General features: G+C 33.1%; 44 protein-coding genes (1 of these 44 cut by a window edge). 10 read left to right on the top strand and 34 right to left on the bottom strand.

Features of this window, described 5'->3' with window-relative positions:
• The 5 genes from ACJ6WR_RS22750 to ACJ6WR_RS22730 all read right to left on the bottom strand — a co-directional run.
• Positions 1–279, bottom strand: the start of a protein-coding gene (locus ACJ6WR_RS22750) for a hypothetical protein (RefSeq protein WP_409416612.1). 717 nt of this gene lie to the left of the window's left edge; the window shows 279 of its 996 coding nt (coding positions 1–279); its start codon is at positions 277–279; the stop codon falls past the left edge of the window.
• Positions 269–451 (bottom strand): hypothetical protein, encoded by a 183-nt coding sequence (locus ACJ6WR_RS22745; protein WP_409416611.1) that lies wholly within the window; start codon positions 449–451, stop codon positions 269–271. The genes ACJ6WR_RS22750 and ACJ6WR_RS22745 overlap by 11 nt, the downstream gene beginning before the upstream one ends.
• Complete coding sequence (gene gwsG, locus ACJ6WR_RS22740) at positions 441–1,412, bottom strand: grasp-with-spasm system ATP-grasp peptide maturase (RefSeq protein WP_409416610.1); 972 nt, start codon at positions 1,410–1,412, stop codon at positions 441–443. Before gwsG ends, ACJ6WR_RS22745 begins: the two co-directional genes overlap by 11 nt.
• A gap of 67 nt (positions 1,413–1,479) precedes the next feature.
• Positions 1,480–1,626: a hypothetical protein gene (locus tag ACJ6WR_RS22735; RefSeq protein ID WP_409416609.1), complete on the bottom strand. Its 147-nt coding sequence runs from the start codon at positions 1,624–1,626 to the stop codon at positions 1,480–1,482.
• Positions 1,627–1,894: 268 nt separating this feature from the next.
• Positions 1,895–2,617: a hypothetical protein gene (locus tag ACJ6WR_RS22730; RefSeq protein ID WP_409416608.1), complete on the bottom strand. Its 723-nt coding sequence runs from the start codon at positions 2,615–2,617 to the stop codon at positions 1,895–1,897.
• Between the two features lie 1,268 nt (positions 2,618–3,885).
• Between ACJ6WR_RS22730 and ACJ6WR_RS22725 the strand changes: the two genes are divergently transcribed.
• From ACJ6WR_RS22725 to ACJ6WR_RS22710, 4 genes are all read left to right on the top strand, one after another.
• Complete coding sequence (locus ACJ6WR_RS22725) at positions 3,886–4,992, top strand: efflux RND transporter periplasmic adaptor subunit (RefSeq protein ID WP_409416607.1); 1,107 nt, start codon at positions 3,886–3,888, stop codon at positions 4,990–4,992.
• A gap of 33 nt (positions 4,993–5,025) precedes the next feature.
• Positions 5,026–8,139, top strand: a complete 3,114-nt coding sequence (locus tag ACJ6WR_RS22720; RefSeq protein WP_409416606.1) for an efflux RND transporter permease subunit — start codon at positions 5,026–5,028, stop codon at positions 8,137–8,139.
• Positions 8,140–8,148: 9 nt separating this feature from the next.
• The gene (locus tag ACJ6WR_RS22715) at positions 8,149–9,657 is read left to right on the top strand and encodes a TolC family protein (RefSeq protein WP_409416605.1); all 1,509 of its coding nucleotides are present in this window, start codon (positions 8,149–8,151) and stop codon (positions 9,655–9,657) included.
• Between the two features lie 160 nt (positions 9,658–9,817).
• Positions 9,818–10,600 (top strand): hypothetical protein, encoded by a 783-nt coding sequence (locus ACJ6WR_RS22710; RefSeq protein ID WP_039117379.1) that lies wholly within the window; start codon positions 9,818–9,820, stop codon positions 10,598–10,600.
• Between the two features lie 258 nt (positions 10,601–10,858).
• On the opposite strand, the gene ACJ6WR_RS22705 is transcribed toward ACJ6WR_RS22710, so the two are convergent.
• From ACJ6WR_RS22705 to ACJ6WR_RS22690, 4 genes are all read right to left on the bottom strand, one after another.
• Positions 10,859–11,518, bottom strand: a complete 660-nt coding sequence (locus tag ACJ6WR_RS22705; protein WP_409416604.1) for a GNAT family N-acetyltransferase — start codon at positions 11,516–11,518, stop codon at positions 10,859–10,861.
• A 434-nt stretch (positions 11,519–11,952) separates the two neighbouring features.
• Positions 11,953–13,227, bottom strand: a complete 1,275-nt coding sequence (locus tag ACJ6WR_RS22700; RefSeq protein WP_409416603.1) for a histidine-type phosphatase — start codon at positions 13,225–13,227, stop codon at positions 11,953–11,955.
• Positions 13,228–13,441: 214 nt separating this feature from the next.
• Positions 13,442–14,623 (bottom strand): MFS transporter, encoded by a 1,182-nt coding sequence (locus ACJ6WR_RS22695; RefSeq protein ID WP_086895397.1) that lies wholly within the window; start codon positions 14,621–14,623, stop codon positions 13,442–13,444.
• Between the two features lie 96 nt (positions 14,624–14,719).
• Complete coding sequence (locus ACJ6WR_RS22690) at positions 14,720–15,214, bottom strand: hypothetical protein (RefSeq protein WP_409416602.1); 495 nt, start codon at positions 15,212–15,214, stop codon at positions 14,720–14,722.
• Positions 15,215–15,571: 357 nt separating this feature from the next.
• On the opposite strand from ACJ6WR_RS22690, the gene ACJ6WR_RS22685 reads away from it, so the two are divergent.
• Both ACJ6WR_RS22685 and ACJ6WR_RS22680 read left to right on the top strand, forming a co-directional pair.
• Positions 15,572–16,309: a hypothetical protein gene (locus ACJ6WR_RS22685; protein WP_409416601.1), complete on the top strand. Its 738-nt coding sequence runs from the start codon at positions 15,572–15,574 to the stop codon at positions 16,307–16,309.
• Between the two features lie 437 nt (positions 16,310–16,746).
• Positions 16,747–18,288 carry a hypothetical protein gene (locus ACJ6WR_RS22680; RefSeq protein ID WP_409416600.1) on the top strand — a complete coding sequence of 514 codons (1,542 nt, stop codon included), beginning with the start codon at positions 16,747–16,749 and terminating at the stop codon, positions 18,286–18,288.
• Positions 18,289–18,366: 78 nt separating this feature from the next.
• On the opposite strand, the gene ACJ6WR_RS22675 is transcribed toward ACJ6WR_RS22680, so the two are convergent.
• The 15 genes from ACJ6WR_RS22675 to ACJ6WR_RS22605 all read right to left on the bottom strand — a co-directional run bounded on the left by ACJ6WR_RS22675 (position 18,367) and on the right by ACJ6WR_RS22605 (position 39,498).
• Positions 18,367–19,395 carry a rod shape-determining protein gene (locus ACJ6WR_RS22675; RefSeq protein ID WP_039112085.1) on the bottom strand — a complete coding sequence of 343 codons (1,029 nt, stop codon included), beginning with the start codon at positions 19,393–19,395 and terminating at the stop codon, positions 18,367–18,369.
• Positions 19,396–19,917: 522 nt separating this feature from the next.
• On the bottom strand, positions 19,918–20,868 hold the full coding sequence (locus tag ACJ6WR_RS22670; RefSeq protein ID WP_409416599.1) for a heavy metal-binding domain-containing protein: 951 nt from the start codon (positions 20,866–20,868) through the stop codon (positions 19,918–19,920).
• A 343-nt stretch (positions 20,869–21,211) separates the two neighbouring features.
• The gene (locus tag ACJ6WR_RS22665; protein WP_039112086.1) at positions 21,212–21,433 is read right to left on the bottom strand and encodes a heavy-metal-associated domain-containing protein; all 222 of its coding nucleotides are present in this window, start codon (positions 21,431–21,433) and stop codon (positions 21,212–21,214) included.
• A gap of 123 nt (positions 21,434–21,556) precedes the next feature.
• Positions 21,557–23,572, bottom strand: a complete 2,016-nt coding sequence (locus ACJ6WR_RS22660; RefSeq protein WP_409416598.1) for a heavy metal translocating P-type ATPase — start codon at positions 23,570–23,572, stop codon at positions 21,557–21,559.
• Positions 23,573–23,938: 366 nt separating this feature from the next.
• Positions 23,939–24,355 carry a Fur family transcriptional regulator gene (locus ACJ6WR_RS22655; RefSeq protein WP_082001773.1) on the bottom strand — a complete coding sequence of 139 codons (417 nt, stop codon included), beginning with the start codon at positions 24,353–24,355 and terminating at the stop codon, positions 23,939–23,941.
• 115 nt (positions 24,356–24,470) lie between these two features.
• Positions 24,471–25,037 (bottom strand): DUF2652 domain-containing protein, encoded by a 567-nt coding sequence (locus tag ACJ6WR_RS22650; RefSeq protein ID WP_409416597.1) that lies wholly within the window; start codon positions 25,035–25,037, stop codon positions 24,471–24,473.
• 31 nt (positions 25,038–25,068) lie between these two features.
• Entirely contained in the window at positions 25,069–25,269 is a 201-nt protein-coding gene (locus ACJ6WR_RS22645) for a heavy-metal-associated domain-containing protein (protein WP_409416596.1), read from the bottom strand.
• A 609-nt stretch (positions 25,270–25,878) separates the two neighbouring features.
• Positions 25,879–27,306, bottom strand: a complete 1,428-nt coding sequence (locus tag ACJ6WR_RS22640) for an MFS transporter (RefSeq protein WP_409416595.1) — start codon at positions 27,304–27,306, stop codon at positions 25,879–25,881.
• 30 nt (positions 27,307–27,336) lie between these two features.
• Positions 27,337–28,686 (bottom strand): TolC family protein, encoded by a 1,350-nt coding sequence (locus ACJ6WR_RS22635; RefSeq protein ID WP_409416594.1) that lies wholly within the window; start codon positions 28,684–28,686, stop codon positions 27,337–27,339.
• A gap of 23 nt (positions 28,687–28,709) precedes the next feature.
• Positions 28,710–31,814: an efflux RND transporter permease subunit gene (locus ACJ6WR_RS22630; protein WP_409416593.1), complete on the bottom strand. Its 3,105-nt coding sequence runs from the start codon at positions 31,812–31,814 to the stop codon at positions 28,710–28,712.
• A gap of 21 nt (positions 31,815–31,835) precedes the next feature.
• A complete protein-coding gene (locus tag ACJ6WR_RS22625; protein WP_409416592.1) occupies positions 31,836–32,906 on the bottom strand; it encodes an efflux RND transporter periplasmic adaptor subunit in 1,071 nt (356 codons plus the stop codon).
• Positions 32,907–33,269: 363 nt separating this feature from the next.
• Entirely contained in the window at positions 33,270–33,857 is a 588-nt protein-coding gene (locus ACJ6WR_RS22620; RefSeq protein ID WP_409416591.1) for a helix-turn-helix domain-containing protein, read from the bottom strand.
• 401 nt (positions 33,858–34,258) lie between these two features.
• A complete protein-coding gene (locus ACJ6WR_RS22615) occupies positions 34,259–36,679 on the bottom strand; it encodes a heavy metal translocating P-type ATPase (protein ID WP_409416590.1) in 2,421 nt (806 codons plus the stop codon).
• A gap of 88 nt (positions 36,680–36,767) precedes the next feature.
• Positions 36,768–37,331 carry a helix-turn-helix domain-containing protein gene (locus tag ACJ6WR_RS22610; protein WP_409416589.1) on the bottom strand — a complete coding sequence of 188 codons (564 nt, stop codon included), beginning with the start codon at positions 37,329–37,331 and terminating at the stop codon, positions 36,768–36,770.
• Between the two features lie 304 nt (positions 37,332–37,635).
• On the bottom strand, positions 37,636–39,498 hold the full coding sequence (locus ACJ6WR_RS22605) for a TonB-dependent receptor plug domain-containing protein (protein ID WP_409416588.1): 1,863 nt from the start codon (positions 39,496–39,498) through the stop codon (positions 37,636–37,638).
• A 64-nt stretch (positions 39,499–39,562) separates the two neighbouring features.
• Between ACJ6WR_RS22605 and ACJ6WR_RS22600 the strand changes: the two genes are divergently transcribed.
• Entirely contained in the window at positions 39,563–41,047 is a 1,485-nt protein-coding gene (locus ACJ6WR_RS22600) for a PLP-dependent aminotransferase family protein (RefSeq protein ID WP_409416587.1), read from the top strand.
• Between the two features lie 70 nt (positions 41,048–41,117).
• Here ACJ6WR_RS22600 and ACJ6WR_RS22595 read toward each other — a convergent pair whose 3' ends face one another.
• From ACJ6WR_RS22595 to ACJ6WR_RS22585, 3 genes are all read right to left on the bottom strand, one after another.
• Positions 41,118–41,501, bottom strand: coding sequence for a GreA/GreB family elongation factor (locus ACJ6WR_RS22595; protein ID WP_039112096.1), 384 nt, complete (start codon positions 41,499–41,501; stop codon positions 41,118–41,120).
• A gap of 471 nt (positions 41,502–41,972) precedes the next feature.
• Positions 41,973–42,581, bottom strand: a complete 609-nt coding sequence (locus tag ACJ6WR_RS22590; RefSeq protein ID WP_086896379.1) for a hypothetical protein — start codon at positions 42,579–42,581, stop codon at positions 41,973–41,975.
• Between the two features lie 290 nt (positions 42,582–42,871).
• Positions 42,872–43,909: an META domain-containing protein gene (locus tag ACJ6WR_RS22585; protein WP_086896378.1), complete on the bottom strand. Its 1,038-nt coding sequence runs from the start codon at positions 43,907–43,909 to the stop codon at positions 42,872–42,874.
• A gap of 498 nt (positions 43,910–44,407) precedes the next feature.
• Between ACJ6WR_RS22585 and ACJ6WR_RS22580 the strand changes: the two genes are divergently transcribed.
• Positions 44,408–44,875: a hypothetical protein gene (locus ACJ6WR_RS22580; RefSeq protein ID WP_039119736.1), complete on the top strand. Its 468-nt coding sequence runs from the start codon at positions 44,408–44,410 to the stop codon at positions 44,873–44,875.
• A gap of 64 nt (positions 44,876–44,939) precedes the next feature.
• Here the strand turns inward: ACJ6WR_RS22580 and ACJ6WR_RS22575 are convergent, their stop codons facing one another.
• Entirely contained in the window at positions 44,940–45,683 is a 744-nt protein-coding gene (locus ACJ6WR_RS22575) for a DUF2490 domain-containing protein (protein WP_207621518.1), read from the bottom strand.
• A gap of 311 nt (positions 45,684–45,994) precedes the next feature.
• A complete protein-coding gene (locus ACJ6WR_RS22570; protein ID WP_086894289.1) occupies positions 45,995–47,371 on the bottom strand; it encodes a sensor histidine kinase in 1,377 nt (458 codons plus the stop codon).
• Positions 47,372–47,613: 242 nt separating this feature from the next.
• On the opposite strand from ACJ6WR_RS22570, the gene ACJ6WR_RS22565 reads away from it, so the two are divergent.
• Positions 47,614–48,210 (top strand): hypothetical protein, encoded by a 597-nt coding sequence (locus tag ACJ6WR_RS22565; protein ID WP_409416586.1) that lies wholly within the window; start codon positions 47,614–47,616, stop codon positions 48,208–48,210.
• A 138-nt stretch (positions 48,211–48,348) separates the two neighbouring features.
• A complete protein-coding gene (locus tag ACJ6WR_RS22560) occupies positions 48,349–48,933 on the top strand; it encodes a helix-turn-helix domain-containing protein (protein WP_086894288.1) in 585 nt (194 codons plus the stop codon).
• A 175-nt stretch (positions 48,934–49,108) separates the two neighbouring features.
• Here the strand turns inward: ACJ6WR_RS22560 and ACJ6WR_RS22555 are convergent, their stop codons facing one another.
• The 5 genes from ACJ6WR_RS22555 to ACJ6WR_RS22535 all read right to left on the bottom strand — a co-directional run bounded on the left by ACJ6WR_RS22555 (position 49,109) and on the right by ACJ6WR_RS22535 (position 57,587).
• Positions 49,109–50,788, bottom strand: coding sequence for a DUF4983 domain-containing protein (locus ACJ6WR_RS22555; protein WP_409416585.1), 1,680 nt, complete (start codon positions 50,786–50,788; stop codon positions 49,109–49,111).
• Positions 50,789–50,860: 72 nt separating this feature from the next.
• Positions 50,861–51,541, bottom strand: coding sequence for a phosphonatase-like hydrolase (locus tag ACJ6WR_RS22550; protein WP_409416584.1), 681 nt, complete (start codon positions 51,539–51,541; stop codon positions 50,861–50,863).
• 488 nt (positions 51,542–52,029) lie between these two features.
• Positions 52,030–53,187, bottom strand: coding sequence for a TIGR03364 family FAD-dependent oxidoreductase (locus ACJ6WR_RS22545; RefSeq protein ID WP_409416583.1), 1,158 nt, complete (start codon positions 53,185–53,187; stop codon positions 52,030–52,032).
• Positions 53,188–53,227: 40 nt separating this feature from the next.
• Positions 53,228–54,508 (bottom strand): DUF5690 family protein, encoded by a 1,281-nt coding sequence (locus ACJ6WR_RS22540; protein ID WP_086894285.1) that lies wholly within the window; start codon positions 54,506–54,508, stop codon positions 53,228–53,230.
• A 202-nt stretch (positions 54,509–54,710) separates the two neighbouring features.
• Positions 54,711–57,587, bottom strand: coding sequence for a TonB-dependent receptor (locus ACJ6WR_RS22535; protein ID WP_409416582.1), 2,877 nt, complete (start codon positions 57,585–57,587; stop codon positions 54,711–54,713).
• Between the last annotated feature and the right edge of the window lie 84 nt (positions 57,588–57,671).

Below are 57,671 nucleotides of genomic sequence, written 5' to 3'. Positions count from 1 at the left end.
AAAACTATTACTTATTGCTGGATATCGCTTTATATCATTACTTACAATAACTAATTCATTGGAAAGGAAAAAACGAATATATTTTTTTAAAACATTCTTGTCGTTATGAAAATCTTCAAATAAGGAGTATATTTCTTTACCAGAATATTCATTTATTAAATCAATTACTTGATTAGGTATTGGATAATAATTTTTCCTTTGAACATCTATTATTAATCCTCTATTGATACCTTTTACTGAAAAACAATTAGAAAACAGTTTGAATTTTTTATTTATCATTTGAATTTTTTAAATATACTGGCTTATCAAATTCGTTACAAATAATTTTGGAAGTTTGGTAAAACTTCGATTCAACATATTTATAGTAACTTTTATAATTCATTGTAAGAACAAGATCATCTTTGGCAGGCTCAGCAATTACTGGTAAACTTATTTTTCGTTTATTCTTCATTATTAAGTAAGATTAAATTTTCGGCAACTATTTTATGAAGAGGAAAATTACATGGGTAGGCAGTCATCCCAAATTGTCCTGAAGGATTAACTTCTAAAAAATAATATTCTTCATTTTTCAATGATTTGATTAAATCGATTGATCCTGTATTGAGTTCCAACTTTTTCATCAGCATATCTATTTTAGTTTCGATATACTCAGGAAGCTGATAAGGAATAAATCTATTCGGATTTTCCCAATCATACGCTCGAAAATCTAATTGAGTTTGTGGGTTACTTTGCGAAAATATTGCCATCGAATAACATTTGCCCATAATATAAAAAACTCTTAGTTCTATTTCTTTCTCAATGTACTCCTGAAACAGAGACGGGCTAAAAGTTTTATTTAAGTTCTTTACCGTTTCTATTTTTTTAGTACTAAAGGTCATTGAACTATTTGACAGTTTTACATGTACGGCTTCTGCTATCGGTTTTGTTATTATAAAGTTATTATTCTCTTTTAAAAATGATTCAAGATTATTTCGTTCTGTAGTTATAATTGTCTTCGGAACACTTAATCCAACCTGTTTTGCTTCATTTAGAATCTCTAACTTAGACTTCCATAAATTTCTTTTAAAAAGCCATTTTTTATCCTCCAAAAGATGCAAAATTAACTCTCGCAAGGCTTTAAATTCACTATACAAAAAATCAGTTAAATCCCTCACAAGAGTAAGCTTTCTTTCATAATCAGTTAGAAAACCAAACTTTCTGCACCAGACTACGGTAATATCCTTTATGTAAACTCTTTGCGTAGAATTTTCGAAATAGGAGTTTTCTATAAAATTGACATTATATGAAAAATATGATTTTCCCAGCATTAATTCTTCATCATCAATCCTGATAACTGGAGTCTTAAAAAAATTCAACCATTCAATAACATTATCGGTATCTCTATCGTCAGGTTTGCTTAATATTAAAATCATAATGTATGTTCTAAAATGTATTTAGGCATATAAATTATGCCTAAATACATAAATTGAAATAAGAATACTATTTGCTAGCTGGATCCATACCATCAAAGTCGTTTAGCTCCTGTCCTGGAACTTGACAAAATGTGTACGCCTTGCCTTTTTCTCCTCCTCCAACTACATTTTTAATCTCTACTTTTTCGCATTCGAAATCTTCTAATTTTTTCATAATTTTATGGTTTTATAATTAATTGTAAGCAAATATCTACGCTTTTTGATATTATTTTAAATAATATATTATCCTAAAATCATATTATATTACTCAAAAAATTCCTACACAAAATTAAAATTATAGTTTTGATTTGATAGATAGAAAGGGTACTGGCGAAGAGGTAGAAATCGAAACTCAAAAGTATATTTCACACAAAACCCCAATAGAATTACTTCTATTGAGGTTTATATTTTTGTCATGTCTTGAAACGATATTATGCTATGTCCTAATTTGGAGTTTCAGTTGAGTCTCCTTTTGTAATATCACTTTTTTTAGTCAGATTGTTTAGGATATTTGGAACCAGCCGCTCGCTAAATCCTGCTATAAAAGACCAAACGACCAACTTTCCAAACGCAGGAGGAATATATAAAATTCTGTAAAAAACTCTAGGGTTTGGAAACAAAGTGCCGCTAATCATATTCCCCAAAAAAGCAAAACCCAATATCATTGCAAAGATTGCTCCAATTGTTTGAACTGCTAATATTTCGGATAGAGAAAAATCCTCATGAACCAATTCTTTATTTCTTGTTCGAGTAATCAAACTTATAGCTGCTCCCAATGCTCCAAATCCACAAATTAGGCTAAAAGTTGCAACTCTAGTTAACATTCTAAATTCCCTTGATTCAGAATTCGACTTCCAATCGTCAGTTAAAGCATTAAGCATTGTTACTGTATTACTCCCTTCACTTTCATCAACATCTCTATCTCCCCCATGAACATCTTCATCGTCAAAATTGTTTGCAGGAGCAACACCCATTTCAATTTCAGTACTATCATTAGGGTTACTTGGTACGGCTACCTCCCCACTAACATAATAAGAAGTATGTGGGCTACTTTTTAAGAATGCAAAATATATGAATGGTCCTAAAAGAAATATTGAATAAAGCAGCGAAATTAAAACGAATGGAGCAGTATTGGTTTGCGATAGTTTAAACAATGTGCGTTTCATAAAAAAGTAATTAAATTAATTTTTAGGTTTTAAAAGACTTTAATATATCCAACCTTCTTTTTAATACTATGTTTTCAGTCTTTAATACCTTTAACATCATTCATTAAGTAGATTTTTGTCATTACTCAAAAGCTTCAATTGATTCCAATTCATAGCCATTTTTTTAGCTTTTTAATAGGAGTCAAATTTTTGTCGGCTTTTGTTCTAAATTCATCGAAACCATAAAACAAAATAAGCAAACAATAAAAGTTTTTCTTAATATTATCTGATTTTCCAAAAACATTCATTCCTGTTTACCCGTTCCTTGATTCTGAATATTCACATAGTGTAAATTTATTGATAATCAACAACTTACAAATAAGTATTTATACGTGTTTTAATGAAGTTGATTAGTTGATCGACTGTTGTTTTATCCTAACTTTTATTTTATTCCATTTCTCCTACAAAACCCTAAATCCCCATAAATATTAGCCCATAAGTTTCGCTATCGGGAAATAAGACTACAAAATTTTATGACCTATCTAAATTAAAGGAATTCTAAAAATGCTATGAATTAGTTAATTAACTATTGATAACTTTTAAATCATGTTTTTTTAAAGAAAATTTAATAAACATTAATTTTGCAAAGTATTATATTTGGCGGCTTATCACTTATAAGACTATTTATTTAGATACTAAAAAAGAAAAGTATCTGCCTATTTACCTATGAAACATATTAAGTTTATATCTGTTATTTTATTATTCTTGCTTTCCCTTTTAGGTAGCACGGAATTTTACAAATACTCTTTTGAACTAGATAATTATAATGGACAAGAACATATTTTAGAGACTGTATCTTCTACTCTATCAATGTCTAATGATTTGGACGTGCATTTTATAATCAAAAAGATTAAAAATCGCATTGTAAGTTCTGAATCAAGTGCCTTAAAAAAAGATTACTACACCCAGTTAGTTCACTTTAAGGTTTTAAAGGACAATGTTATTTATAGTATCGCTACTATATATGAAAATCAGCGACATACTCACCTACACTTATATCAACTTTTCTAGATTTTAAGATTGTGTATTTTTATATGAAGTCTCTTTTGTAATAATGTTTTTCATTATTATAAAGGGGTTATAACTTATAAAAATAATTCTTAACGAACGGTATTCTCTCAGCAGGGAATATACGATACACTTCCATATTCAATATTTTCTCATTTGCAACTCCCTATAAATCATTATTTGGGAGGCAACATATTTATATAATACCTTAAAAATTAATCATGATTATTAGTAAAAAACAATTCCTATTGTACGGTTTATCGTTAATATTTCTAACCTCTTGCGGAGATAAAGCCCAAAAAGACTCTGCCAATATAAAAACACTACCAGTTTACAAGATAACTTTAAGAGACACTGTAGTTTCTAACCGATTTGTTGCAGATGTGCACGCCAAAAATAATGTTGAAATCCATGTACGTATACCAGGATTATTAGATAAAGTATATGTAAGCGAAGGACAAATGGTGAAAAAAGGGCAAATTCTTTTTAAGATTAGCGATGCCGAATTACAAATACAACTTATAAAAGCTGATGCTGTTTACAAAAGCATGTTGGCAGACCTAAGAATGGCAAATGTGGAGCTTGAGCAAGCACAAACTCTTTTTAATAAAAAGGTAATTGCAAATCAGGAATTAGAATTATCTAAGGCAAAACACGATGCGGCTACAGCCAAAGTTGCTCATGCTGCTGCTGAGAAAAAATCAATTAATCAGCAAATAAGTTTTACCACATTAAGAGCTCCATTTGATGGTACAATAGATCGTATTCCGTTTAAGGAAGGAAGTCTTGTCGAAAATGGTTCACTCCTAACTACACTTTCTCAGTTAGACGATGTATATGCTTATTTCTCTATACCAGAAAATATCTATTTCCAGATGATGGCAGACAAAAGCCTGAATACTAAAGGGGATATAAAACTGGTATTACCAAACGGAATGGTATATGACCAACAAGGTGAACTTAAAACTGCCGATGGAGAGATTGACAGACAAACGGGTTCTATCCAATACAAAGCCAAATTTAATAATCCGCAAGGTTTTATAAAACATGGAACATCAGGAAAATTGATTATTTCTGAGCCAAGAACCAATGTTATGCTAATTCCTCATAAAGCAGTTTTCTCTATTCAGGATAAGCAATTTGTGTTTGTAGTAAACAAAGAGGGCATCGTAAAAATGACCAATATTACCATTGCAAACACTCTTGATGATGTATATATCTTAAACAAAGGGTTGAAAAAGAATGATCTTATCGTACAAGAAGGAACTCAATCACTAAGAGACGGAGATAAAATCAATATTAAACAAATGCAAAGCGCAAGCTTGTAATAAACCCCATACTTACAATTAAAAAGATATAAAATGATAGAGATGTTTATCAAAAGAAAAATATTATCATTAATCATTTCGGTTATGATAGTTTTGCTCGGAATATTAGCTTTATTCCAGCTACCTATAACACAATTTCCAGATATCGTTCCGCCATCGGTAACAGTTACAGCAAAATATACTGGTGCTAATGCCGAAGTTTCTGCCAATGCAGTTGCGCTTCCTTTGGAACGAGCCATAAATGGTGTGCCGGGAATGACTTATATGTCTACAGTTACATCAAACGATGGTTTAACGCTGATTCAAGTATTTTTTGAAGTAGGAACCGATCCCGATCTGGCCGCGGTAAACGTACAAAACAGGGTTACCACAATTCTGGATGAACTTCCCGAAGAGGTTATACGTGCCGGAGTAACTACCGAGAAGGAAGTTAACAGTATGTTGATGTACCTGAATGTTACTAGTACAGATAAGATTCAGGACGAACAGTTTATCTTCAATTTTACGGATATTAATATTCTTCAGGAATTAAAGCGTATTGATGGTGTTGGACGTGCAGAAATTATGGGTCAGAAAGAATATTCGATGCGAGTATGGCTTGATCCGCAAAAGATGCTGTCTTATAATATTTCGGCAAACGAAGTTATAAACTCATTGCAAAAGCAAAATATATCTGCTGCTCCGGGTAAAGTTGGTGAAGGATCAGGACAACTGGACAGTCACGTTCAGTATGTTATAAAATACGGAGGAAAATTCTATGAGCCTAAACAGTATGAAGAAATACCGCTAAGAGCCAATTCTGATGGTACTATCTTAAAACTGAAAGATATCTCAAAAATAGAATTGGGATCTATGAGCTACGGAATGGTTTCTAAGACTGACGGAAAACCTTCGGCTTCGATTATGCTTAAGCAAAGACCAGGTTCTAACGCATCTGAGGTAATTGCCAGCGTAAAAGCAAAAATGGCAGAATTAAAAGGAACTTCTTTTCCTCCGGGAATGAATTATAATATTGCTTATGATGTATCTCGTTTTCTTGATGCATCTATAGACGAAGTTTTAGTGACTCTTGTAGAAGCTTTCCTTCTTGTTGCCTTTGTAGTTTTTATATTCCTTCAAGACTGGCGTTCTACACTAATTCCTGTATTGGCGGTGCCTGTAGCTCTTATTGGTTCATTTACTTTTATGTCGATGATGGGCTTCTCTATAAACCTTCTTACGCTTTTTGCTTTAGTACTATCGATAGGAATTGTCGTCGATAATGCCATAGTGGTCGTCGAAGCCGTACACGTTAAAATTACGGAAGAACACATGGATCCTTTACCCGCCACCATAAGTGCGATGAAAGAAATCACGGGTGCCATTATTGCAATTACTATTGTAATGGCTGCTGTATTTATTCCTGTAGCTTTCCTTAGCGGGCCTGTTGGGGTTTTCTATAGGCAATTCTCGCTTACTATGGCTATTAGTATTGTAATTTCGGGTATAAATGCGCTTACGCTAACTCCTGCTCTATGTGCTATAATGCTTAGGCGACATGATCCAAACAAAGAGAAAACATCATTGTTAGACCGTTTCTTTTATCGATTTAATAAATGGTTTGATAAAATCACTTCAAAATATATAAACGTACTTTCTAAACTTGCAGACCGTAGCACAATTACGATAGGACTTTTAGTTTTATTCTGTATTCTTACTTGGGGAACATCAGCTCTTTTACCTTCAGGATTTATACCTTCTGAGGATCAGGGGATGGTATATGTGAGTGTAACTACACCACAAGGTGCAACAGTAGAACGTACAGATAAAGTACTTGATGAAGTAACACGTATAGCAAAAGGAATAGAAGGTGTAGATAATGTAACGACACTTGCAGGTTATAGTATTGTTACCGAAATCGCTGGTGCATCTTACGGTATGGGAATGATTAACCTAAAAGATTGGAGTAATCGAGATATATCAGTAAACGACTTTATTGCAAAATTAACAGAGAAAACAAAAGGCATTTCAGATGCGCAAATTGAAGTTTTTGCTCCGCCTACAGTTCCTGGATTTGGTAATACTAGCGGTTTCGAACTCCGTTTACTAGATAAAACTGGAGGTCCGATTAGTAACACAGATGAAGTTACTAAAAACTTTATAAAGGAACTAAATGCCACGCCCGAAATACAAAATTCATTTACGAGTTTTGATGCTACTTTCCCTCAATATATGATACATATTGATTATGATCTTGCAGCCAAAAAAGGGGTTTCTGTAGATAATGCTATGTCGACTTTACAAACAATGTTGGGATCGTTTTATGCTACAAACTTTATTCGTTTTTCTCAGATGTATAAAGTAATGGTACAAGCAAGTCCGCAGTTCAGAAAAAATCCTGAAAGTATACTAGATATGTATCTTAAGAATGATGCAGGCGAAATGGTTCCGTTTTCTACATTCGTAAAATTAGAGCGCGTTTATGGTCCAGAAGTTCTTACACGTTATAATATGTATATGTCGGCGATGATCAATGGCGAACCTGCTCCAGGTTTTAGTTCTGGTGAAGCCATTGCAGCTGTAGAAAAAATTGCTGCCGAAAAACTCCCAGGCAAGTTTGAACTGGAATGGTCAGGAATGACCCGAGAAGAAATCCTGTCTGGAAACCAAACGATATACATTTTTGCCCTGTGTTTGTTGTTTGTTTACTTATTACTTGCCGCTCAATATGAAAGTTTGCTACTACCCTTCCCTGTACTATTATCGCTTCCTGTAGGTGTTTTTGGTTCTTATCTTGCGCTTCTCGCTGTGGGGTTAGACAATAATATTTATGCCCAGGTTGCCTTGGTAATGCTTATAGGACTACTGGCCAAAAATGCCATCTTGATTGTAGAGTTTGCGATGGCTCAAAACAAACTAGGACAAGGTATAACTGAAGCTGCTATAGAAGGTGCCAGACTTCGTTTTAGACCTATCTTAATGACATCATTTGCCTTTATTGCCGGACTTATACCTTTATGTGTTGCTTCTGGTGCGGGTGCAATTGGTAACCGTTCTATTGGTACTGCGGCAGCTGGAGGAATGTTTATCGGGACTGTTTTTGGTCTTTTAATCATTCCTGGTCTTTATATACTATTCGCAAAACTTGAAAAAGCTTCGAAAAAATAAATTTAAACAATGAAAAATTCACTTAATAAATTCTATAAAAATACAACACCTTCGGTAAGTTTCGAAGGAAGAAAAGCAATGTATGTTTTGCCAATTGTATTTACTATGCTATTATTTGCTTGTTCTGCCCCTAAGGTGGCAGAACAGCAAAAGGCTAAAACATTGCCAGAGAACTTTGATGTTAATCGTAAAACAACAACAGACAGTTTGCAGGTTTTTATTCCTGTAAAAACAGAAACATATTTTAAAGATCCTGAATTAGAAAAAATATTAGATATCGTTATTGCTCAAAATCCTGATTATCTGGCAATGCAAGAAAGAATTCAGATAGCAAATTCTCATCTAAAAGTTGCTAAACTGGCTTTGCTCCCATCATTTGATTTGGGGGCTGACCTTTCGGGGACGCGTTATGGTAAATATACAATGGATGGCGTAGGAAACTTTGATACCAATTTTTCTCAGAATATATCAGAAAAGCAAAGAATCAATACAGATCTTACCCCTAATTTGTTCTTAGGCGGAAAAGTATCTTGGGAAGCTGATATATGGGGGAAATTAAGCAATCGAAAAAAAGCTGCTCGTCAGCGATTTTTTGCTTCACAAGAAGGAATGAGATTATTACAAACCAGACTTTTGAGCGATGTTGCCGAACTATATTATAAACTGATAGCGCTAGATAAACAAGCTATTATTTATGAAAAAAACCTTAAAACACAGCAACGTGCACTTGATATCGTTTCTGCACAAAGGTCTGTTGGTAAGGCAACTGAATTAGCCGTACAGCAATTTAATGCTCAAAACAATAATATTTTGGCTGAAGCCGAAGAATTAAATCTTAGTATTGATCAAACCGAAAAAGCTTTATTGACCTTGTTGGGAGAATATGGTGGTAAGATTACCAGAAGTAAAGAATTCTTATCAGGACATCTTGAGGTTTTGAATCAAAAAATAAGTGTTGATTCTATTATTCACAACCGACCAGATGTATCACAAGCGTATTTTGAATTATTGGCATCAAAAGCCGATGCTAAATCTGCTCGTGCTGCTTTCTTTCCGACTGTAAACTTGGGTGGTTATGCTGGATTTAACTCCTTCTCTTTCTCCACATTTTTTGATAGCGGCTCGTTTGCTTGGCAATTACTTGGAGGAATTACAGCTCCGGTATTTAACAAAGGCCAAATTAAGCATGAATATTTTACAGCCAATAAAAGACAACAAATTAGTTTTCTTGAATATCAAAAATCTATCACTGTTGCTTACAATGAGTTGAGTGCATTATTATATCGTACAAAAGCTTTTGAAGATGTGCTTGAATATAAATCAAAGGAAATTGAGCACCTTGAAATTGCAGTAAATGTTTCGAATGATTTGTATTTGAGCGGATATGCAAATTATCTTGAAATAATCAGTGCGCAAAAAAACAGACTTCAGGCTGAACTTGATTTTGTCGATATGCAATTAAAGAATGTAAACTCTCAAATATTATTGTATAAAGCTCTGGGTGGAGGAATAAATTAATTTTTTTATAAGTAAACTTAATCATAATGAACCCGATGTTGTATCGGGTTTATTTTTTTAGACTAGTCTCAACTTAACCCTTTTTTATTATTTTTGATCGATTTTAAAAAACATCAAAAAGAACCCGTTAAGGCTGGGAATAATCTCTAAAAACCTGAAAATGAAACAGAAATCTATACTTTTTATTTTTTTAACGGTGCTTTTAATTTCTTGTAAGGATACTGTAAAACAGGAAAATACCTCTATGACACCTGACAGTATAAAACAAGAAGAAAAAAATGCAGCATCAATAATTACAGATTCATCAACGGCTGTTTATTTTATAAAAACCAAAATGATACCCGCTACGGATGAACTTAGAAAAGTCATCACAGAAAAAATTGAAAGCGTAGAAAGTGTTGATTTTACAGGCGATAAAATTCCTGATTATATCTGTAAAACGGCGATAGATTCGTTAGGAATTGGAAATGAATACTGGATTTCATCGGAATATAAAATTATAAAAAAAGCAAAACATTATGACGGTTTTCATTATCGTTGGTTTATAAATTTAGATGATGATCCTGAACCTGAAATATTTGAAACAAACGGTGACGAGGATGGTGCTGATTACACTATTAGGGATCAGGATTTAATAACAGGAAAAGACAAAATATTGCTTTATATCAATCCGATTATCATTGAAAATCAGAAAAAGTATTGGGGGTATTCCTGGGACGTAAAAAATATAATTGCCCGTAAAATCGGAACCGATATTGAACTGTTCTGCTCTTTAAACCATAAAGTAATCAGAGACGGAAATGAAGAATATGACCCGAAATTTCAGAAAATAATGCCCGTAATCTTTTTTACGGGACATCATACACAAGAGAGTGGAGATCATTTCATAAAAGAAGAACAATGGTTAACATTGAAAGAAATCATCAAACAAACCAAAAGATAAACCCCTAAAAAACAATACTTAATCTTTTGCCTAATTTTCTAAAGCTTGTGTTTTTTTTATTAAATATTCGCTCAGGTCCTGAAAAATTTACTAAACACATAGAAACATAGATTTTATATGTAAAAAAGAGCAACGAAAAGAAATACATTTCTTTAACATAAAGAACTATGTTTATTTTAAACAAGTAAAACACCTATTCTGAGAATCCAAAATCTATGTTTCTATGTGTTAAAATAATTACAACCAATAGATTATATTTTAAAATTCATTAGGTTTTGTTTTTGGATTATAAAGCATTGCCGTACATAAACAGTTTTTCCTTTCTTTACTCATTAATATGGGGCAATTAATACAGGATTTGCAGCTTTCCCAAAATCGTTCGTCAGTAGTTAATTCAGAATAAGTAACGGGTTCAAAACCGAGTTCATGATTCATTTTCATTACTGTCAGCCCTGTGGTTAGACTAAATATGCTAGCATTAGGATATCTTTGGCGGCTCAGCCAAAAGATTTTTCTTTTAATTCTTTTGGCAAGACCAGTATGTCTGAATTGTGGAGCGACTATTAATCCTGAATTAGAAACAAATTGTCCATTACCCCAAGAAGAGATAAAAGAGAAACCTGCCCATGTTCCGTCAGATGCAAAAGCAATAATAGCTTCTCCCTTTTTCATTTTTTCCTCTAGCGATTCTGGAGAACGTCCTGAGATTCCTGTTCCCCGTGCTATAGCCGATGATAAGGTCGTTTCGCAAATTTCTTTTATCCAAAATAGATGGTTGGCATTGGCGATTTCAATGGTGAAAGTTAGTAATTCCTCAACTGGTTGAATACCTAATAATAAGGCTGTTTTGTCTGGGAATGGATCAGACAATAAAAAAGGGTTGTCTGAAAAACTTATGGTACGTTGTCGGGTTTTCATATCTAATTTAGCGTATTTTGATTTTATTAATAATGCTAATACAAAATGAAATATTCAAATTACATACCAATGTAGGTTTATGGTTGCTGTCTAAGCGTTACAAGCTGTCTTTGCTTGGTTTACGCCAATAATAAGATATTTATTGGTAGATTCTATCCCTATCATTATGATAAGATTGTATCATAATGATATGTCATTAAGTTAAGAGATTTTAGATTTAAGATCAACGATTGTAGACTTTTGATTTGGTGTTAATAAATAAAAAAAACACCTATTTTAATCGGTTTCACATATCTGAAATCAATCCCGACGCTTCGGGACGTTAGTCAAAAATCTTAAATCATTTTTAAAATTATTGCTTAACTTAATGACATTGCCCGAAGCCTCAGGATTACTTCTTTGCGAAAGGTTTATTTATTACAATCATAATAAAATTAAGTAGCAAGCAAACTTTTATAATAAGCTTCCACATCTTTCCAGTGATAATATGGTGCTTTATCTGTTTGTATAGTTGGAACAAGGATTTCTTTTTCGTGCAGAAGGAATTTTACAAGTATATCATCTGATTTTGATTTTCTGAAAAATACAATTTGTATGTTCCCAGCCATTGGCGCTACTTTAAAGTTGCTCCAAGCTTCATAAAATTTAGCAGGATCTGAGATGCTATTATAACTTCCGTCTAAATGAAGTAACATCGCCAACGGAATTATATTACCATCATGAGCAAAACGTAGAGTTGCTCCTTTTCCTTTAGAAGTAATTATTTTATTGGCACTTTCCAGAATATTTTTTAATGTAGGCTTTTGGTTTTCAAACATGATTCCGTTATTAAGGGCTGAGTTTGCATCGTTTACATACAAGCGATAGTTGCCACTTTGCCATAGGTCAAACAATTCCTGTTTTTCGAATAAATCATAAAAGGATAGTTTTGTTTCGGTATTTTGCATCCCTCCCGCTATGGCAAATAACTTTTTCATGAGATCATCAGGATTTACTTTTTTAACGATATAATCAGTATCAGAAAATAGAGAATTTACTAAACGATCTGGGTTTGTATGTTTAGCTTCAAATTTTAGGAATTCTTCTTTCCATGTGTCTTTAGCAGATCTAAAAGCAATTGCTTCTTTTGTATGATAGTTTAAATACTGTTGCCATTTTATACCCGCATTTCGAGAAATTTGCAGGCTTGGATTAAGTTCTTTAATGCGTTCGCTAAAAGCATCCATACTTAGTACAACACGCACAACTGTTGTGGCACTGGCTTCTACTTGAGCATCTTTTGCAAAAACTTTTGGATAATGCGCATACATACGTTCTGCGATTCCTCTTTGCTCCCTTTGTCCTAATGGCGTAAGATCGCCCCCTCTAAATTCTACTTCAGTCCAAAGTTCCTGCAATCGTTTTAGAGCATCTTTGCCTAAAGAAGATAATGCTCCATTTTTATTAGCATCTTCAAATAGGTTGATAACATCTTTATAATCATTATCACTTATTAAATAACGGGAACCATGTCGCCCAAAATGACTGATATAAAATGCCTCATATCCTTTTGGTACCGGTGTATAAGCTACAATATCCTTATCTGGATAAGCGTAATGTACACCAGCAGTTTTTTCGGGAGTATCAAATAATTCTTGTTGGGTAGTTTGGGCTAAAATAATAGACAAATTAGCTAGCGTAAATAATAATGATAAACGGATTTTTTTCATTTTGGTTTAGTTTTTTGCGAAGTAAATATATTGTAAATACTAGAAAATGATTGCGGTTATTTTGATCATTAAATTATCATTAACATCTTTTTCTATGTGAGTATTATCGGTTTGATAAAATTGTGGTGCATGAAAATACACTTCGCTAAAATCGAAGCAACGAGAAATGATTAAATAAACGTATTGTAAGTACTATTTGGCGTTATGAAAAAAGTTAGACTTTTTCAGCTTTTCGCAATCGCATCCAAACATATCCAAGTGCAAGGAAAACCATTGTTGCACTGGCATACATAAGCATCGGAATGTTTGCAATTACATCCTGATACATCCATCCGGCAACAAGTGCGCCAAGACCAATTCCTGCTTCAAGGGCAATATACATAGTTGCCATGGCTTTACCTCTATGATCTGCAAAACTCATATCGACAGTCCAGGCATTTAGAGCAGGTGAAACAATTCCTGTAGCGATTCCGTAAATTGCTGCTCCTACTAGAAGTCCGCTAATTGAGGTTGAAAAGCCAACAATGATTAGTGATATTATTAAAAAGATAAGTCCAATCCCAATTAAATGTAAACGCCCATATTTATCGGATGCTTTTCCTGCTCCAAAACGAATCATTACCGATGTAATTGTAAAAACCATAAAGAATAAGCCTTTGTTGGTTATTCCTAAATGCTGACTCCAATCGGGGATTAATGTAAGTATGACTCCATATGCCATATAAGAAAGGAATGTTACTATGGCTGCAGGTAAAACTTCGACAGCAATAATATCTTTTCTGGAAATTTTTAGGATATGCAAGCTAAAACGCTGTTTGTATTTCAACGTTTCTTTCATATTCATTAGAATGACAATGGACAGAAGAGCAAAAACGGAAGATGCATAAAATAGCATGTTCATGGATGAATATATCTTAATTGTACTCCCAATGGCTGGCCCTAATGCCATCCCGATAGAAAAACAAAGACCATGTAAGCCCAACGCTTCGCCCCAACGTTCTCTCGGAACAATATCGGCAACATAAGCTGCTGTTGCTGTAGGTTTAAATCCTGTAGAAAATCCGTGAATTAGTCGCAAGAATAAAAAACCTGAAACCGTCCCTAAAATTGGATAGAGAATTCCGCAAACAAAGCATACAATTGATCCGACTGCCATAACAGGAACTCTACCTAATGTATCGGTTAACCGACCACTGAATGGTCTTGAAATTCCGGCTGTTAATGTAAAAAGCGCAACAATTAATCCTTTATATTCTGCTCCACCCATATTGCTTAAATATTCTGGAAGTTCAGGAATTAGCATATTAAAACTAGCAGAAAAGAGTAAGGAACTTAAACATACTAATCCAAACTGAAGATTATAGATTGGATGAACGGCTTTTACAGGGGAATTCATGAGGTATTTTTAGAAATGCAAAGATAGGCAAAACTCTAACCTCAAACTAACGGATAATTGAAGAAATTGTTATGTAAAAATAGTTTAAATTATAAGCTATTCATAAGTCTCATAATTGATATACAAAACACAATTAGGCAGTATTTCTTTCATTGTAATAACGTGTTCCAGAAGGTATTCTCTATCAATGTTTTCGGAAGAAACATACAATTCTTTTAATTTTTGAAGGTTAAATAATCCTGGTAAATCTTCTAAATGAATTTCTGTTTTTAAGATATCTAAGTATTCTAAATCGACTAATTTATTAAGATATGGTATAGATTTGTTTGTGATCTTTTCATGCTCTCTTAAAGTAAGCTCCCGTAAGTTTTTAATGTTACTAATATGTCTTACTCCTTCATCGGTTATGAGATTAAATTTAAAATAAAGCCGATGAATAGTTGGAATTCTAGATATCATTGTAAACAAAAAGTCATCATCGAGTTCGGTATCAATAGCCTTATAACCATCTATTTCTGATGGTATAGCTGCAAGATTTCCAATATCAAAGTTGCTTCTCCAGAAGTGTTTTTCTTTTCCTTTTAAATGCATGACTAAATTGATTTATGGGTTATCAATTTGAAATAACTTGATTTACAATTACTGCGTTTGTTCGTTTCACTCGGAGTATTAAAATTAATTAATAGCTGTATATACTATAAAATTAATAATAAAACATTAATTATCATTGATAAGAAAAGAATTAAAGTTGCCCAGACATAATTACTATATTTAAAGCATTATATGTAATCATGCTAACCAAATTAATCCTAATGTTTTCATAATTTGTACGTTTCTATAACCGTTTAAAAAGTTAAAAATACTTATATTTACTTTTTTGGTGATAAAACCCGATTACACAAATAGTAAATTTGAGTAGGTTAAGCCGAATAATTTTAAGCAGTCAAGATGGAACAAAATACCATATCAATAGCATCATTACCTTTAGAGGATAATCCTATACCGAATAATAAAATAATAAAAGCTGATTTATTACCCAATCCAGAATCCAGGTTAGATTCTATGGAAATGAAGGAAACACCTCTTTATGATTCTAGCATTCCGTATAGAGATTTAACGGATGTTGCTAGTAAAAAAGAAAGTATTGCCCGGCTGATAGATAAATTAGATGTTGAAAAAAATATTAGATATCAAAGAACTGTAGAAGATACTTATTGTAATGTGTACTCTTACGATTATTGTTATTTTTCTAAAGTTTATCTTCCTACGGTTTGGTGGACTGATGAAGCTCTGGAAAAAATATTGAACGGACAAGATGTGGAAGCTGTTTTTGAGCAAACGGTTGATCGTATTTATTCTAGTGCAATACACGACTGGTTTTTACAATGGGGAGCCAGTTTTGGTTGGAAAAGAATGTTTTCTGTTGATGAAATTCAGGAAAAAGTAAATGCAAATGGTGGAATCGGAATGATTTGTGCCAAAAGAAGAGAAAAAGGACTCTCTGGACATATAGTTCCTGTTGTTCCCGAAACAGATTTACATAAGGCGTATCGTGAGAATGATGTGGTAGTGTATCCGCTGCAATCACAAGCAGGAAAGCTAAATTATAATTACTTTTCTGAGGTTAGAAAAGATTGGTGGAATGATGAGTTATATTCCTCTTATGTGTTTTATTACCATGAATAAAAAAACTTTTGCACTTTATTTTTAAATCCAAAAAAAGCATATTGATTTTCAATGTGTTAACAACTTGGAAATGATAAAACAATTCACTACTTTTGCAACTTAGAAAATACTAGGAATAGCAAAAGTTGTAATTAAGCTATCCTTATGCTTAAATTATTGATATAAAAGTGATTAATAACAATAGTAATTTTATAACCTTATTATAAAATTTTAGTTTTTTTTTCAATTCATCAGTCGCTACAAGTACAAAAAATCTAAAATATATTTTCCTATATTTTTAAAAGTAAACGAAAACTTTTATAATGGAGGCAACAATGATGCTCAATCCGTTACAAGGTTTCTTGTGTCTAATTTAAACTGATTAGACTCTTGTTTGCGGATAAAAAGTATCATCTTAAAAAAAGTATTATCAACCATAAAAAAGAAAATTAGTATAAATGAAAGACAATCAGACAAAAAAATATTATTGGGGAATTGGATTAGAAAACGAAACCTATTTGCAATTTGAAGACCCCCTAATAGTTTCTGGTGAATTTATACAAGAAAAAATTGGATTTGAGAAATACAGTATTGATTATAGAAAATGCTATAAACCAGAAAGCCTGGCTCCTATTTTAAAAAAAGCTTTTGGATTAAATGAAAGCTATAAAATAAGCCGAATGATGAATAGTCATTCTCTGGAAAAACTTGATATAAACTATCAGCACAAAACATTATCACCAATAAAGCCATTAATTGATACAGAAAATGGTGAGGTGATCGCAGAACCACTTGAGAATCCTGATTATCTTGGGAAATCTATCATGGAACTTTTCCTTGAGGATCAACCGTACAATATTCAGAGTATGATTACTCAAAGAAACAAAACAATGGGTTCTGTTCATTTTGATGGTGATTCTATCGAATTTGTAACTAAATATTTTGAAAACAGAACAATAGCCGATTCGTGCAAAGAATTAAAAGCGACCAAAAAGCTATTCATTGATAAAATTAATGAATCACGTGTATTAAACGGAAAATTAAACTTTCCGGATTATAACAATGGTCTTAATATGTTTATGACCAATCAGGAAAATTTGGTTTTGTTTAATAACGGAACGTACCATTTTCATATTACTTTGCCTTCATTAACAGAAGATAGCAGAATTGTAGATTATAATGAATTTGAAAAAACACATGCCAATGCTATTTATTTGTTGCAATGGTTTGAGCCATTTTTTATAGCTACTCTTGGAAGTCCTGATATTATGGGAGTGATAAGTGATACTTATAGCATGGACAAAAAATTTACTTTGGGCTCTATGCGCAATGCAATGTCTCGTTATATAGGTGTAGGAACTTATAATAAAGCGATGCCAAAAGGTAAAATTCTGACTTATAAAGTAGATGATTTTAGAAAATTATTAAAATTTGAAAAAGAAGAAAATGTTTGGTGGCGTGATCAGGTTGAAGCTGATATGGAATATGAAATGCTTTCGGAAGTTGGTCTTGATTTTAATCAGGAAAAAATGTACCAAAGTGGTTTTGAATTCAGAAGCTTTGATGAGTTTCCAGCGCAGTACTTAAACGATGTTCTTTTTTCTATAATTTTAATTTGTGAGCATTCTTTAAACTTACCCGATGTACAATGGGGACATGATAGCAAAGCATGGAATAATCTAGTTTTTAGAACTTTAAAAACGGGTTATTTAACTGAAATTAATGAAGATGAAAAGAATGAAGTTTTAAATTTATTGCAAGTATTAAATCCTGCTGATAGTAATTATAATATGCTAAAAGCTGAATTTGATGCTATCATAATGTTAGATGAATTCTTCTTTAAAATTTTGGCTGTCTTACATGATAAATACAAAGACAATAATGTTTGCTTAGATTCTATGTACGGACAAAAAACAAACTTCCCTCCTAAATGGGATAACTTTAATAAATACCAAACAGAGAAACATTTAAAACAAATAGGTTCTTTCTGTGAGAATTAAAAATTCTTAAGAAGTTTAGAAAAAAATCATACAACGCCATAAAATTATGGTATTGTATGATTTTTTTTTTGACTCCTACTATTTTATAAGTACGCTTTTATACTTAGCTATATCTTTTAAGACAGTTCCAGTACCAATAACCACGGCTCTTAACGGATCTTCTGCAATATATACTGGTAAATCGGTTTTCTGAGATATTCTTTTATCAAGACCACGTAACATTGCGCCTCCTCCTGCCAGATATAATCCAGTATTATAAATGTCGGCAGAAAGTTCTGGTGGTGTTAATGAAAGTGTTACCATTATTGCATCTTCAATTCTTTGTATTGATTTATCTAATGCTTTTGCAATCTCTCTATAGCTGACTTTTATTTCTTTTGGTTTCCCCGTAAGTAAATCTCTTCCACGAACCAACATATCATCAGGAGCTTCTTCGAGTTCTTCCATTGCAGCGCCAACCTCGATTTTTATCATCTCTGCAGAAGCATCTCCGATATACAAATTATGTTGCGTTCTCATATAATATAAGATATCATTGGTAAAGACATCCCCTGCAATTTTAATCGATTTGTCACAAATTATTCCTCCAAGTGCAATAACTGCAATTTCGGTGGTTCCTCCTCCAATATCAACAATAAGATTTCCCTTTGGGAGCATCACATCTAAACCAATTCCGATGGCAGCAGCCATAGGCTCATGAATTAAAAATACTTCTTTCCCGTTTACCCGTTCACAGGATTCTTTTACGGCTCTCATTTCAACCTCGGTAATACCACTCGGAATACACACAACCATTCGTAATGCGGGAGTGAAAAAACTTTTCTTTAGTTCAGGTATATTTTTTATAAACCAACTAATCATTTTTTCAGAGGCATCAAAATCGGCAATAACCCCATCCTTAAGTGGTCGGATTGTTTTAATATTTTCGTGTGTCTTTCCCTGCATTAAACTGGCTTCCTTGCCTACAGCGATAATTTTTCCGTTTCTAATATCTCTGGCTACAATAGAAGGACTGTCAACAACGATTTTTCCGTTATATATTATTAAAGTATTAGCTGTTCCTAAATCCATAGCTATCTCCACCATCATAAAATCAAATAAGCCCATAATATTGTTTTGTTTAAGAACGGTTATTGTTGCGGCTTTATTTTCTGCAAAAAATAAAATTAAAATGCGGCAATTAAATATGTTTAAGGATGGAATCTAGTTAAAAGGCACTAAATCATTCTTATACTAAGGTAGAACAAAAGATATGATTATTATGATGATTTGTTTTTATTAAATTATTTAATATTTTCTTAGTGTTAATTATCAAATTTTTTGTAAGGATTGGTTTATACTCGTGATTTACAGAGTTATCTATCTGCCAATTTAAAGCATTAAGTTACATAGTGAGATTCATGAAATTAATATTACAGCAAAAAAATAACCATAATAAGAGAAGTAAGGTCATTTAAGTTTATGCCGATTAGGAGTACTTATATTCACTTATTTTTTCCTATTATGGTTAAAAGATTTTTATTGTATTCGCTAAAAATTTTAGCAATACTTAAATAAATTTCTAGCAACACTTATCATTACTTTATCTATACAGCAAAATAAATTATTTTATTGGATAGCAGTTTGCTTTTAGTGGTGAGCATGTTTATCATGATTATCGCCTGCATCTTTAGGGCCTTCAGAAACATTTACTGTAAAATCTGCTGTATGAAGTTTACCATCTATTTTAAACTGTACCCACATTCTATAAATACCCGCTTTTTTAACTTGAGTCTCTGCGTAAATTGGGAAGTTTTTATCAGATATTGGATGAATATGCAGGAAGTCTTTAGTTTCTTTAGCAACCATTACAATATGAGCGCTTGCTCCAAGATACTGTTCAATATCTTTCTCCTCTAGTTTCTTACCCCCTTTTTCTACAGTAAATTTTAGTAACTGACCTCTGTCTGTTTTTAAATCATTTCCGTTAGTTAATGTAACTGTATAATTATCAACTTTAGATACTAGTTTTTCTGTTGCCATTTTTGGTATATCCAAAGGAGTTCCTTTTACTTCAACTTCCATCATTTTGACGTTACCAGACGCACCAACTGGTTTGTAATCGGTAAACAATAAATATTTGCCTCCACCCGGGAATGTTTCGGAAACACTATAAGTACCATCCGTTTGTTCTTTTGGGTGAACGTGATCAAACCATGTTAATTCTTCGTTCATAACCAAAAGATGCATCTTCATTTCATGCACTACATCCATTGTTACATTTTTACCATCTTCGGTAACTGAGATTGATAGATTTGTTGGTTTTCCAGCCTGAATTACTTCAGGATTACTAGATAACTTAACATCAAAAACCCTATCCTTCTTTGCTGCCGATGGTTCTAATTCCATTCCGCATTTTGAACATTTTTCTCCTTTTTTCCCTGTTACTTCAGGATGCATAGGGCAAACATAATTAGTGACTTCATTAGCGTGCTGATGTATATCCATATCTGATGTGTTTTGTTTCTTTCCTGTATTATTACAAGCGGATAGCATAGCAATAGATGCCGTTCCGAGCAATAAAATTTTTAGTTTATTCATACTATTTTTAATTATTTTAAAGGCTTTATTACCTGTTACAAAGTTCTATGTTTCTTAGAATCTAATCATTACACTTTTTCTAGTTTTATTTGTGACATTTACAGATAATGGATTGCGAACAAAAAAATATCTTATAAATATTGCAACGGTTTTAACTGCTGGAGCGCAATGTATTATCATAATTCGTATCGCATGGTTGAAACCGTGCGCTATGATTAAAATAGAATTTAATAACTAAAAAGAAAGAGCCCGATATGGTATCGAGCTCTTTCCAAACTGCATAACTGTAATAATATTGACTTTTTGCTTTTAACCTCTTTTGGAATAAGATGTATTTACAATATTAAACAGATAAAGGTTCCGCTTTAAAACCTTTACTTTTAATGATAGCAACGATTTCGTCTTCTGTTGCTCCTTCTGATTGCACTGTAAGGATTTTGTCGGCATTATCAGTGTCTACATTCCATTCGCCAATACCTTGAGCATTGTCTAAATCAGATTTTACTTTTGCTACACATCCACCACAATTAAGGGTTGTTTTAAATTGAAGATTTTTATTTTCCATTTTAATTGATACTTTAATAATTATTTGATACCACAAATTTCCGTCAATAATGCCTCAATTCGTTTACAATATTCCTTATTTGATTTGTGATATTTACTGATTAAGGGAGATCTTATATCTTCTTTAAAATTTCATCTTTTGAATCCTAACAGCATTTAGTATAGCCAATAGCGCAACTCCTACATCGGCAAATACAGCTTCCCACATGGTAGCAAGTCCGCCTGCTCCGAGTATAAGTACAATGGCTTTTATAGAAAATGCCAGTATGATGTTTTGCCAAACTATTTTTTTGGTTTGTTTACCAATATTTATTGCCATTGCAATTTTTGATGGCATATCATCTTGGATTACCACATCGGCAGTTTCTATGGCAGCATCACTTCCTAGACCGCCCATTGCAATTCCTGCATCACTCAGAGCAATTACTGGAGCATCGTTTACACCATCGCCTACAAAAGCTACACTACCATTACTGGCTTTGATTTCTTTTACTTTATTCACTTTGTCTTCTGGTAGTAAATCTCCGTAAGCATTATCTATTCCTAATTGTTTGGCAACGTAATCTACAACGGCACTTTTATCACCACTAAGCATAGTGACTTTTACATTCATGCTATGTAACTTATCGATTGCTATTTTTGCATCAGCTTTAATGCTGTCTGAGATTGTGAGATAGCCTACAAATTTCCCATCGTAAGCAATAGCAATAACCGTGTACACAATGTTTGCTGTATCGGCATCATGGCTGATATTAAATTTATCAAGTAATTTAAAATTACCAACAAGCAATTCTTTTCCGTTTACCGTCGATTTTAGTCCGTGTCCGGCTATTTCTTCCGTCCCTACCAAATTGATGGTATTGTCTATCTCGCCAACATAGTCATGAATGGCAGTTGCAACCGGATGTGTGCTTTGACTTTCGAGCGCATTGACCATTTTAAGGATTTCATCTTTATCAAATTCAGATTTTATTATTACTTCCTGAACTTTAAAAACGCCTTCAGTCATTGTTCCTGTTTTATCAATTACAACATTCTGTATATTGGCAAGAATATCCAAAAAGTTAGAACCTTTAAATAATATACCATTATGACTTGCTGCTCCAATACCTCCAAAATAGCCTAAAGGAATAGAAATTACCAAGGCACAAGGACAAGAAATAACTAAGAATACTAATGCTCTATATAGCCACTCACTAAAGACATAAGTATCTACAAATATCGCTGGCAACAACGTAATTGCAATAGAAAGCAATACGATAATAGGTGTATATACTTTGGCAAACTTACGAATGAACAATTCCGTAGGTGCTTTTTGAGCAGTTGCATTCTGTACCAGCTCCAATATTTTACTAAGTTTACTATCCGAATATGCTGTGGTTACTCTTACTAAACTTATAGTACTACCGTTTATCATACCTGCCAATACAGTTTCGCCTTTAGATTTCGTGTCGGGTTTACTTTCTCCCGTAAGGGCGGCAGTGTTAAATGAGGCACTTTCCGAAACCAGTTCGCCGTCTAGCCCTAATTTTTCTCCTGGTTTTAGCTGAATGAGATCTCCTATTTTTGCATCTTCAGCTTTTATAATAACCGTTTTGTTATCTCTCAGTATGGTAACTTCATCTGGGCGTTGATCCAGTAGTGATTTTATATTTCCTTTGGCACGAGATACAGCAAGTGTTTGGAACACCTCACCTACTGCATAAAATAACATAACAGCTACAGCTTCTGGATATTCGCCTATGGCAAAAGCACCAACTGTAGCAATAACCATAAGAAAGAATTCTGAAAAGAAATCTTTGTAGCGTATACTCTCAATCGCTTCTTTTATAACTGGTAACCCAACAGGAATATAAGCTATGATATACCATGCTAATCTTATCCAGCACGTAAACCAAGTTTGTGGAAAGTAATTATCGAAGCCTATCGCAATTAACAATAAAGAGAGAGAGATAATAGCAGGCAAAAATAACTGAAATGCTGTTTTATCTTCGAGGTCGTGGCTATGATCATGATCGTGTCCGTGACTATGGTCATGCGCATGATTATGATCTTTTTTAGTAGTATCGCACTGATGTGGGTGCACCTCTTTTTTTTGAGGTTTTACATGATTATCTGTAGTGCAGCATTGCTTTGACATATCTAATAGTTTTTAATTCTATGGCAAAGTTATCAGTCTGTTTTGGGAACTTGGTTGCAATTGTCGAAATGATAAAATTGTGTTTAAGCTTTACGGTTTTAAATCTTTACAAGATTAATCCCGATACCGCAGAAATTCTTTCTGTGCCCACAAACATTGTATATCCACGCGGTTGCATTTCTAGCCCTGATAGAAGGGAAAATCCTTTTTTATTGTTTTTCTCAATAAAAAAGATTTGGAATGATAGCAGGAAATAGCTCCTAAAAAATCTTTATAAAATAAATTATTTCCTGATTGTAGGGCAATTAAAGGCTTGAAATAAAGGATTTTCTAATGATATAAATACTAGTTTATTCTTGAGAAAATCTAAAAGAATTTGGAGCAATTTTCGCAAATTCCTTTCATTACAAAATTGACGCTTTCTAATAAAAACTTTTCAGGAAGCTGAATTGGTGGTATAGAAATACTTTCGAGACAATAGGTATTATGGCAACGGTTACAATTAAAATGAACGTGTAATTCTCCAACTGTACACATACAGGTTTCGTTACAAATTGAATATTTCATTGATCCAGAACCGTCGTCAATGTTATGAATAAGTAAGTTTTCATGAAACAAAGTCAAGGTTCTAAAAATGGTCGATTTATTCACGGTTTCTAATTCCGTTTCCAGATCAGTCAGGCTAAAAGTTTTTTTAAATTCAGTCATTGTTTTAAATATTAATAACCGTATTGATGTTGGCTTTATATTCCTGTTTAATAATCTTTTTTCTAAGCTTTCCATTTTTATACTTTATTTAGGCTTCTATTACAAATTTAAGAAAATAGCGAACGTTACAAATATTCCTATAACTAAAAAATCTATGTTTCTATGTGTTAAAAATAATTGTACTCAACACTTACAAATAATGTATATAACCAATTTCTGGTAAGTACATACAATTATCGCAAGTGTCATATTCGATAGTTGCTTTAGCCGGTTGTTCAAAATTGGCCTTTAAAAATGCATCTGAGAACAAAGCATACGGCGGAAATTTGGCAATATGATTTTTAAGCATTTTGTGAGCTTCTACAACAGGCGTTCCATAAAGTTTCTCAAATCTGCCAATTTTATATTTGGTAAATGTACCATAATGCACAATGATTTTTAGGGATAAAGGAATTTCCATTGAAAGCTGTAATGATAGTCTGGTTATTTCTTTTTTGAAGTTGTTGTACATTACTTCAATTTGAGTTAATGTAGTGCCAAACGACGGTATTTTGTGGTATTTGTAAAATAATATGGCATCACCTTCAATTTCCGAAACTTCTAAGGATAATGTGTTGCTGTCTATTATTGATTTTAGCAGACTTTCGGTTATGTATTTACCGATAAACATATTGGTATTTATTACAAAATCTGTAAAACCAGATATGTCTGGAATCATCACCATTCCTATTTTATATTGTGCAGTATCATTTTTCATAATTTGGATTACAGCTGGCTGATTACTATTATTAATTACCAACTGTATATCCCGCCTTTTTAATAGCTTCTATAAGATTTTCTGCAGCATCATTGTCTTCTACAGAAGCGGCTAGTTTTCCAGCTTCTATTTTTTGAATTTGAATGCCATCTATATCTTTGATAACAGTATTTACTCTAGCCTGACAATGTTCACTTTTCATATCAGGTATATTTAATATTATATTTTCCATTTTGCTTTATTTTATTATACAAATTTCAGAATTATACAGCTGTTTTTGATGGTGTAATTCCTTGTTTGATTTATAATATTTACTGATTGATTGAAAGAAGGTTCTGATCCCGAAGTTTCGGGACTGAGAGGCAAAGGTGCAAAGGTTTTTCTGTAGAAACGCAACCGCAGTGTGTCTTAAAGAATGTGTTTATGAAGGTTCTGAGGTTCTGAGAGGCAAAGGTGCAAAGGTTTTCCTGTAGAGACGCACCGCAGTGCGTCTTAAAGAATGTGTTTATAAAGATTCTGAGAGGCAAAGGTTCAAAGGTTTTCCTGTAGAGACGCACCGTAGTGTGTCTTAAAGAATGTGTTTATGAAGGTTCTGAGAGGCAAAGGTTCAAAGGTTATCCTGTAGAGACGCACCGCAGTGTGTCTTAAAGAATGTGTTTATAAAGGTTCTGAGAAGCAAAGGTGCAGGGTTTCTTGCGTACCGCAGATTTATAGAAAATTATTTTCAAAAAAAAGACCCCATTATTAATCAACTTCCAAACTATTAAAGAAGAGGATTAAAAATGAGGTCAAAAAAATGGTTTGTTTTAAGAATTTATAAAGCTCGTTTTTTGAATAGCATTTATTGTTTAAGCGTTTTTATAGAAAAAGCTGCTATAATTGCGGCAATGGCACATATAACGGCTGCAGAGAAAAAAGCCGTCTGGAAACCTGCATTTAATGCCGCAATATCAGTTTCACCCATTGCTTTAAGAGTATTCGTTTTTGCTGCTGAAATAGCTACAACAATACCGAGTCCTAAAGCCGAACCTACTTGATAACTTGTATTAACCAAGCCAGAAGCAAGTCCCATTTCTTCGGGTTTAGCGCCAGACATTGAAGCGATAGTTCCTGGAATATAGGCTAATGACATACCAAGCGCTCCTAATAAAGATGCGGGCAAGACATTGATTAAGAATGTTCCGTCAGGCGGAATGGTACTAAACAGAAGAAGTGATCCTGTAAGAGCTATTAATCCAGCAATTAGATTTGCTTTAAAACCAAACTTAGCAACCAATTTTCCTGTAACGCCAACCATTAAAAACATGATAGCAATTGTCATTGGTAATAAGGCAAGTCCGCTATTAAAAGCCGAGTAATTAAGGGTTTGTTGCAAATAAAGATTCAGAAAAAACCATAACGGAATCCATCCTGCAGCCATTAAAGCCATTACTAGATTACCTCCTGAAAGATTAGGAACTTTAAAAATACTCATTGGCACTAATGGTTCTTTTTTCTGTTTCTGAACAATAAAGAAAATAAGAAATAATAGCAATGAAAGACCTAGTAATCCAATGGTTTGTAGTGACTTCCACCCTGCTCCTTCTCCTGAAACAATGGCATACACCATTAATACTAATGCTGTCGTGGCTAGAATTGCACCTGCAACATCTACTTTTCCTTTGCGGGTAACACCTGCAAATAATAAGCTTTTGCTATATGCCAAGACTATAAGTCCTACGGGAATATTAATTAGGAATATCCAATGCCAAGAAAGCCATTCGGTAATTGCTCCACCAAGGAATACTCCTGCTGAACCTCCCGCAGCGGCTGATGCTCCCCAAAAACCTAGTGCTTTATTGAGTTCTTTTGGGTCGGTAAATTTAGATAGTACTAAAGTAAGTGCTGCTGGAGCAATAAGTGCCGAACCTAAGCCTTGTAAAGCCCTTCCTGTATTTAGTGCTGCTTCTGACCAAGCTACACCAGCCAAAAGTGATGCAGCAGAAAGGATAATGAATCCCCACATAAAAATTTTACGTGCACCAAACAAATCGGATAAACGCCCACCAAGAAGCAAAAAGCCTCCGAATAGGATAACGTATGCGTTAAAAATCCATTGTAAACCGCTTTGCGAATACCCAAGGTCGGCTTTTATTGCGGGCAGGGCTACCCCAATAATTGAGGTGTCCATAATTACTATAAATTGTGCGGTACAAAGTAGGAATAGTGCCGACCATCGTTTGCTATATGGTACAGGTTTGTCTATTGGTTGTTTATTATTTTTAGTCATATTTTTTATTTAATTGTTTTTGGTTAGTAATTATAGACTTAAGAGTCCGAGAGCTTGTTGTAGCTCTACATGTAGCATTCGGAGGTTATATACTGCGTTTAGGTAGTTTATTTTGGCTTGTGTTAATGCTAGTTCTGCATCTGTAAGTTCTAGCCTTGATCCTAAGCTATTTTTAAAACGATCATCTATCATTCGGTAGTTTAATTCTGCCGACTTTACCGTTGTTTCCTGTATGTCTAATTGCGTTACGGATTCTTTCCATTTGCTTATAATCGTAGCTAGTTCGGTTTTAACTTCATCTTTTAAATCGTTTAGCAATATATCTTCTTGCTGCGTTTTAATTTTGGCTTGATTAATCTGAGATTTAGTACGATTACCATTAAAAATGGGTACGCTAAGTTGTATGCCTAAGAAAGAGGTTCTTGGCCAGGCATATTCATTAAATTCCATATCATCAGCTTGTGCTTGTATCTGATATTGTCCTATTAATGCCAACTTTGGTAATAATTCTGACTGAGCTGCCTTTAATTTCTTTTGCTGAAGCTCAATGGTTAGTTTTTGGATATTCAAATCTTTCCTGTTTTTATCAGCAATTATTAATGCTTCATCAACTTGGTAAAATTCGCCTTGGCTTACTTTTATGTTATATTCAAGGTCGTCTGTTAGTTCGATTTCTCCCGAATCTTCCAATCCGATGAGTCTTTTTAATTCAATGCTCGATACCTCTATATTGTTTTTTAAATAAGAGACAGATGATTTTAAATTGGCTACAGCAATAAAGCTTCTTAGCGTATCTGATTTTAATCCTCTGCCTTGTGCAAATAGCGATTTTGAATCTAGAAGTGCTTTAATATTACGTTGATGGCTTTGTTCAAGTAATCCTAGTTGTCGGTTCATCATCAATATGTTAAGATATCGACTAGAAACCTGAAGTGCTACTCTGCTTTTTAAATCGGCAGTTTTTTCGTCCTGTATTTTCTCGTTGATTTTCGAGGCTTTTGTAAGCTGATGTGTGGCTGGCGCAAAGATGGGTTGGTACAACGATACGTACGCATTATAGGTATTTCTTCCGCCAACTGCAAAGTCTTGCACAGCTTTATCTGTGCCTACAAATGAACCTGGGAGAAATATAACCTGCTTGTCAAAATAATGAGAATAGCCTGCGTTTGCCGAAATACTAGGCAGCAAACCTCCTTTTGTTTCTCGGGTTATTTCTTTGGCATTTATTTCTTCTAAGATTTGAACCTGTAGTGCTTTGTTTCCTTGTTTTGCCATTTCTAATGCATCTGTGAGAGTCAGCTTTTTTTTCTGTGCATGCACTGCATTAGCGCTGCTAAGCAATAGCAGCGCTGTAACTATGTGTAAGATATTTGTTTTCATTTTATCTTCTTTGAGATTTAAAATCATGATTCTATGGCTGGACTGTTTGTGTCTTCAGAATCTTCTTCTTCAATAACAACTTCTCCTTTTTTGCTTGACAAATAAGAATAAACTGCTGGGATGATAAACAGGGTTAATATTCCAGAAAAGACAAGTCCTCCCACAATAACAATTCCTAATGACTGGCGACTGTTAACCGTAAGGGCAATGGGTAATGCTCCGAATATCATGGCTAGAGATGTCATTAAAATTGGACGGAAACGCTGCTCTGCTGCCTGTATTGCAGCATCGTATTTAGAAAGTCCTGTATCTTTTAGATGATTGGCAAATTCTACGATAAGTATTCCGTTCTTGGTAATTAATCCTACCAGTGTAATAATCCCGATTTGGCTGAAGACGTTTAAGCTCTGACCAAACCATGATAAACTTAAAATTGCTCCTGTTACTGCCATTGGTACCGTTAACATAATAGTTAGCGGATCACGAAGATTTCCGAACTGAGCAGCTAGAATCATATAAATAAGCAATAATGCAAGGACTAGTGTAAAGGCGATATTACCTTGGCTCTCGTCATAATCTCGCGATTGACCTGCTAATGAACTTTTGAAATTTTCTCCTAATACTTCTTTCTTAATCTTTTCGATTTCCTCAATTCCTTCTGCAAGGCTTACTCCTTCTGCTGTTGCTGCCGATACTGTTGCCGATATATATTGGTCGTATCGGTATATAGCAGCTGGACTTACTGCTTCTTCAGTGGTTATCAGGTTGTTCAACGGAATCATCTTACCTGTTGTTGAACGAACATAGATAGCGCTTAAATCACTTTTGTCATTTCTGTGTTGGCGGTCTAATTGTCCAATTACTTCATACTGACGGTCGTTGCGCAGGAAATATCCGTAACGCTGTCCTGAGAATGAAAGTTGCAGCGTGTGGGCAACTTCTTCCATAGATACGCCCATTAAGGCTGCTTTTTCTCTGTCAATATTTATTTTCACTTCTGGTTTATTGATCTTAAGATCAGCATCAACAAATAGTAGTTTTTTGCTTTGGCGTGCTGCTGCCAGAAATTTAGGAAGCACCGCTGTTAGGCTGTCTAGATTTGGGGATTGTAATACATATTGTATTGGCATACCTCCTCCATAGCGACTTCCGATGGTTGGTGGCAAATACGGAAACAAAAGAAATCCTCTAAATTTACCTGATGCTGCACCATATTGATTGTATAAATCCTTAATACTTGATTTTCGGTCTTTAGGATCTTTAAGGTAAATACTTTGTACAGCCACATTAACGGGTGCTGGAGCAGGAATAAATGAAATTGCAACCATCGAATAGGTTTGATACAACCCATCGGTAGAGTCGTTTACATACTTCCCTACTTCGGTCATGTGTTTTTTCATATAATCAAAAGAAACACCTTCGGGAGCAACGGCAATTAGATTCATGTTTGAACGGTCTTCTATCGGAGCAAGTTCTGAAGGAAGCCCTTTTCCAACGAGATAAATAAGTAAAGTTGTACCTATCAAAAATACCCACGCTAGCCATCTAAACTTCATAAAAGAGATTAACATACTAGCATATCCATTATTCATGCTAACGAAAAAAGGCTCGGTTACGCGGTAAAACCAACTAGGGCTTTCTTTTTTCTTCAAGAAATAAGCACTTAGCATCGGAGTAAGCGTCAGAGCTACAAAAGCCGATACCATTACGGAACCCGATACTACAATGGCAAATTCTTTGAAAAGTTGACCACTGATTCCTCCCATGAAAACAATAGGCAGAAATACTGCTGCCAGCGTAATGGTTGTAGATATTACTGCAAAATAAATTTCCTTAGAACCTCTAAACGCTGCTTGTATGGGTGACATTCCTTCTTCTATTTTTTTGTAGATATTTTCGAGTACAACAATGGCATCATCCACCACCAGTCCTATAGAAAGTACCAAGCCCAAAAGGGTAAGTATATTGATGGAAAAACCAGTTATATACATAATAAAAAATGCAGAAAGTATAGAAACTGGAATAGCTAATACTGGTATGATTGTAGATCTCCAGTCTCTAAGGAATAGGAAAATAATTAATACCACTAAACCAAAAGCGATAAACAGGGTTTCTTCGACTTCTTTAATAGATTCTCTAACAGAGCGGGTATAATCGAAACCTACTATCAAGCGGTATTCAGATGGGATATCTTTTTTTAACTGATCAAGCCTTCTGTAAAATTCATCTACTACTTCAATCGCATTTGCGCCACGTTGTATCTGGATAGCCACACCTACACCAATGCGGTTAAGGTTTCCGGTTTCATTGATGATGGCCGTTCGTTCGTTTACTTCTCCTAATTCGGCAGAGCCAATATCTTTCAGTCGGATTACCCTATTGTCTACTTGTTTGATGAGCATTTCCTCAAAGTCTTTTACCGTTGTAAGGCGTCCCATGGTACGAATACTTAGTTCACTATTATCTCCATCAATCCTACCTGCGGGTAAATCGATGTTTTCTCTTAGTAATGCCTTACGAATATCTTCGGGAGTTAATTGATAAGCAGCAAGTTTAGAAGGTTCAAACCGAAGACGCATCGCATATTTATGTTCTCCCACGATAGCAACATTATTGATTCCGGGGATAGACTGTATTCTGTCTTTTATCGTAGTCGATGCGAGGTGACTTACCTCTTTTATGTCTTTGGTATCGCTTTCTACTTCAAGAAATGCTACCAGATTATCTGGCGAAGATGCTTTTTGTACAATGGGCGGATCCACATCTGTAGGAAGCTGTTTTCGTGATTTGGCCACCTTATCCCTGACGTCGTTTAGTGCATCCTCAATGTTTATTTCACGGTTAAACTCTATCGAAATAACACTCACTTGTTCTCTAGATTCGGAAGAAATAGTACGTATTCCGTTTGCTTCTGATATAGATTCTTCCATTGGTCTGGTAAGCTTAGATGCTATTACATCTGGGCTTGCACCTGCATAGAAAGTAATTACCGAAATTACGGGTGGTTCTGTTAATGGAAATTCTCGAATCCCTAATTGTTTCCATCCTATTATTCCTAAAATAACAATGAGGAGGGAAAATACACCGGCTAAAACCGGTTTTTTTATGCTTAAAGCTGATATACTCATAACGCTAAAATTTGAATTTGATTAATTGGGTACAACGGCTTTTACGGGAGTACCATCTCCTATACGCAGCATATTTGAAACTATGATATTATCACCAGTTTTAATCCCTGATGTGATTACAGCATCCGTTTCTGTTCTATTACTTATGGTTACTGCGACAGGTTTTGCAACTCCATTTTTTATTACAAAAACTGCATAACCTTTATCACTTGGCGACAAAGCTTCGGTTGGTACCATGATACCTTTTGCTCCTTTCTCGGTAACACTGAAATAGACTTTTGCAGAGAGACCTGCACGAAATTTTCCGCCAGTATTACTTGTTATTGCCTGTACCTGTAAGCTTCTGCCTTGTGCATCTAGACCTGGTTCGGTTGCATTAATAGTTGCCGAATATTCCTGATCAGATAACTCAGAAGTAAACCTTACTTTATTTCCTGTTTGTATCAATGGCAAATATTTTTCTGGTACAGCAAAATTGATTTTAATACTGCTTTGATCTTGAAGGGTTACCAGTTCTGCTCCAGGTGATACATAAGCGCCAAGATGCACTTTTGAGATTCCGATTTTTCCTGAAAATGGAGCTCGGATTACGGTTTTGGCTAAGTCTACTCTAAGTAGTTCTTGTTGTGCAATCAAGGATTGGTAACGCATAACTGCCTCATCATTTTCTTGTGGCCTTACAGTTTCGGTTTTTAAAAGATTTGCTATCCTGTCTTTAGTTAAACGAGCCAGTTCTAGTTCCGCACCAATCTGTTTTAAGCGCGATCTGATGTCAGCATCATTCAGTTTGTAAAGCACTGCTCCCTGACTAACGTAGCTCCCATCTTTAAAAGCTACATGGGTAATTTTTTGAGGGAGTTCGCTCACAATAGCAACTTCGCGATAAGGCATCATGGTTCCCACTACAGCTTCTTCTTGATTGAGCTGTTTTTCTTGTGCAATTATTATGTCAACTGGTAATTTGTTGGCATCTGTCTTGGCTGTAGCATCACTTTCCGGTGCTTTTTCAGTTTTGTTTTCACAAGCAATCAATAAGATGCTCAACAAGGGAACTAAAATCCCTAACCTTTGTGTAGTATGTTTGTATAACATGTTCTTTTTTTTAATTATCCAACTAACTATTAAATTTCGTTGTCAAAATTACAGAGAGATGCTAGCGGGCTTTATACACAATTACAGGTAAGAGTTGTGAGATTTACTTTTTAGAAAGGTGCTAAGGTTTTTAGAAAGGTGCTAAGGTTCTGAGGGACTAAGGCGCAAAGATTTTCCGTAGAGGCGCACCGCAGTGCGTCTTAAGCAATACATTGGTAAAGATTCTGATTAATGATTTACTCGCAAAGTCGCTAAGACGCAATTGAATACAAACTTGACGTCTTTGTGCTTTTGCGAAAGATTTATCCTTCGACTCCGCTTAGGAGGACAAGATTGTGTTAAGATTAAGACAGAAAAGGATTTTTAAGAAGCCTTATTTTTATGAGATTGTTTATCAATAATGGCTAGCTTATCAAGTCTTATTTTTTTGTAGTAAGAAGAAGTAAAACCCGTATATTTTTTTAACTGGTTAGATAAATGCGCTGGGCTGCTGTAGCCTAAGGTATGGGTAATCTCAGACATCGATTGATCAGTATAAACGAGGAGTTCTTTTATCTTTTCGATTTTTCTCAGAATGATATATTTTTCTAGTGTTTGTCCTTCTACAGATGAAAACAAAGCACTAAGGGTATCGTAATTTTTGGTAAGTTTATTACTGATTAATGAAGAAAATTTGGTAGTTTTTCCGTTATCTAATTGCATCTTAATGCCCATTTCTACTAATTCCTTGATTTTTTCTACAGTTTCTTCGGTTTTAGTGAATAGTAGTTCAAATCCGTTTTTTTTAAGCATGGATTTAATTGCTTCTTGACTCATAGAAAAGTTGGCTGTATCTTTTATTTCAACGCGTCCTAACTCTATAGCAATGATTTCTAAACCTAGATTTAAAAATTCTTGCTCGAGAACATAAATGCATCTGTTGCACACCATTCCTTTTATTAGTAATGTCATAAAATTGATATTAATGATGCTTTTTCCATTTTCCTTGATTTTGTTCTACAAATTTCCTGATAGTTGAGTTGTGTCTTGTATTGCTATTCCTAATTTGATTTATAATATTTACTGATTGTTTGAGGAAAAGGTTCTAAGGTTCTGAGGAGCAAAGGCGCAAAGGTTTCCCGTAGAGGCGCACCGTAGTGCGTCTTAAAGAATGCATTTATGAAGGCTCTGTGATACAAAGGTTTCTCTTGTGCCGCGTATTTCTCAAAAAAAAAAACCTCATTTTAACTAGCTTCAAAGATTAGTGAAGAGGAAAAATGAGGTCAATAATAAAAATCAATTAAACTAAGAAGTAATATAAAACGGCGGCCAATATATTAGGAAACCGCCGTTTGGCAAACGCATCAAGGAGTTTACTTTTTCCATTTTAAGCGTAAACTGTTACTTACTACACTTACGCTGCTCAAAGCCATTGCAGCTCCAGCAATCATTGGGTTTAGCAAGAATCCGTTTATTGGATATAATATTCCCGCAGCAAGAGGAATACCAATTAGATTATAGATAAACGCCCAGAATAGGTTTTGTTTTATGGTTGCTACTGTTTGTTTAGATAATCGAATTGCTTGAGGTATTTTGTTAAGATCAGATGATATAATAGTCATCTTTGCTACATCCATTGCAATGTCACTCCCCTTACCCATTGCAATACTTACATCGGCAGTCGCCAAGGCTGTACTGTCATTGATTCCATCACCTACCATGGCAACAACTTTACCTTGTTGTTGTAGTTCTTTTACAAAATCGGCTTTGTGCTGAGGCATTACCTCTGCTTTATAATGTTTTATTCCTGTTTGTTCTGCGATAGCTTTTGCAGTAGCTTCATTATCTCCTGTAAGCATATAGAGTTCGATACCCATATCCTGCATATGTTTGATAGCTTCTACAGATGTTTCTTTGATTTTATCAGAAATTGCAATAACCGAAAGTGCTTGCTTGCTATTAGCAAACCAAATTACTGTCTTAGCTTCTTTACTCCATGCATCGGCTTGATCTAATAATGTATTGTCAATAGTGATACTATTTTCTGCTAGCAATTTTTTGTTACCTACATAATAGGTTTCGTCCATATAGATTGCTTTTGCTCCCTTACCAGTAATACTATCAAAATGGGTTAGAACTACGTTTGGTATACTTTCGAAATTTTTCACTACGGCTTCCGCCAAAGGATGTTCGGACTGCTTTTCGATACTAATTAAAATATCTTTTGTTACATCGTTATTATTTAGCCATTTAACACCAGTTACCTGTGGTCTTCCTTCAGTAATAGTTCCGGTCTTATCTAAGACAATTGCAGTAACTTTTCTTGCTAGTTCTAAACTTTCGGCATCTTTAATCAGGATACCATTTTCGGCACCTTTGCCCACTCCTACCATAATTGCTGTAGGTGTTGCAAGACCTAATGCACAAGGACAAGCAATAACTAGTACTGTAACTGCTGCTAATAAAGCTTGTGCCACAGCGTTTTCTCCTCCTAGAACTATCCAAACAATAAAAGTAAGTATTGCTATACTAATCACGATTGGAACAAAAATGCCTGCAATTTTATCAACTAGTTTCTGTACAGGAGCTTTACTTCCTTGGGCATCTTGCACCATTTTAATAATTTGCGCAAGCATGGTTTCTTTTCCAACTTTAACTGCCTTGAATTGAAAACTTCCTTTTTGGTTTATAGTTCCAGCAAACACCTTTTCGTTTTCCGTTTTCAGTACAGGAACTGGTTCACCGCTTAGCATACTTTCATCTACATACGAGTTTCCTGAAGTCACCATTCCATCGACAGCAATTTTTTCTCCTGGTTTTACAAGGATAATATCACCAACATTTACGTTTTCAATTGCTATTTGTTTTTCCGTTCCGTCAGGCTGAATAACCATTACAGTTTTAGGCTGTAAACCCATTAACTTTTTAATTGCTGATGAAGTATTTCCTTTAGCTTTTTCTTCTAATAATTTGCCAAGAAGAATAAATGCAATAACTACTGCTGCCGCTTCAAAATAAACGTGAGCATGTAATCCACGCTGATGCCAGAAATCCATAAATAACATGTTGAATACACTGAACAGATAAGCAATTCCTGTGCTTAAAGCCACCAAAGTATCCATATTGGCAGATCTGTTTTTCGTTTGTTTCCATGCATTTATGAAGAAGTCTTTCCCTAGCCAAAGTACTACTGGAGTCGAAAAGAACCACATAATCTCATTTCCATAAGGCATATCCATAAAGAACATACCAATCGTTACTACGGGTAAGGACAATAGCACTGCCCAAATGGTTTTGTTTTTTAATTTTTTGAATTTCTCGGCATGAATAGCTTCCAGAGATTCTTGCTGTTTCGTTTCGTCTACAATAAGTAAATCGTAACCAACGGCTTGCATGGCCTTTTGAAGTTTATTTGCATCTGTTAGATTTGGAAGATATTCTACAGTTAAGTTTCCTGTTGCAAAGTTTACCGATGCATCAACTACTCCCAATTCATACGTTACAATACTTTCTGCGCTGCCTGCACAAGAAGCACAAGTCATACCTAGAACAGGAAAAGTGTTTTTAACAGTGGGAACATTATATCCCAAGTTTTTAATAGCCTTTACAGCATTACCAACGGTTTCATTACCTTTAACAGTAATGGCAGCTCTGCGGTTGTTTACTTCTACTTTGTGAGTTTCAACGCCTTTAACCTCCGCTAATCCTTTTTCTACGATTAAAGCACAATGCTCGCTATCTACATTTTCTAGCGGAATGAAAATTGTTTCTTTACTATTATTATTTGTCGCCATATTTCACGTGTTGTAATTTACATGCAAAGTTGGCGACAATATCTATGAATTTTATTGTGTAATTATGGGTTTGATTTGTAATATTTACTTAAACCTTATCCAATGGTTTTCTTTTTTCTTCCCTAATTTGTTTAAAATGACTTGGCGTTAACCCAGTTACCTTTTTAAATTGATTACTTAGGTACGCAACACTAGAATAATTTAAACGTAAAGCTATTTCGCTCAGCGATAACTCATCATAAACCAAAAGTTCTTTTATTTTTTCGACTTTTTGAGCGATGAAATATTTTTCTATCGTAGTGCCTTCTACCTCCGAAAATAGATTAGAAAGATAATTATAGTCATGATTGATTTTTTCGCTCAAGATATCAGATAAATTGTTTTTGGTGTCATTATCTTGATGATGCACCAGGTCGATGATAATGTTTTTTATCTTTTCGATAATTCTACTTTTTTTATCATCAATTACCTCAAAACCTAAAGGAACTAATGCTTCTTCTATCGAATTTCTTTCGTCGGAGCTTAGTTCTTTTGTCAGGCTAACCTCTCCAAGCTTAATATTTGTAAAGTCTAAACCGAGTTTTTCGAGTTCATTTTGAACTACCATAATACAACGGTTACAGACCATGTTTTTAACGAATAATGTACTCATATCCTTGTTAGATCAGATTTTTTATTAAATATAGTATCGACAAATCTACTATTAAAATTCAATTAACCACAAAGGATGTTAAGTTTAAAGTTTGGGCTTAAAATTTAACCGCAGAGTTCGCAAAGATTTACGCAAAGAACGCAAAGGTTGTGTTCTTTGTGATTGCTTTGTGTTGTTTGAGGTAAAAACACATGGTTTGATTCTAAAAAATTTACCGCAAAGGCCACCAAGTATCACGTTAAGCTTTGCGTTCTTTGCGTAATACTTGGCGCCCTTTGCAGTAAAAATATTTAGTTTATGATGTTTAGAAAGTCACAAATTTCACTCCTAAACTAAACCATCTTGACGGAAGCGGAACTGCTCCAACCTCGTAATAAGTAGTGTTGAAGATATTTTGTGCATCAACATAAATAGTTACTTTTTTTATAGATTGACTTACTCTAAAGTCGTTAATCCAGTATGATGGCCCTGTTATTCTTTTATTAAAACGGGTAGCAAATAGTGCCGTAAAATTTTTATGCTGAAAATCGATTGTATTAGTTATTTGGTGCTCTAAAGAAGAAACCAGATATTTAGAATAAAGATCATCGATGACATCTTGAAATTTAAAATCTAAATAAGAATACGCCAGATTGATATTTAACCTGGAATCATTAGAAAAGTTAACGCTATAATTGGTACGTAAATTAAAACCATTTGTATTTAAATTTCCGTAATTATTACTTTGCCAAGGCTGAGTGGTTACATTTCTTGTCCAATCTATAAAATTGCTAATCTTTCTGTAAAAATAATTGGCATTAAAACTAAAATTTTGCTTCGTGTATTTGAATCCTATTTCGCTCTGAAAAGCATTTTCGGTTAACAAATCAGGATTTCCAATATTCCCGGGACGTTGGTTAAGGTATAAATCTGTAAATGAAGGTATACGCTGACTTGTTCCGATATTTCCAATTATCTTAAATGCATCTGTTATGGCATAACTAGCATCAATTCCTGGATAAGCTTGCCATTTATAATCTGAATTATAATTAAGATAAGTACCAAAATTCACATCTAATTTTTCAATAAAAGTAGTTCTGTATTGTAGATAAATTCCAAAATTTTCTCTATCATGATCCCCAATGTTGGATGAGCTAATGTCTTCATTTCGTACTTCTGCACCAAAACCCAGTTCTCCCCTTTCCATCTTATAGGTTGTGTTAATTTCTGCAGCTATAGAGTTGGTATAATGCTGGCTTCTCCCCGCTTTTAGATTAGAAATTCCGTAGTAACGATAATCATCATAATTATATCTGTAGCTTACTCGAGGCATCAATGTCCATTTTTCAGATAGATTATGTTTAGATTGTACAGATGCAAAAGTAGTTTGCACAACTTCACTTGAGTTTCTGTCACCAGGAGCAGCATAAAATCCATTAGCGCCAAAGCCATTGTTAATATAACCGAATGAACTTAAAATTTCATTGTTGTCGTTAATCTGAAAATTACCCTGATAAAATATTTTATTATTTTCGAAAGCTGTATTGTATCGATAACCGTTGCTTTTATCATGTGAAGCAAAAAGCGAATGTTGTTGTTTCTCTTTGCTTAAAACTCCTCCTACCTGAATTCCGGTACCATAAAATGTATCTCCTGTATCTTGCGTATCTTTTTCAAAATTAGACCCAGCATAAGTATTTACTAAAAAACCTGATTTGGTTGGTTTTTTGGTAATAATGTTTATAGCTCCAGTTAAGCTGTTAACACCATAAGTAAGAGCAGCTGGCCCACGAATTATTTCGATTCTTTCGATTAATTCAACAGGAATTGGCAAATTAAGCATATTGTGTGCCGTTTGTGAGTCAATAATTTTTGTCCCATTTATAAGAACAACTGTTTGCTCAAAACTTCCTCCATCTATACTTACATCGGCTTGGCTCCCAAAAGGTCCTCTTTGTCTTAAATCAACACCATTAGCATATTGCAAAATTTCCTGAATAGATTTTCCTGGTAATTTTTCAATTGCAACTTTATCAATTATATATACATTTCTGTTTTTTTTAGAAATTGGAGTGCTAAATCTATTTTCGTGAATTATTACTTCGTCAATTTTAATAGTATCTATTTGTACTTGAGCGTATAAACCAACACTCATAAAGGTTAATATAGCAAAATAAATCTTTGTCATTTGTTTTAATTTTTTGCAAAAGTAGTATCTTGCCGTACTACTAATGTGTACCAGTTTTATAAAAATGGATAGTCCGGTTCAAATTCCTTTCAAAAGTTTTATTCAGCTTAAGCCTGAAGAGTCAACTGCTATATATTTGCAAATAGTTTTTGAATTTATAAAAGCGATACAAATCGGATTACTTCCTGAGGGCACAAAACTTCCTGGAACTCGTATATTATGTAAATTATTGGAGGTTAATAGAAATACACTTATTAAAGCTTTTCAGGATTTAGAATTACAAGGTTGGATTGAAATTTTACCAAATAAAGGAACGTTTATCTTATCTGAAAAAAAACAGAAAAACAAAGCCGAATTTGCTCCGATTGAAACTGAAAATGCTTCAAAAATAAGTGAACCTTTTACTTTTAAGCGTTCTACAATTCTTGAAAACCCGAAAGAAACCAGCACTTTGCCCTATCAATTTAATGATGGTTTACCCGATTTACGATTGGTACAAACAGATGTTCTGGCGAGGTTATATGTATCTAAATTAAAAAGAAAAAAAAATACTAAAACGTGGGAACAAATTCAGACACAATCTCATTTGAATTTTAAGACTCAGTTCTCTAATTTTTTAAATCTGACTCGTGGTATACGTATTTCAACATCAAATTTACTCACAACTACTAGCCATGAAATCAGTTTATATCTGGTTACAAAATTACTGATTAGTCCTGGTGATAAAGTTGTTGTTGCTTCTCCGGGGTATTATATGTCGAATATGACATTATCTGATAGTGGTGGGCAAATTATTACAATACCTGTTGATAAAGACGGAATCGATACGGGACATCTAAGGCAGATTTGCGAAAAACAGAGTATCAGACTATTATATCTTACGTCTAATTATCATTATCCTACAACAACTTCTCTTAGTGCCAAAAGAAGAATGGAAGTGCTGGAATTGGCTAATAAATATGGGTTTGTGATTCTAGAGGATGATTATGATTTTGATTTCCATTATGATAACAATCCTGTATTGCCTTTGGCTGCTTTAGATTCTAATGAAAGAGTAGTTTATATTGGATCGTTTGGGAGATCTTTGCCAGCAGGCTTTGGTTATGGATTTATTGCTGCTCCATCAGAATTTATCAAGGAACTAGAAAAACATCAAAACATTCTGGAACCTGAAATTGATGTTATTAAGGAACAGGTTTTAACCGAATGGATTATGGAAGGTGAAGTTCATCGTCTTTCAAAAAAAAATAAAAAAATCTATAAAGAGCGTAGAGATTATTTTGTTTCGTTATTAAAGGAAAAATTAGATGGAAAAATCAAATTTCAAATTCCTCTTCGAGGTTTGGCTATTTGGGTAGAATGGCTTGATAATTTTAATTTAATAAACTTGCAAAAACAATGTATTATAAATGGATTGTTCTTGCCGAAAACAATTTTGTATCAAACAAAAAATCTAACTGCTACACGGTTAGGATTCGGACATTTAGATGAAGCTGAAATGGAAAAGGCGGTTGCTATTTTAAGTAAATCTCTCGAAGAGATTATTTAAATATTAGTCAAAAAAAATATCCCATAAAGAAAGGCTTCTTTTGGGATATTTTTTTGATTGAAAAAGGGTTTTAAGCTACTTCTTCTACTTTTAGGATTTCTAATTTCAAATCCCCTTTTTTAGCAGGCCATTCTACTAGATTACCTACTTTGTATCCTACCATTGCAATACCTTCATCAGAAAGAATTGAAATTTTGTTTTTGCTTACTTTTGTTTTCTCAGGACCTACAAACACAACTGTTTTTTCTTCGTTTGTTGCATGATCTTTATAGGTTACTTTTCTATTTACTGAAACAATATCTTCTGGTAAATCTCTTCTTAGTACCTGTGTTGCCTTTTTAAGTTCAAAAAGTAATAATTTTTCTTCTTCTATTGTTACTTTTTTTCTTCTTACGTGATCCTTAATTAAATCGTATATTCCTGTTGTTAAAATGATGTTTTGATTTGCTGACATAACTTTCTGTTTGCTCCATTCTCATAGGTATGATATATAACTCATCATTGAACTTTTTGTGGCTCTTGGTGTGTTTGAATTCAATGATATCAGAATCCTAAATAAAAATTGAAGATTAAATAAATGAGTTGCCTTAATAAAAGGGTCCCTGTCTAGAGTTTTGACAGGGCTTAATTAATAAACTCTTTAGAACTTTTTAAGAAAGTATCATCATGCAGATATAGTAACGTGCCCATAAGGCGCATCAAGCGATTATTTTTTAAATAAAAATTTGAAGTAGTCATTACTATATTTGCTTTTAACTCTGCAAAGATAGCTATTTTTTTTGAAAGAAAAAAATTTCAAAAATAGAACTTTAATAATGTCAAATAAAATGAGGAGTCTCAAGGTCAGTTATATAGGTTTTTGTATTGCAAATACTTACCTATAAAAAGTTAGTGTTAACTTAAAGTTGACTTGAATCTCTTAAAACTAAAGTTTATAGCTTATTCCTGCCACTATTATTCCTTTGTATCCAAAACCTAGCTCCGCAAATGCTCCTAACTTCTTCCCTACTCTTAAACCAACCGGATTTACCTGAAAACCAAATGCAGTTGCATTATCTGTATAAGCATTGGTATTATCAATTTCTTTGGTTTGCATCATGATAATTCCAGCTGCAGCCGAACCGTAGAAATTTATAAAAGATGTACGAACATAACTGAATTCTATAGTGGGTAGTACCAAAAAATATTGCGCTCTACGCTTATTGTGCTCTATCCCACCAGAATTTGGAAGTTTTGTTTCAAACGATTTATCGGTTCTAAGATAACTTACATCGACCCCTATTTTTAATCTTTCAGTAATACGATTGCGATATCCTATTTCAAACATTCCAAGTGTGCTATCTTCTGCATTATCGATTTTGGCTCCGTTGATGCCAGAAATAATTGCATCACCAAAAGCATTCGAAATCCCTGTTCCCATAATAAGGAATGTTGCATCACTATAACCTACGCGAAATTCGTGTTTTTCATTTTCTTGTGCTTTTGCAATAAGTGTAAAAAATAGTAACCCTAAGATAATAATCGATTTTTTCATTTTAATTCAGTTCTAATTTATATGTTCTCTTAAGTAATTTTCTTTTTTGCAAATATAAAAACGTTTGCCTATAATGCAACTAAGTTGCATTATAAAAAGAAATTTAATTTTAATAGTTACAAATGTATTAGTCTAAAAAATGATTTTCGATGTAATTTATCATTGTCTTTTAGTATAAATTTATTATATAAGATAAAAAACTAGTTGCTATAAACAGAGTGTCATCAACTTGTATAAACAACAAAAGCCTGAACATTGTCAGGCTTTTGTTGTTATATATACTATAAGATTTACTTTGTAGTTCCGAACATCATTATCAATTTATCACCAAGATAAAAATTTAAAGTTTGCTCTGCCACATCAAAACGTAGCTCTTTATTATCTAAAAGAGAAAGTACTTTTTGTTCAATTTTAGATGTCTTTTCGTCAAGACATGCCATTCTGGTAGATCCTAAATTACCAAACTGAATTTGATCGTTACCTTTAAGTGTATATGTTCCGAAGAAGTTGTTACATCCAGAATTTCCGCTCACTTTTTTAGTAGTTGGATCAAATTTAATTGAAGCTCTTCCGTAATCCTGCCCTACATTTTCAAGCATGATTAATTTCCAATTGTTTTTAGCAATAAAACTCCAAACATCATTTTGTGTAGGAATAGTAAATTCCATAATGATTTTGTTTTTAGAGTTTTTAAACTGCACTTTATTTTTTTTCTGTACAATTTTAAACTTTTGATCTTGTATAGCTTTAGTAAACTCTTGCTCTAATTTCATGCTCGCTTCATCACAAGCCATTAAAGTTCCTATTGATGAACCAATTTGAATTTGATTTTTTGAAGCAAGTTTAGTGTATTTTGCACTAAATCTGTTACATCCGCTTTTTCCGCTAATTGTCCCTGTAGCTGAGTCGATTGTCAAATACACATTTCCTGTAGATATTGTTTTACCATTTAAGCGAGTTAATGTCATTTTAGTATCATAAATACCTTTAGCAGTTTTGGCAGCTGTTACAGGTGTTTTAGAGATAATACTTTTTAGTTTGTACGTATAAATAGATGCGTCCGCAGGAACAATTCCTTCACGTTTTGTTCTGATTACAGTAATCTCATATTTATTTCCTTTTTCAAAATTAAAACCTTCAATGCCATTATAAAAAAGTTGATAGTCTTTTTCATTGTCATATCTTACTTGTAAGCACTCCATAGGACCTACACCTTGACAAGGTACTTTATTCTCTTTTACAAACATTTTTAGGGTCTCTTGTCCATAAGTAAATGATGAAACTAGTGTTACCATCATCAAAACAAACATGCATTTTAAATTTTTCATTCTTTTTAAATTTTGTAATACTTCAATAAGTATTGATTATTCTATGTTTTGGCTCTTTTGCATTAACTGTGCCATTTTGAAATATTTTTAAGATTTTAAAATATTTTTAAGATTTTATGGAAATTAAAATGATGGCTAAGTTGTCTATCTGTTATAGGCAATATTTTGTTTTGTAGACACTTATAAATTTATTAAATAAATAGATTTGTGCTAACGATTTTTTTATTTTTTTTTCTGCCAACTAGAAAAAATATATTGATTATAAAAGAAGATTTTATAGAATAATATTTTTTTAGGATATTTTAAACCCATAGCGAAGAGCTAGACTGGAGCAAAAAATGCCTTTATAATATAATTTTGCAACAGAATATTTTATAAATTTAATCACATTGACAAGAGATATTCATTATTTTATTTTAATAAATATTCTCAAAAAACAATTTTAGGTTCGATTTTTGTTTTTACATATCTATTATTAATCTAATAAAATTTGAAATCATGAAAATATTGAAACATTTATTTATAGGAATAGCATTTCTTACGATTAGTTTTTCATCTGCTCAAGTATCAGTTAATGTTAATATTGGTACTCCACCAGCATGGGGACCTGTAGGATATACAGATGTACGCTATTATTATTTGCCAGATTTGGAAATGTACTACGATATAAATGCATCTAATTACATTTATATTAGTAACGGAAAATGGATAAGAGCAAAATATCTTCCTAGAAACTATAGAAATTATGATCTTTATAACGAATATAAAGTTGTTCTTACGGATTACAGAGGAAATTCACCATATGATAATTATAGAACTCATAAAGAAAAATATGGTAAAGGTTATAAAGGTAAACCACAAAAAACCATTGGTCAAAAACCAGGTAAGGGGAATAACAAAGAACATAAGAATAATGGTAATGGTAATAATGGGAATGGGAAAGGACACGGTAATGGAAAACATTAAATCATAAAAAAAGGGTTACTCTAAAAATTGAGTAACCCTTTTTTATTTATAGAATGATGTGTTTTTACAACCTTACATAGGCTGCTACTTGCACTATATTATTTACAGTATTATTGCTTTTGCCAAGAACATACTGATTCATGTAACCTGCTTCAAGATCAAATTTTGGGCTTAATCTCCAACCTAATGCCAGATAGGCTCTGTTTTGGTCAAAAAAACTATCGTTTGGAGCATTTTGTACATTCAAGAAAACTTCATTTTGTAATGCTAAGAAAGCTCCTTTGGTAAAATTGTCTGTTTTAGAGAGCGGAAAGATAGAACGTGCAAAATAACGTAAACGTTGTGCAAATTCATAACTGTCGGTTACAAGCTCGTTTTGCTCAATTATTGCTTGTCCCATAAAACGCTGTTCTAGTCTAAAACGATGTTGCAAAGTAACTGGACGATTAGCTAGTGTGAATTTTTGATTGAAAATAAATTGTTCCCATATTCTGTGCTCAGGTATCCAACCATCAATATCCATAACGCTTCTGTTATTTCCTATATAAGCATACCCTACTGTAGCAATCATATTATCTTTTATATGATAATTTAAACCTGGGCGTATAATATAAGATTGAAGATTTTTTAGTTCATCTGTAGATCTTGCTTGTCCATCAAAATGAAGACTGAATTTATCATTAAGTTTATAAGTAAAAAATACGGCACTCCATCCGGTAAATGTGTTTTGTGTTTGTGCGTTTACAGTTGTACTTAGGAATAGAATTGTTATGCTAATTAAGCTAATGAGAGGTAATCTAGAAATCATTTTTTAATAAATTATATAAGGGAATTGCTAATTTATATAATTTATAATATAGTTCTGTTCCCAGCATTGTTAATTCTCATTTTATTTATGAAAATTATATTTTTTCTAAGTTATTTTTTGCTAAAAAATGTTAAAGCAATTTCAATAATCCATTTGTATGATTTTTGAAGGGTATGAAGATTGAATTATTTTCCCTAGCAATAATCTATAAAATTGGGTATTAAACAATTATAGTATATATTTCTAATTCTATTTAATTAGCAGTGAATTTTATTTCTGCTTATTAAAAAAACAGATAAATTTCCGTTTAATTATTTATTGGTTTCGAGTAATGGCAAAGTAAACTTAAAGGTACTTCCTTTCCCCGCTTCGCTTTCAGTCCAGATTTCACCTTGATGCATTTTTATAAATTCACTACAAAGTAAAAGTCCGAGTCCGCTTCCAGTTTCATTTTCTGTTCCTTTCTGGGTGACAATTTCGTTGATCTTAAATAATTTTCCTTTTATGTTATCAGGGATTCCAATGCCATTGTCTGTGATAGAAATTTCGGCCTTTTTAGGAGTTTTTTGAATTTTGACAATAATTTCTCCGCTTTTTTTTGTAAATTTAATAGCGTTACTTAGTAAGTTACGCACGATGGTATCTATCATGTTTTTGTCTGCATCGACTTCAATTAGTTCAGTAGATTCAAATGAAAGAGTGATATTTTTATTTAATGCTAAATTTTTATTTAGTTCTACGTTTTCTTTAATTAATGTGTTTAATGCAATTTTTTCAGGACTATATTCTATCATTCCTGTTTGTACTTGCGACCAATCTAAGAGATTTTCTAGTAGTTTGTAACTGTTTTTATTCGATTGATGTAACATTTCTATGATTTCCTTAATTTCGTCATGACTATATTCTTCAATGTTTTTAGTCAATATTTTCGAAAGCCTGAACGACGATCCTAATGGCCCTCTTAAGTCATGTGCTATGATAGAAAAAAACTGGTTCCTATCTTTTAGAAGTTTACGGATTCTAAGATCTTGTTTTTCCTTCACTAATAATAAAAATCCAACTGTACCAATGAGAGTAAGCAAAAACAAACTAATATTATACAAAGAGTCAAAAATATTATGGGAGAAAAAATCCTGTTGTGGATTATGATAATTGTTGATTGCTCGCATAACAACCAGAACTTCAAATGTTGCATAGCATAGCACGTAGAAAGTCCTAAAAAAGGTATATCGCTTTTCTGTAAAATAACTAATTGTAGGAGGTAAATAAATGGCAAATACCGCCAAAGACATAATTATAATGCGAGTATTGATTGTGCTCCCTAATAATACTGCGATGTTAAAAACTATTGCAGTAACAATAGTAATCCCTATTTGAAGCTTATAAGACTTTTTTTCTTCAGATTTAAGCATCGATAGCATTGCTATCGTTTCATAACAACAAGAAGCTAAAATGATTGTATTGGCTACATTTATAGAGATAAAATCGGGGACTATAGTCCTTAAAGCAATCAGGATCCAACCTATTGATAGTAAAAATTTTCCATATCCTAATTTTTGTATTATTTGCCTGTTCTCGCTGGTAGCATACGAAATAGAATAGCTAAAAATAAGAATGCAGATAAAAAAGTTTGCCCAAAAGTAAAGATGGAAAACAGTTTTAGAATCTAACAATAAAAGTTCGGACATTGTAGGGTTTAGTTTATTTAAAAAACTGATTGTCAAATATACAAATTATGGTAATAATCGAATGCTATTTTATAGTGAACTCGTTGTCTTTTTTGTAAAAAAGTAAATAGATAATAAATTAAAATGCAAAGAATCGTTCCCTGAGTTTTATGATAATTAGTTTTCTATAAATACAATAAATATTATAATTAAATGTTTGTTTTAATTAAGAGTTAATGAGATTAATTTAATACAGAAAAGTCATGAAAAGGATATTGTTTTTAATAATTATAATTTGTGTTTCTCTAAAGGGATATGCACAGGACGAACTTAATGGTAAATTTAAACCGATTCCTCCAAAAGATTCGAAAATTAAAGAAGTTATTCCTCCAAAAGAAATTAAACCAAAAGTTGATCCACCAGTAATTGTAGAGAAACCAGATCCTTTACAAATTAATCCTGAGGAACTTTTTAAGGATGGCAATTTATATAAAAAAGACGCTAATGTAGAAGGTATATTTTATAGACGAAACCAGTTTTTAGGAAGTTTTAAAACAAAATCATTTACATCTACAATACGTTATCGCGATGCAGCTTTTGTAGATGGCGATAAAATAAAAGTATATTTAAATGATAAAATAGTTGTTCCTGAAGTGAGTTTGAATGGAGATTTTCAGGAATTTAAAATCGAACTAGTACCAGGAATTAATAAAATTGATTTTGAAGCTTTGAACGAAGGTTTCGCTTCGCCAAATACAGCCGAGTTTCAGGTTTATGATAATAAAGGAGCTGTAATTGAGTCAAGCCAATGGAATGTTGGTACAGGTTATAAAGCTACAATTGTATTAGTTAAAGAATAAAACCAGCATTTTTTCTAATCGCTTCCCTCCTTTTCGTCTAAAAAGAGATTAATTATAAGTATTCATTGATAAAGAATCTATGTAAAAAGTTTAGGACTAAATATATTATATTTACGTTTTAAACGGAAGTTACTTACTATGGAAGATTTTTTAATTGGTATTGGAAAAAGATTAAAAGAAATAAGAAAAAAAAATGCCTTAACTATAAACGAAGTTGCCAATAGAGCCGGAGTTAGTAATGGTTTGGTTTCCAGAATTGAAAATGGCAGAACAATTCCTTCATTACCAGTTTTAATAGAGTTGATTCAATCTTTGAATACCGATGTAAGTTATTTTTTTGAAGGTGTCGAGAACACTAAAAATGCCAAATACATCCATATAAAGAAAACCGATTATCAAAAAATAGAAAAGGAAGACAGAGCAGAAACTAAAGGGTTTAATTACTATCATATTTTTAGCAAAAGCATTAATTCTATTGGCTTTGAAGCTGTAATATTAGAAGTTGAACCAAACTGCAAACGAGAAAAAGTTATAACCGATGCCTGGGAATTTAAATATATTATAAAAGGCAGTGTTACCTATATTATTGATGATGTAGAAGTTATTGTTAATGAGGGAGATTCTTTATGTTTTAACGGAAGACACCCACATGTTCCCGAAAACAGAACTCAGGAAAATTGTATTATGTTAGTGCTTTATTTTTATTCTGAAAGCAATAATTAAAATTTAACCGTAAAGGGCGCAAAGTTTTTCGCAAAGTTCGCAAAGTTAAATAATCCTAGCTTTGCGAACTTTGCGTTTTACTTCATTGCGTCTTTTGCGGTTAAGTAAAAATTAAAAAAGGCTACCTCCAAAATGGAGATAACCTTTCAAAAAAAAACAAAAAACACTATTTATATTAGTTTGCTGCAGGAAGCCAAGAGCGTCCATCTAGTGACCAAGCTGAATTAATTGGTACACCAAACCATTCAAGCGAAGAATAAGCTATATCTACCATTTTTGGAACAACTGTTTCGGCAGTACTTCCGCATTTTAAAGAAGCTGTACTTGAAACCCAAGTTGGATTATTTGCAAAAGGAATTGAAATAGCATTAGAACTAGAATCTATAAAAACGTTTCCAGAACCCGTATTTCCTTTCCAGTATCCTATAAGATTTGCATAATCGGGATGCGAACTTGTTATAGATGAACAGGTATAGTTTAAGATTGCAGCTTCGGATAAAGCCTTATTCCATACACGTACTTCGGCAATATTCCCGTTTACATTTGCAGGGTAAGCCAATGTTCCGTCCTGACCAATTGCAAAAGGTAATCCAGAGGTTAAACTTCCAAATCCGTTAATAATAGTTGCCTGTCCTACAAATACACCATCCTGATATGTTTTAACCAATTTTGCTGCACGATCAACTACTAGAGTTAAATGATGCCATTTTCCATCTTTAATTACTCCTCCTGATATATCAACACGATTTTGAGTATCGCCAATATTTACTTTCCAGCTTCCACCAGTATTTGCCGAAATTACAAATCCACGATTTTTACCACTAGCCCAGTTTTTATTTGAAACCAGAGACGGATCACTTGTATAACCCGAAGTTTTTACTCTACACTCAATTGTAAAGCTTGAAGTACCAAAATTATAAAGTGCATTATTTGTACTCGCATAAATTGCATTGGAATTAAAATTTGCAAATGATCCAGTTATTGATGTTGTCACATCTGCTGCTTTTTCAATTTTATTGGCTGCAAAGTTTTTATTATTGAAAATTGTAAAAATATTTCTTTCCTCGTAAGATGAACTGCCATGAGATCCGCTAGAACCCGTTACTATTCCGCCATGATCAGGTGCAATAATAACCAACCAATCTTCATTGGCATAATTAGGTCTATTCTTTAAGGCAGTCAGGATTTCTCCAATATAAGCATCCGTAGTTTCTATTGAGGCTTTGTATTGAGGAACATTTAAAGAGAATCCGTTGCTATGTCCTGCATGATCTACATCATCAAAATGCATAAATAACGCATCTGGATTATCATTTGTAAGTGCACTTACTACTTCGTTTTTTACAGCTAGATCGGTTGTAAGCGTTTTTTCGACATCAATTCCATCAACAATATAAGTGTTAATTGGAGCCCAGTGTACTATAGACATAGTTTTTAACGTAGAATTATACGTTTCAAGACGTTTTAAGAAACTTGGATATGTTGTGAAATTAGGAGTCAAAAAAGAATTATCTGTAACCTTATGTTTTAAATGTGTAACCCCACTTAGCATTGTGGACCAGCCGTTCCCACTCCAGGTTGGAGATTCGGTTAAGGCATCAAGACTATAAACCGAGTTACTGAGTAAGCCATGTACATTTGGCGTGTTTGCTCCCATTAAGGCATCTCCTCTACAGCCGTCAATACCTATAATAAGTAACTTTTTTACTCCGCCAGTTAATTTTGTAGTTTTTACTGATTTTGCATTTGCAGCTAAATTTGCTGGTTCTTCTTGTAAAGATTCTTTAGTACAGGAAATGGTCAAAAACATACCTGCAAGAATGGTAACATAACTAAACTTTAAAAATTTTTTCATTTTATTTAATTGTTTTAGGGGTTACTATATTAATTACTGTGTGAAACTCTTTTTAGCTACAACAAGTTTTACTTAATTAAAAATGCTGTATAATGAAGCCAAAGAGGGTAATATATAATCTGGTTTTGCATTTTCTAATTGTTCTCTCGTTTGTGCACCCGATAAAACTCCAATGGTAATCCCGCATTCAGCATTTTTCCCTTCATTGATGTCTATTGCCGAATCTCCAGCTTTTAATACTTTTGAGGCAGCTGTAATTTCAAACAATTGCATTGCTTTAATTATCATATCGGGATAAGGACGTCCGCGCTCGACATCATCAGCAGTTATTAAAGCATCATATTGAATGCCTTTTTTCCAATTTAATTTTTCTAATAAAGTATTGGCAACTTTACTGTTATATCCTGTATTTAGGACTATTTTTATGCCGTCTTTTTTAAGATTATTAAGTGTATTTTCTACACCATCAATTGGAGAAACTGGAGCAGTAAGATATTCCTGATCTAATAGTTCTTTAAAATATTCAAATATTGTTTTGGCTTTTTCTTCATCTATATTGTTTATATGTGCCAAAATATCTTTTATTGCCTGATATTTTTCTTTCCCTGCTCCTATCGTTAAGACCAGTTCCAGAGAAACATCAATACCAAATTTGTTAATGGATTTATGTAGAGATTTATAAACTATATTTTGCTCATTAATTGTTGTTCCTGCCATATCAAAAACAACCATTTCAATTTCATTAATTTTCATTTTGTGTGTATTATTTGTTTTTCTAAACATTTTATATTTTCAATGCTATCTGACTCTTTGTCGAAGGAACGCGGATTATGCGGATTCGCTAAGGCGAAAACACGGATTAAACGGATTTTCTTTTGATTATTTTTAAATCAGTTTTAATCCGCAGCTTTACTTTTGTAAATCCGTATCATCCGCGTTCCATTATAGACAATTTAAGTTTGCAATACTTAATTTTTCTTAATCCCTTAATGTTCATTTTTTTTAAATCTGTGCGATATTTTTTCACGCAAATTATGCAGATCAAGCAGATTTTTAATGTTTTTATCATTACAGATTAAGAAGCAATACTTAATTTTTCTTAATCTCTTAATGGTTCAATTTTTTTATCTGTGCGATATTTTTTCACGCAGATTATGCAGATCAAGCAGATTTTTAATATTACTGATAAAGAAGCAATACTTAATTTTCTTAATCTCTTAATGGTTCAATAAAGGGATAGCTTAAGCATTGAAAATTTTATCGATATTGTGCTTTGCAAATCCTGCACTTCCTGTCATTCCTTTCCCTCCTATTCCTGTTATGATATGAATGTTTTTGCCAATAGTATGTTCAAAGATATCTTTGGTTTTGCATTGAGAATACATTCCAAACCATCTGCTTTGGATTTCGTAAGTAGGCAAATCAATAATTTTTTTAGCTTCCTCAATCATAAAATTATCGATGTCCATATTCAAATCAAATCCTAGCGTATCTATTTCTTTTGCACTAGCATATTCATGTGAATCTCCTAGAATTACGGAGCCATCGATAGCTTGTTTAAATAAGATATGAACGCCATATTTTTTCTCAAAACTATTAGGGTCTTCTTTAGCTTTGATTGCTTTATACGATGGGCATTCTTCAAAAGATTCATACCTTCTTATTGTTAATCCGGTTAGGATAGAACCATCTAATTTGTAATTATTCTGAGGTTTTGTTTGTAACATCTGAAGTTTAGAAACTATCAAATCACTATTGTTATAAATTTCTGGATATAATATTTTAAAGTCACTTCCATTACAAATAATGATTTTGGAAGCCTTATATTCTATTCCTAATGAAGTTGTTGCAACTACTTCATTAGTGTGATCCTCAGTAGCAACAACCGTAGTATTGGTATATAAATCTAACCCTAAATGAGCTATCATATATTCATGAAGCTTATGAATCATTGTATTGGGCTCGACCGTAACTTCTTGAGGAAAAAACAAACCACCTTTGCAATAATCAGAACGTAATCCTGGATATTTAGCCAGACATTGACTTTTAGACAGCAATTCTGATTGGTAATCATTGGCGCTATTTATTAGATTCAACTCTTCTATAAGTTGCATTTCTTCCTCATTAGAAGCTAAATATACTGTCCCGTTTTGGCGTAAATTGATATCAAATTTATCTTGGATTTCTCTATATATTTTTAGGCTTTCTTTACCGAAATTTTGCCATTTTTTGTCCATTCCTGATGGAACAACCTGACCAAAGTTTCTTACTGTTGCCCCTTCTGGTTTTGTGTTTTTTTCGAGTATAGCAACCGATATTCCTTTTTTTAAGGCATGATAGGCATGAAATGTTCCTAAAACTCCTGATCCTACGATGATTAAATCATATTTATCTTTCATGTGTAATTGTTTTATTTTTATATAGATGTGCTACTTTTATTTAAGAATATAAAGGAGCAACGATGATTTTGAATGTTTTTTTGAATTTTCGTTTAAAGTAGTTATAAGATAACACGGTGGTTAATATTCCTATAAATGACAAGAGATAAATGCAAGTAGTAAAGAAACTTAGCAGTGAAATATCTTTGTTTCCGAAGTTTTTAAATAATAAAACCAAGACACTTCCTAAATAACCAAAGGCATCGGCTATGTAAATTAAGAATCCTGCATTTCCCTTTATTTTGTAGGTTGCTATCATTCTTTCAAAAAACAATCCGTTAAAAGGAATGTAACATACATACATGCCAAATCCAGATGCTATCATCCATGGCAAAGGCGCTATCATGTTTTTTTGGAATAAAAATGTAGTTACTCCAATAAGTAATGAACCTAAAAACAGTACCAAATGATAATTCTTGAATGCTTTATAGTTGTTTTTCATGCTTCCTAAAAAGCCCAGAATAACAAGAACTGATATTGCAATCGGAATTTCTGAGTACATATAAATAGAGATACTTTCTTTATATCCTAAAGTGTCCCATAATTCTCTGGCAAAATTATCTCTGAATTCGCGCATTGCAGTAAGCATTGCATAAAAAATGATAATGATAGTAAGCGGGAATGCAAACTGGTTAAACAATACAATACGTTCTTTGCTTTTTAGTGGTTTCCGCTTTGATCTTAAGAGTAAATCTTCGTCTGTTGGATTTGGTATTTTTTCCAAAAAAAGAGAAAATATTATTAATGGAATAATAAAAATTAAGCCTGATACAAAAGGCATCCAAAATTCATTGCAACCTAAAACTTTCAGAACAAATAAACCCACAGATTTTGCTGCGCCAGAAGAAACTATAAAGCTGGAACATAATATAACACCAAGTAATTCAGTTACTTTTCGACCTTCGATATAAGAGAAAACAATTCCCCAGATCATTCCTAATGGCAATCCGTTTATAAATAAAAACAAGATATTATATGGAGCTGGTGTTACTGCAAAGCCAAGTAATGCCAACTCAGATATTAGTATAAAACCAATAAGATAAAAGGTTCTTTTGGACGATTTTAATTCGGATATGATTTTAATTCCTAAAAATTTAGAACATGTATATCCTAAAACCTGTGCTAAAATAAGTAGTATTTTATAATCAATTCCCCAAAAGGATAAATTATCAAATGTTGCTACTGTAAAGGGTTTCCTGAACGCATACATACAAAAGTAGGTGCCAAAAGCAGCTATTGATGTTTTTAAAATAAATCGAAAATTGGATGCTTTTTTTGACATTAGTTCATTGTTATTAGAGTAAGAAATGATAAAAAATATTTAAGATTTTTGACTTTACTCCCGAAGCTTCGGGATTGATTGCAGATGTGTGAAATTCTATAAAATGAATATCCTTAATTATTCATTCATGCAAATTCAAAAAGCGTTAGTCAGTACTCAAAAATCTTTTAATTTAAAATCTCATTGGTTAACATAATGTTGTCTATAAATTATATTTAAGACCTAAATTGAATCTTGCTCCATAATATTCTACTTGCTTTGGTCTGTTTGGAGTTTCACCAAAATGATACATCAACGGTTCATTTAAGATGTTATTTACATCTGTAAAAATTGTAAAATGCTCACCAATTCTATACGATGCAGAGAAGTCAAGAGAATTGTATTTTCCATAATAAATATCATTCATGTCTGTGTTTTTTGCATTGGCATCAAACCCAATTGCATATGCACCTTTATGATTAAATGCTGCTCGGGCATTAAAACCTCCTTTTTCGTAGAACAACTGTATATTATATAACTCTTTGGCTTGGTATGGAGTCGAAACTTTTCTTCCGTTAGGATTATTTGTATTATCTCCCAAGGTCATTTCAGAGTTCATTAATGTTGCATTTATCTGAGTTCCAAAATATTTTAAGAATCCAGGTAAGAAACTAAAACGTTTTGTGATTCCGAATTCGATTCCGCCAATCCACGCATTTCCACCATTTGTAGGAGAACTGATTTCTATATTAGGAATTCCATTTATTGTACCTTGATACGTATCATCAAAAATTGGATCTGTGATTGATTTGTAAAATACACCAGCGTTGATTACCCCTACTTCATCCAGGAAATATTCTCCCAGTAAATCAAAGTTCCAAGAATAGGTTGGATTTAAATTTGGGTTACCACCTGCATATTCACCATCAATTGTATTTAATGAACCTGCTGGCGAAATATCTCCAAAATTTGGTCTGGCAAATGTTCTTGTAGTTGCAAAACGAAGATTTAGATTCTCTATTGGTGTGTATTTTAAATGAAGCATAGGAAGTACAGATGTATAACTTTTTGTGTTTTTAGCATCAACAACAACATTGTTTTCAACCGTTTTACCAGTAACTTGTGTAATGGTATTAGTCACTCGAACTCCTCCCAAAACTGTTAATTTATCAGATATTGAGTAAGTTGACATTGCGTATGCAGATGAAGTAGTTTCGCCTACATTAAAGTTTCTTCCTAATCCTTTTCCTAATTCTGGAATTTGAGAATCTGCAGGGTTTAAAACCAAATTACCTTGTGAAGAATTATATAAATTGTTCATTCCGTTGGCAGACAAAACGGGACCAAAACTATTTCCTATATTGGTTCCAATTTCTTTTCTTAAATAATCTGTTCCGCCAGGCTGATTAATCAAATCCTGACTATAGTCTGATAAAAAAGGGGTTGGTGATCCTGTCCAATTGTAATATTCATCTCTAAAAGTTGCAATACGATCTTTGTCAGTTAGTTTTACACCAAATTTCATTTTAAGATCTTCATTAAAAATGTGCTCATAGTTTGCAGCAGCAATAATATTATCTCTCTCCGTAATGCTTATTTTATATAACTCCAAAGTAGAAAACTTCATTTTTGTAGGGTCAGTTTTAAAATTTGGATCTGAATAGAAATCAAATATCGATTTTGGATTATTAGGATCCAGCATTCCTCCATCTGCAGCCCAATATGCTCTAGGCCCTCCTGCTCCACCACTGGCTAGAGGTACTGTATTAAAGTATTCTGGTTTAACTCCAACTCCAGTTTGATTGAACTGAATTAAAAAATAACTATTGTTTTCGGCAGTTGGAATATTACCATATTTAAAACTGTTTCTATAAGATGCTAAACTCCAATCTAAGTTTCCATTTGTTAGTTGATGTTTTCCTCCTAAATCAATACCAATAAATTGTGTAATTAATTCATTGTGAATATCTTGTTGTTCGACAGTTAAAGCATTTGTAGCAGAGTTAAATTTATCAAATCTAATGCGGTGTTTGTAATGTGTTTCTTTATCAGAAAGTCCTCCATAAGTTGCTTTCAAGAATATTTTATCTCTGGATGATGGGTTAAATTCCATAGCACCATTTAAACCTGTAGTTTTTCTAACTCCTGTATAATCTCTTAATTCTAAGCGATAAACACCCTGATCTCCATTTCTTCTTGCTTCATAATTATCTGTAGCCCAGTTTCTGTCCCAATAAGTAGCGTTTATAATGTATCCGAATTTTCCATTTTTACTTTTATCACCAATAGTAAGCGAACCACTATAGATTCCTTTATCCGATTTTTGGTTGTATCCACTAAAAACACTTACTTTAAATGTTTTTTTGGTTGGAGCTGTTTGTGTGGTAAAATTTACGCTTCCGCCAATAGCATCTCCATCCATATCGGGTGTGATTGCTTTTGTAGCTTCAACATAAGCGATAAGGTCTGATGGAAAAAAATCAAAAGCTGTGGCTCTGGAAGTAGTTTCTTCTTCGGCTGTTGGAATTCTGTTTCCGTTTATTGTAGTTGATGACCAAAAAGGTGGTAAACCTCTCACGGAAACGAAACGCCCTTCGCCCTGATCTTTTTCGATAGAAACTCCCGACATACGTTGTACAGTTTCGGCAGCATTACGATCTGGTAACTTTCCTATTCCATCAGCAGCAATTACATTTACGATACTCATGGATTTTTTTTGCATATTTAGCGCTCTTGCCTCGCTATTGCGAAGACTCATTCCGCTTACTACAACTTCATTTAATTCTTTTGAATTTGTCTTTAAGGAAATGATTCCTAAATTCAATCGCTGATTATCTTTTATTTCAATTTTAATAATTTTTACTTCATAACCTATATAAGAAATTTGCAACTCTAAGCTTCCAGATCTTACATCATTAATAGTAAACTCTCCGCTAAAATCGGTTGTAGCATTTTGTTTATTAGATAATGTAATAGTTGCTCCAGGTAATGGAGATTGTGCATCTGTAACCGTTCCGCTAATTGTTGCTTTTTGTGCAGTAATTTTTTGCGCTAGTAGTGTAATCGAAAAGATAATAAATACCTTATATATTGTTTTCATAATTCAAATGTTTACAAATATTAAATTTTACTATGCAAATAAACATTCAATTTTATAAATAGTAAAAAAAATGATTTTATCTAA

This window comes from Flavobacterium sp. PS2 (assembly GCF_046250155.1).
Lineage (GTDB): Bacteria > Bacteroidota > Bacteroidia > Flavobacteriales > Flavobacteriaceae > Flavobacterium.
This window is presented reverse-complemented; position numbering and strand designations above follow the sequence as displayed.

Coding starts and splice junctions, on each gene's coding strand:
- ACJ6WR_RS22745 (WP_409416611.1), bottom strand. CDS start 451: ATGAAGAATAAACGAAAAATAAGTTTACCAGTAATTGCTGAGCCTGCC.
- gwsG (WP_409416610.1), bottom strand. CDS start 1,412: ATGATTTTAATATTAAGCAAACCTGACGATAGAGATACCGATAATGTT.
- ACJ6WR_RS22735 (WP_409416609.1), bottom strand. CDS start 1,626: ATGAAAAAATTAGAAGATTTCGAATGCGAAAAAGTAGAGATTAAAAAT.
- ACJ6WR_RS22730 (WP_409416608.1), bottom strand. CDS start 2,617: ATGAAACGCACATTGTTTAAACTATCGCAAACCAATACTGCTCCATTC.
- ACJ6WR_RS22725 (WP_409416607.1), top strand. CDS start 3,886: ATGATTATTAGTAAAAAACAATTCCTATTGTACGGTTTATCGTTAATA.
- ACJ6WR_RS22720 (WP_409416606.1), top strand. CDS start 5,026: ATGATAGAGATGTTTATCAAAAGAAAAATATTATCATTAATCATTTCG.
- ACJ6WR_RS22715 (WP_409416605.1), top strand. CDS start 8,149: ATGAAAAATTCACTTAATAAATTCTATAAAAATACAACACCTTCGGTA.
- ACJ6WR_RS22710 (WP_039117379.1), top strand. CDS start 9,818: ATGAAACAGAAATCTATACTTTTTATTTTTTTAACGGTGCTTTTAATT.
- ACJ6WR_RS22705 (WP_409416604.1), bottom strand. CDS start 11,518: ATGAAAACCCGACAACGTACCATAAGTTTTTCAGACAACCCTTTTTTA.
- ACJ6WR_RS22700 (WP_409416603.1), bottom strand. CDS start 13,227: ATGAAAAAAATCCGTTTATCATTATTATTTACGCTAGCTAATTTGTCT.
- ACJ6WR_RS22695 (WP_086895397.1), bottom strand. CDS start 14,623: ATGAATTCCCCTGTAAAAGCCGTTCATCCAATCTATAATCTTCAGTTT.
- ACJ6WR_RS22690 (WP_409416602.1), bottom strand. CDS start 15,214: ATGCATTTAAAAGGAAAAGAAAAACACTTCTGGAGAAGCAACTTTGAT.
- ACJ6WR_RS22685 (WP_409416601.1), top strand. CDS start 15,572: ATGGAACAAAATACCATATCAATAGCATCATTACCTTTAGAGGATAAT.
- ACJ6WR_RS22680 (WP_409416600.1), top strand. CDS start 16,747: ATGAAAGACAATCAGACAAAAAAATATTATTGGGGAATTGGATTAGAA.
- ACJ6WR_RS22675 (WP_039112085.1), bottom strand. CDS start 19,395: ATGGGCTTATTTGATTTTATGATGGTGGAGATAGCTATGGATTTAGGA.
- ACJ6WR_RS22670 (WP_409416599.1), bottom strand. CDS start 20,868: ATGAATAAACTAAAAATTTTATTGCTCGGAACGGCATCTATTGCTATG.
- ACJ6WR_RS22665 (WP_039112086.1), bottom strand. CDS start 21,433: ATGGAAAATAAAAATCTTCAATTTAAAACAACCCTTAATTGTGGTGGA.
- ACJ6WR_RS22660 (WP_409416598.1), bottom strand. CDS start 23,572: ATGTCAAAGCAATGCTGCACTACAGATAATCATGTAAAACCTCAAAAA.
- ACJ6WR_RS22655 (WP_082001773.1), bottom strand. CDS start 24,355: ATGGAAAGCTTAGAAAAAAGATTATTAAACAGGAATATAAAGCCAACA.
- ACJ6WR_RS22650 (WP_409416597.1), bottom strand. CDS start 25,037: ATGAAAAATGATACTGCACAATATAAAATAGGAATGGTGATGATTCCA.
- ACJ6WR_RS22645 (WP_409416596.1), bottom strand. CDS start 25,269: ATGGAAAATATAATATTAAATATACCTGATATGAAAAGTGAACATTGT.
- ACJ6WR_RS22640 (WP_409416595.1), bottom strand. CDS start 27,306: ATGACTAAAAATAATAAACAACCAATAGACAAACCTGTACCATATAGC.
- ACJ6WR_RS22635 (WP_409416594.1), bottom strand. CDS start 28,686: ATGAAAACAAATATCTTACACATAGTTACAGCGCTGCTATTGCTTAGC.
- ACJ6WR_RS22630 (WP_409416593.1), bottom strand. CDS start 31,814: ATGAGTATATCAGCTTTAAGCATAAAAAAACCGGTTTTAGCCGGTGTA.
- ACJ6WR_RS22625 (WP_409416592.1), bottom strand. CDS start 32,906: ATGTTATACAAACATACTACACAAAGGTTAGGGATTTTAGTTCCCTTG.
- ACJ6WR_RS22620 (WP_409416591.1), bottom strand. CDS start 33,857: ATGACATTACTAATAAAAGGAATGGTGTGCAACAGATGCATTTATGTT.
- ACJ6WR_RS22615 (WP_409416590.1), bottom strand. CDS start 36,679: ATGGCGACAAATAATAATAGTAAAGAAACAATTTTCATTCCGCTAGAA.
- ACJ6WR_RS22610 (WP_409416589.1), bottom strand. CDS start 37,331: ATGAGTACATTATTCGTTAAAAACATGGTCTGTAACCGTTGTATTATG.
- ACJ6WR_RS22605 (WP_409416588.1), bottom strand. CDS start 39,498: ATGACAAAGATTTATTTTGCTATATTAACCTTTATGAGTGTTGGTTTA.
- ACJ6WR_RS22600 (WP_409416587.1), top strand. CDS start 39,563: ATGGATAGTCCGGTTCAAATTCCTTTCAAAAGTTTTATTCAGCTTAAG.
- ACJ6WR_RS22595 (WP_039112096.1), bottom strand. CDS start 41,501: ATGTCAGCAAATCAAAACATCATTTTAACAACAGGAATATACGATTTA.
- ACJ6WR_RS22590 (WP_086896379.1), bottom strand. CDS start 42,581: ATGAAAAAATCGATTATTATCTTAGGGTTACTATTTTTTACACTTATT.
- ACJ6WR_RS22585 (WP_086896378.1), bottom strand. CDS start 43,909: ATGAAAAATTTAAAATGCATGTTTGTTTTGATGATGGTAACACTAGTT.
- ACJ6WR_RS22580 (WP_039119736.1), top strand. CDS start 44,408: ATGAAAATATTGAAACATTTATTTATAGGAATAGCATTTCTTACGATT.
- ACJ6WR_RS22575 (WP_207621518.1), bottom strand. CDS start 45,683: ATGATTTCTAGATTACCTCTCATTAGCTTAATTAGCATAACAATTCTA.
- ACJ6WR_RS22570 (WP_086894289.1), bottom strand. CDS start 47,371: ATGTCCGAACTTTTATTGTTAGATTCTAAAACTGTTTTCCATCTTTAC.
- ACJ6WR_RS22565 (WP_409416586.1), top strand. CDS start 47,614: ATGAAAAGGATATTGTTTTTAATAATTATAATTTGTGTTTCTCTAAAG.
- ACJ6WR_RS22560 (WP_086894288.1), top strand. CDS start 48,349: ATGGAAGATTTTTTAATTGGTATTGGAAAAAGATTAAAAGAAATAAGA.
- ACJ6WR_RS22555 (WP_409416585.1), bottom strand. CDS start 50,788: ATGAAAAAATTTTTAAAGTTTAGTTATGTTACCATTCTTGCAGGTATG.
- ACJ6WR_RS22550 (WP_409416584.1), bottom strand. CDS start 51,541: ATGAAAATTAATGAAATTGAAATGGTTGTTTTTGATATGGCAGGAACA.
- ACJ6WR_RS22545 (WP_409416583.1), bottom strand. CDS start 53,187: ATGAAAGATAAATATGATTTAATCATCGTAGGATCAGGAGTTTTAGGA.
- ACJ6WR_RS22540 (WP_086894285.1), bottom strand. CDS start 54,508: ATGTCAAAAAAAGCATCCAATTTTCGATTTATTTTAAAAACATCAATA.
- ACJ6WR_RS22535 (WP_409416582.1), bottom strand. CDS start 57,587: ATGAAAACAATATATAAGGTATTTATTATCTTTTCGATTACACTACTA.